General features: G+C 72.0%; 44 protein-coding genes (1 of these 44 only partly in view). 19 read left to right on the top strand and 25 right to left on the bottom strand.

Annotated features, from left to right (window positions below; genetic code table 11):
• Positions 1-104 precede the first annotated feature (104 nt).
• Positions 105-1,136, top strand: coding sequence for an SAM-dependent methyltransferase (locus ACWCV9_RS26070; RefSeq protein WP_450790018.1), 1,032 nt, complete (start codon positions 105-107; stop codon positions 1,134-1,136).
• Between the two features lie 18 nt (positions 1,137-1,154).
• Here ACWCV9_RS26070 and ACWCV9_RS26065 read toward each other — a convergent pair whose 3' ends face one another.
• A complete protein-coding gene (locus ACWCV9_RS26065; protein ID WP_450790016.1) occupies positions 1,155-2,306 on the bottom strand; it encodes an NADH-quinone oxidoreductase subunit D in 1,152 nt (383 codons plus the stop codon).
• Positions 2,307-2,337: 31 nt separating this feature from the next.
• Here ACWCV9_RS26065 and ACWCV9_RS26060 point away from each other — a divergent pair, with 31 nt between their 5' ends.
• Positions 2,338-2,841 (top strand): PH domain-containing protein, encoded by a 504-nt coding sequence (locus ACWCV9_RS26060; RefSeq protein ID WP_450790014.1) that lies wholly within the window; start codon positions 2,338-2,340, stop codon positions 2,839-2,841.
• On the top strand, positions 2,838-4,208 hold the full coding sequence (locus ACWCV9_RS26055; RefSeq protein WP_450790012.1) for a PH domain-containing protein: 1,371 nt from the start codon (positions 2,838-2,840) through the stop codon (positions 4,206-4,208). Before ACWCV9_RS26060 ends, ACWCV9_RS26055 begins: the two co-directional genes overlap by 4 nt.
• 32 nt (positions 4,209-4,240) lie before the next feature.
• On the opposite strand, the gene ACWCV9_RS26050 is transcribed toward ACWCV9_RS26055, so the two are convergent.
• Complete coding sequence (locus ACWCV9_RS26050) at positions 4,241-5,527, bottom strand: hypothetical protein (RefSeq protein ID WP_450790010.1); 1,287 nt, start codon at positions 5,525-5,527, stop codon at positions 4,241-4,243.
• Between the two features lie 97 nt (positions 5,528-5,624).
• The gene (locus ACWCV9_RS26045; RefSeq protein ID WP_450790008.1) at positions 5,625-6,752 is read right to left on the bottom strand and encodes an alpha/beta hydrolase; all 1,128 of its coding nucleotides are present in this window, start codon (positions 6,750-6,752) and stop codon (positions 5,625-5,627) included.
• Positions 6,753-6,976: 224 nt separating this feature from the next.
• On the opposite strand from ACWCV9_RS26045, the gene ACWCV9_RS26040 reads away from it, so the two are divergent.
• The 6 genes from ACWCV9_RS26040 (at position 6,977) to ACWCV9_RS26015 (ending at position 12,143) form a co-directional block, all read left to right on the top strand.
• Positions 6,977-8,791 carry a phosphatidylglycerol lysyltransferase domain-containing protein gene (locus tag ACWCV9_RS26040; protein ID WP_450790006.1) on the top strand — a complete coding sequence of 605 codons (1,815 nt, stop codon included), beginning with the start codon at positions 6,977-6,979 and terminating at the stop codon, positions 8,789-8,791.
• 130 nt (positions 8,792-8,921) lie between these two features.
• Positions 8,922-9,836 (top strand): dihydropteroate synthase, encoded by a 915-nt coding sequence (folP, locus tag ACWCV9_RS26035; RefSeq protein ID WP_450790005.1) that lies wholly within the window; start codon positions 8,922-8,924, stop codon positions 9,834-9,836.
• Complete coding sequence (locus tag ACWCV9_RS26030; protein WP_450790003.1) at positions 9,833-10,366, top strand: nuclear transport factor 2 family protein; 534 nt, start codon at positions 9,833-9,835, stop codon at positions 10,364-10,366. Before folP ends, ACWCV9_RS26030 begins: the two co-directional genes overlap by 4 nt.
• A 249-nt stretch (positions 10,367-10,615) precedes the next feature.
• Positions 10,616-10,975: a dihydroneopterin aldolase gene (gene folB, locus ACWCV9_RS26025; RefSeq protein WP_450790001.1), complete on the top strand. Its 360-nt coding sequence runs from the start codon at positions 10,616-10,618 to the stop codon at positions 10,973-10,975.
• Positions 10,972-11,583: a 2-amino-4-hydroxy-6-hydroxymethyldihydropteridine diphosphokinase gene (folK, locus tag ACWCV9_RS26020; RefSeq protein WP_450789999.1), complete on the top strand. Its 612-nt coding sequence runs from the start codon at positions 10,972-10,974 to the stop codon at positions 11,581-11,583. The genes folB and folK overlap by 4 nt, the downstream gene beginning before the upstream one ends.
• Positions 11,584-11,654: 71 nt before the next feature.
• Positions 11,655-12,143, top strand: a complete 489-nt coding sequence (locus ACWCV9_RS26015; protein ID WP_450789998.1) for a DUF3180 domain-containing protein — start codon at positions 11,655-11,657, stop codon at positions 12,141-12,143.
• A gap of 24 nt (positions 12,144-12,167) precedes the next feature.
• Here the strand turns inward: ACWCV9_RS26015 and folE are convergent, their stop codons facing one another.
• The 6 genes from folE to dacB all read right to left on the bottom strand — a co-directional run bounded on the left by folE (position 12,168) and on the right by dacB (position 19,937).
• Entirely contained in the window at positions 12,168-12,773 is a 606-nt protein-coding gene (folE, locus tag ACWCV9_RS26010; RefSeq protein ID WP_385842134.1) for a GTP cyclohydrolase I FolE, read from the bottom strand.
• 132 nt (positions 12,774-12,905) lie between these two features.
• On the bottom strand, positions 12,906-14,945 hold the full coding sequence (ftsH, locus tag ACWCV9_RS26005; RefSeq protein ID WP_450789996.1) for an ATP-dependent zinc metalloprotease FtsH: 2,040 nt from the start codon (positions 14,943-14,945) through the stop codon (positions 12,906-12,908).
• A 241-nt stretch (positions 14,946-15,186) separates the two neighbouring features.
• Positions 15,187-15,747, bottom strand: coding sequence for a hypoxanthine phosphoribosyltransferase (hpt, locus tag ACWCV9_RS26000; protein ID WP_031165039.1), 561 nt, complete (start codon positions 15,745-15,747; stop codon positions 15,187-15,189).
• A 116-nt stretch (positions 15,748-15,863) separates the two neighbouring features.
• Positions 15,864-16,922 carry a tRNA lysidine(34) synthetase TilS gene (gene tilS, locus ACWCV9_RS25995; protein WP_450789993.1) on the bottom strand — a complete coding sequence of 353 codons (1,059 nt, stop codon included), beginning with the start codon at positions 16,920-16,922 and terminating at the stop codon, positions 15,864-15,866.
• A 190-nt stretch (positions 16,923-17,112) separates the two neighbouring features.
• The gene (locus ACWCV9_RS25990) at positions 17,113-18,213 is read right to left on the bottom strand and encodes a zinc-dependent metalloprotease (protein ID WP_450790031.1); all 1,101 of its coding nucleotides are present in this window, start codon (positions 18,211-18,213) and stop codon (positions 17,113-17,115) included.
• A 170-nt stretch (positions 18,214-18,383) separates the two neighbouring features.
• Complete coding sequence (gene dacB / locus ACWCV9_RS25985) at positions 18,384-19,937, bottom strand: D-alanyl-D-alanine carboxypeptidase/D-alanyl-D-alanine endopeptidase (RefSeq protein ID WP_450790029.1); 1,554 nt, start codon at positions 19,935-19,937, stop codon at positions 18,384-18,386.
• 124 nt (positions 19,938-20,061) lie between these two features.
• On the opposite strand from dacB, the gene ACWCV9_RS25980 reads away from it, so the two are divergent.
• The gene (locus ACWCV9_RS25980; RefSeq protein ID WP_385842217.1) at positions 20,062-20,553 is read left to right on the top strand and encodes an inorganic diphosphatase; all 492 of its coding nucleotides are present in this window, start codon (positions 20,062-20,064) and stop codon (positions 20,551-20,553) included.
• A gap of 109 nt (positions 20,554-20,662) precedes the next feature.
• A complete protein-coding gene (locus ACWCV9_RS25975; RefSeq protein ID WP_450789991.1) occupies positions 20,663-22,318 on the top strand; it encodes a threonine/serine ThrE exporter family protein in 1,656 nt (551 codons plus the stop codon).
• Positions 22,319-22,339: 21 nt separating this feature from the next.
• Here ACWCV9_RS25975 and ACWCV9_RS25970 read toward each other — a convergent pair whose 3' ends face one another.
• The gene (locus tag ACWCV9_RS25970; RefSeq protein ID WP_450789989.1) at positions 22,340-23,416 is read right to left on the bottom strand and encodes a DedA family protein; all 1,077 of its coding nucleotides are present in this window, start codon (positions 23,414-23,416) and stop codon (positions 22,340-22,342) included.
• 142 nt (positions 23,417-23,558) lie between these two features.
• Between ACWCV9_RS25970 and ACWCV9_RS25965 the strand changes: the two genes are divergently transcribed.
• Positions 23,559-23,924 carry a YbjQ family protein gene (locus ACWCV9_RS25965; protein WP_385842139.1) on the top strand — a complete coding sequence of 122 codons (366 nt, stop codon included), beginning with the start codon at positions 23,559-23,561 and terminating at the stop codon, positions 23,922-23,924.
• A 48-nt stretch (positions 23,925-23,972) separates the two neighbouring features.
• Here the strand turns inward: ACWCV9_RS25965 and ACWCV9_RS25960 are convergent, their stop codons facing one another.
• Positions 23,973-24,734 (bottom strand): MerR family transcriptional regulator, encoded by a 762-nt coding sequence (locus ACWCV9_RS25960; RefSeq protein WP_450789986.1) that lies wholly within the window; start codon positions 24,732-24,734, stop codon positions 23,973-23,975.
• A 172-nt stretch (positions 24,735-24,906) separates the two neighbouring features.
• On the opposite strand from ACWCV9_RS25960, the gene ACWCV9_RS25955 reads away from it, so the two are divergent.
• A complete protein-coding gene (locus tag ACWCV9_RS25955; protein ID WP_450789984.1) occupies positions 24,907-26,313 on the top strand; it encodes a glutamate decarboxylase in 1,407 nt (468 codons plus the stop codon).
• 43 nt (positions 26,314-26,356) lie between these two features.
• On the opposite strand, the gene ACWCV9_RS25950 is transcribed toward ACWCV9_RS25955, so the two are convergent.
• From ACWCV9_RS25950 to ACWCV9_RS25935, 4 genes are all read right to left on the bottom strand, one after another.
• Positions 26,357-26,998 carry a PadR family transcriptional regulator gene (locus tag ACWCV9_RS25950; protein WP_450789982.1) on the bottom strand — a complete coding sequence of 214 codons (642 nt, stop codon included), beginning with the start codon at positions 26,996-26,998 and terminating at the stop codon, positions 26,357-26,359.
• Positions 26,999-27,007: 9 nt separating this feature from the next.
• Positions 27,008-27,559 (bottom strand): DinB family protein, encoded by a 552-nt coding sequence (locus ACWCV9_RS25945; protein ID WP_450789980.1) that lies wholly within the window; start codon positions 27,557-27,559, stop codon positions 27,008-27,010.
• Between the two features lie 84 nt (positions 27,560-27,643).
• Positions 27,644-29,104, bottom strand: coding sequence for an aldehyde dehydrogenase family protein (locus ACWCV9_RS25940; protein ID WP_450789978.1), 1,461 nt, complete (start codon positions 29,102-29,104; stop codon positions 27,644-27,646).
• A 69-nt stretch (positions 29,105-29,173) separates the two neighbouring features.
• Complete coding sequence (locus tag ACWCV9_RS25935; RefSeq protein ID WP_450790026.1) at positions 29,174-29,998, bottom strand: helix-turn-helix domain-containing protein; 825 nt, start codon at positions 29,996-29,998, stop codon at positions 29,174-29,176.
• Between the two features lie 366 nt (positions 29,999-30,364).
• On the opposite strand from ACWCV9_RS25935, the gene ACWCV9_RS25930 reads away from it, so the two are divergent.
• Positions 30,365-30,835 carry an ATP-binding protein gene (locus tag ACWCV9_RS25930; RefSeq protein WP_450789976.1) on the top strand — a complete coding sequence of 157 codons (471 nt, stop codon included), beginning with the start codon at positions 30,365-30,367 and terminating at the stop codon, positions 30,833-30,835.
• A 93-nt stretch (positions 30,836-30,928) separates the two neighbouring features.
• Here ACWCV9_RS25930 and ACWCV9_RS25925 read toward each other — a convergent pair whose 3' ends face one another.
• The 4 genes from ACWCV9_RS25925 to ACWCV9_RS25910 form a co-directional block, all read right to left on the bottom strand.
• A complete protein-coding gene (locus ACWCV9_RS25925; RefSeq protein WP_385842149.1) occupies positions 30,929-31,198 on the bottom strand; it encodes a DUF397 domain-containing protein in 270 nt (89 codons plus the stop codon).
• Positions 31,199-31,367: 169 nt separating this feature from the next.
• Positions 31,368-31,847, bottom strand: coding sequence for an SRPBCC family protein (locus ACWCV9_RS25920; RefSeq protein WP_450789974.1), 480 nt, complete (start codon positions 31,845-31,847; stop codon positions 31,368-31,370).
• Entirely contained in the window at positions 31,844-32,200 is a 357-nt protein-coding gene (locus ACWCV9_RS25915) for an ArsR/SmtB family transcription factor (RefSeq protein WP_450789972.1), read from the bottom strand. Before ACWCV9_RS25915 ends, ACWCV9_RS25920 begins: the two co-directional genes overlap by 4 nt.
• 7 nt (positions 32,201-32,207) lie before the next feature.
• Positions 32,208-32,582, bottom strand: a complete 375-nt coding sequence (locus ACWCV9_RS25910) for a glyoxalase superfamily protein (protein ID WP_450789971.1) — start codon at positions 32,580-32,582, stop codon at positions 32,208-32,210.
• Positions 32,583-32,757: 175 nt separating this feature from the next.
• Here ACWCV9_RS25910 and ACWCV9_RS25905 point away from each other — a divergent pair, with 175 nt between their 5' ends.
• Positions 32,758-33,261 carry a hypothetical protein gene (locus tag ACWCV9_RS25905; protein WP_450789970.1) on the top strand — a complete coding sequence of 168 codons (504 nt, stop codon included), beginning with the start codon at positions 32,758-32,760 and terminating at the stop codon, positions 33,259-33,261.
• 124 nt (positions 33,262-33,385) lie between these two features.
• Positions 33,386-33,901, top strand: a complete 516-nt coding sequence (locus ACWCV9_RS25900) for a DUF4232 domain-containing protein (protein WP_450789968.1) — start codon at positions 33,386-33,388, stop codon at positions 33,899-33,901.
• 57 nt (positions 33,902-33,958) lie between these two features.
• Here the strand turns inward: ACWCV9_RS25900 and ACWCV9_RS25895 are convergent, their stop codons facing one another.
• Positions 33,959-35,074, bottom strand: coding sequence for a DUF2786 domain-containing protein (locus ACWCV9_RS25895; protein ID WP_450789967.1), 1,116 nt, complete (start codon positions 35,072-35,074; stop codon positions 33,959-33,961).
• A gap of 183 nt (positions 35,075-35,257) precedes the next feature.
• Here ACWCV9_RS25895 and ACWCV9_RS25890 point away from each other — a divergent pair, with 183 nt between their 5' ends.
• Together ACWCV9_RS25890 and ACWCV9_RS25885 are read left to right on the top strand one after the other, a co-directional pair.
• Positions 35,258-36,028 carry a Clp protease N-terminal domain-containing protein gene (locus ACWCV9_RS25890; protein ID WP_450789965.1) on the top strand — a complete coding sequence of 257 codons (771 nt, stop codon included), beginning with the start codon at positions 35,258-35,260 and terminating at the stop codon, positions 36,026-36,028.
• Between the two features lie 98 nt (positions 36,029-36,126).
• Complete coding sequence (locus tag ACWCV9_RS25885; RefSeq protein ID WP_450789964.1) at positions 36,127-37,812, top strand: bifunctional 3'-5' exonuclease/DNA polymerase; 1,686 nt, start codon at positions 36,127-36,129, stop codon at positions 37,810-37,812.
• A gap of 90 nt (positions 37,813-37,902) precedes the next feature.
• On the opposite strand, the gene ACWCV9_RS25880 is transcribed toward ACWCV9_RS25885, so the two are convergent.
• Together ACWCV9_RS25880 and ACWCV9_RS25875 are read right to left on the bottom strand one after the other, a co-directional pair.
• Entirely contained in the window at positions 37,903-41,118 is a 3,216-nt protein-coding gene (locus tag ACWCV9_RS25880; protein WP_450789962.1) for a BTAD domain-containing putative transcriptional regulator, read from the bottom strand.
• Positions 41,119-41,532: 414 nt separating this feature from the next.
• Positions 41,533-42,426 (bottom strand): glycosyltransferase family 2 protein, encoded by an 894-nt coding sequence (locus tag ACWCV9_RS25875; protein WP_450789961.1) that lies wholly within the window; start codon positions 42,424-42,426, stop codon positions 41,533-41,535.
• Between the two features lie 261 nt (positions 42,427-42,687).
• Here ACWCV9_RS25875 and ACWCV9_RS25870 point away from each other — a divergent pair, with 261 nt between their 5' ends.
• A complete protein-coding gene (locus ACWCV9_RS25870; RefSeq protein WP_450789960.1) occupies positions 42,688-44,358 on the top strand; it encodes a hypothetical protein in 1,671 nt (556 codons plus the stop codon).
• 86 nt (positions 44,359-44,444) lie between these two features.
• On the opposite strand, the gene ACWCV9_RS25865 is transcribed toward ACWCV9_RS25870, so the two are convergent.
• The 3 genes from ACWCV9_RS25865 to metH all read right to left on the bottom strand — a co-directional run.
• A complete protein-coding gene (locus ACWCV9_RS25865) occupies positions 44,445-45,938 on the bottom strand; it encodes a peptide MFS transporter (RefSeq protein WP_450789958.1) in 1,494 nt (497 codons plus the stop codon).
• Positions 45,939-45,949: 11 nt separating this feature from the next.
• Complete coding sequence (gene ahcY, locus ACWCV9_RS25860; RefSeq protein ID WP_450789956.1) at positions 45,950-47,374, bottom strand: adenosylhomocysteinase; 1,425 nt, start codon at positions 47,372-47,374, stop codon at positions 45,950-45,952.
• Positions 47,375-47,444: 70 nt separating this feature from the next.
• Positions 47,445-48,158 carry the 3' end of a methionine synthase gene (gene metH / locus ACWCV9_RS25855; protein WP_450789954.1) on the bottom strand. The gene runs 2,787 nt beyond the window's last position, so the window shows 714 of its 3,501 coding nt (coding positions 2,788-3,501); its start codon lies beyond the right edge, outside the window; its stop codon occupies positions 47,445-47,447.

Raw genomic sequence — 48,158 nt, 5'->3', positions numbered from 1 at the left:
GGCTGGACTGGTACAACTACCACCGACCCCACACCGGAATCAGCGGCCAAACACCAGCCAGCCGCGTCACCAACCTGTCCGAACAGCACACCTAGTCTGTTCGCGTGGCGGACGAGACGAGGGCGGAGGCCTTCCACGCGGAACACGGCTGGCGGTCGGCGACCGAGGCGGCGCTGTACGGGCCCGGCGGTTTCTACCGGCGCCCGGAGGGCCCGGCCGGCCACTTCCGTACCTCGGTGCACGCGTCCGCGCTGTTCGCGCAGGCCGTGGCCCGGCTGCTGTGCCGGGTCGACGAGGCGCTGGGGCGGCCCCCGGTGCTGGACTTCGTCGATCTGGGAGCCGGCCGGGGCGAGCTGGTCTCCGGGGTGCTCGCCGCCCTGCCGGCCGAGGTGGCGGCCCGCGCGCGCGGGTACGCGGTGGAGATCGCCGACCGCCCGCCCGGCCTGGACGCGCGCATCGCCTGGCTGAGCGAGCCCCCGGCCGCCGTGACCGGGCTGCTGTTCGCCAACGAGTGGCTGGACAACGTGCCGGTGGACGTCGCCGAGGTGGACTCCGCGGGCGTGCCCCGGCGGGTCCTGGTCGCCGCCGACGGCTCCGAACGGCTCGGCGAGCCGGTGACCGGGCCGGACGCGGACTGGCTCGCCCGCTGGTGGCCGCTGCCGACCGAGGAGGGGCTCCGCGCGGAGATCGGCCTGCCCCGCGACGAGGCGTGGGCGGCGGCCGTGCGCCGGATGGTGCGCGGGCTCGCGGTGGCCGTGGACTACGCGCACACCCGGGACACGCGCCCCCCGTTCGGCACGCTCACCGGCTTCCGGGAGGGGCGCGAGACGGCTCCCGTGCCGGACGGGTCGTGCGACATCACGGCACATGTGGCGCTGGACGCGTGCGCGGCGGCACCCACGGCGCCCGGAGCGGATACACGCCCCGGCGCGCGCCTTCTCCCCCAGCGCGCCGCCCTGCACGCCCTCGGCCTGACCGGCGCACGCCCCCCGCTCGCGCTGGCCTCCACCGACCCCGCGGCCTATGTGCGCGCCCTCGCGAGCGCCGGGGAGGCCGCCGAGCTGACCGCCGCGGGCGGCCTGGGCGACTTCGGCTGGCTGCTCCAGCCGGTCGGCATCCCGGACCCGCTCGCCTGAGACCGGCCCCGCTGCGGGTTACTTGTCGATGTCCCCGACCACGAAGAACATCGAGCCCAGGATGGCCACCATGTCCGCCACCAGCGTGCCGGGCAGCAGCTCGGTCAGCGCCTGGATGTTGTTGTAGGACGCCGAGCGCAGCTTCAGCCGGTACGGGGTCTTCTCGCCCTTGCTGACCAGGTAGTAGCCGTTGATGCCGAGCGGGTTCTCGGTCCACGCGTAGGTGTGCCCCTCGGGCGCCTTCAGCACCTTCGGCAGCCGCTGGTTGATCGGCCCGGGCGGCAGCTCGGCGAGCCGGTCCAGACAGGCGTCGGCGAGGTCCAGCGCGTTGTGGGTCTGCGCCAGCAGGCACTCGAAGCGGGCCAGGCAGTCGCCCTCGTCGCGGGTGACGACCTTCAGCACGTCCTGGAGGTCGCCGTACGCCAGGTAGGGCTCGTCGCGGCGCAGGTCGAAGTCGACGCCCGAGGCGCGCGCGATGGGCCCGCTCACGCCGTAGGCGTGCACGATCTCGGGCGTCAGCTCCCCCACCCCGCGGGTGCGCCCCCGGAAGATCTCGTTGCCGAGCACCAGGTCGTCGAAGACGTCCATGCGCGAGCGCACTGCGGCCACGGCGCCGCGCGCGCGGGTGGCCCAGCCGGCCGGCAGGTCCTCCTTGAGGCCGCCGACGCGGTTGAACATGTAGTGCATGCGGCCGCCGGAGACCTCCTCCATGACGTTCTGGAGGACCTCGCGCTCCCGGAACGCGTAGAACATCGGCGTGATCCCGCCGAGCTCCAGCGGATAGGAGCCGAGGAACATCAGGTGGTTCAGCACCCGGTTCAGCTCGGCGAGCAGCGTGCGCGTCCACACCGCCCGCTCGGGCACCTCCATGCCGAGCATCCGCTCCACGGCGAGGACCACGCCCAGCTCGTTCGAGAACGCCGACAGCCAGTCGTGGCGGTTGGCGAGCATGATGATCTGCCGGTAGTCGCGTGCCTCGAAGAGCTTCTCGGCGCCCCGGTGCATATAGCCGATCACCGGTTCCGCGCGCACGATGCGCTCCCCGTCCAGCACCAGCTTGAGCCGCAGCACGCCGTGCGTGGACGGGTGCTGAGGGCCGATGTTGAGCACCATGTCGGTGCTCTCGGCCGCGCCACCGATCCCGACCGTGGTCTCCGTCGTAGGAGTCATGGCCCCAGTTTCCCTTACGTACGCTTGGCCCATGGAAACGGGGAGCCTGGAAGAGGGGGCGGCGGCCGCTGACGAGCCGCTGTGGCGGGGGCTGCCGCCGGGCCTGCTGCGCGTACGCCGACTGCTGCTGGTGGTGTGGACGGGAGTGCTCGCGCTGGCCACGGGGCTGCTGCTGGGCCTCCTGGTGGGGCCCGGGTGGGCGGCCTGGGCGCTGCTGCCGGCGGCGTTCGCCGCGTGGTGCTGGCGGCTGCTGGAGCGCAACTGGCGGTCGTGGCGGTACGCGGAGCGCGCCGACGACCTGCTGATCAGCCGCGGGGTCCTGTGGCGCGAGGAGACCGTGGTGCCGTACGGCCGGATGCAGCTGGTGGAGGTCACCTCCGGGCCGGTGGAACGGCGCTTCGGGCTGGCCACCGTGCAGCTGCACACCGCGGCCGCCGCCACCGACGCGACCATCCCCGGCCTGGACCCGGCCGAGGCGGAACGGCTGCGCGACCGCCTGACCGAGCTGGGCGAGGCCCGATCGGCCGGCCTGTGACCGCCCCGGACCCCGGTGCGGGCATAGCGGAGGAGCGCGCGCCGGCGGCCGAGCGCCGGCTGCACCCGGTCACGCCGTTCCGGCGGGCGTGGGCGCCGGTCGCCGTCGTCATCGGCTGGGCCGTGCACGACCCGACCAGCGCCCAGGAGCAGCTGAGACAGCTGACGGGCACCATGCTGGCGCTGGGGCTCGCGGTGCTGGTGCCGGTGGCCGGCCTCTACGGCTTCCTGTCCTGGTGGTTCACCCACTTCGCGGTCACCGACACCGAGCTGCGCATCCGCACGGGACTGCTGTTCCGGCGCACCGCGCACATCCGGCTGGAACGCATCCAGGCGGTGGACGTGTCCCGTCCGCTCCTCGCACGCGTGGCCGGCGTGGCGAAGCTGCGGATCGACGTCGTCGGCACCGAGAACAAGGACGAGCTGGCCTTCCTGGGCGAGCGGGAGGCGCGCGCCCTGCGCGCGGAGCTGCTCGCGCGCGCGGCGGGCTTCGGACCGGAGACGGCGCGCGAGGTCGGCGAGGCGCCCGCCTACGAGCTGCTGCGCGTGCCCCCGCGCGTGCTGGTGTTCTCGCTTCTGCTGACGGGCGCCACCTGGGGCACGCTGTGCGCCGCCCTCGTCGTCCCGACCGTGCTGTGGCTCACCACCCACAACCTGTGGACCGTCCTCGCCAGCGCCCTGCCGCTGCTCGGCGCGGCCGGCGCGAGCAGCGCGGGGCGGTTCGTCACCGAGTTCGACTGGACGGTGAGCGAGTCCCCGGACGGGCTGCGCATCGACCACGGGCTGCTCGACCGTACGCACGAGACCGTGCCGCCCGGCCGGGTGCAGACCGTGCGGCTCGTCGAGCCGCTGCTGTGGCGGCGATGGGGGTCCCCCCGCGCGAGCGAAGCCGAGCGTGGGGGAGGCTGGGTACGGGTGGAGCTGGACGTGGCCGGATCCAAGAACTCGGTGCTGATACCGGTCGCTCCGCGCGCCGTGGCCGAGTCGGTCCTCGCGCGCATACTGCCCGGGGTGACGGTGCCTCAGGAGCTGGCGCGGCCGCCGCGGCGGGCCCGGTGGTGCGTGCCGGTGTGGTGGCGCGGGCACCGCCTCGCCGTCACCGGCACGGTGTTCGCCGCCCGCCACGGCCTGCTGCGCCGCCGGCTCGCGCTGGTCCCGCACGCCAAGGTGCAGAGCGTACGGCTCACCCAGGGACCCTGGGGGCGGCTGTGGGGGCTCGCCGACGTCCATGTGGACACCGGAGCCGACAAGACCGTCACCGCCCGCCTGCGGGACGCCGAGGACGCCGTCCGCCTGCTGCGGGAGCAGGCGGAGCGGTCCCGCACCGGCCGCCGGGACGCCCGCCCGGACCGCTGGATGACCGGATGAGACCCGTGGGCGGCCGGACGGTCCGGTGAGCCTCAGGAAGCCGCGGTGCGCAGCCTCTGTACGTCGATCTGCTCGGTCTCGTCGTGCGCCGTCAGGTCGATGACCTGGCCGACGGCCGGCGACTGCGCCCCGGCCGACTTGTAGGCGGCCTCCGCCTCCGCCTTGTGCACGGCGAGCGCCTCCTGGCCGACGACGTCGGCGAGGTCCTCGTTCTGCACGGAGTCCAGCGCCGCCTTCGGGGTGCTCTTCTGGGTGCCGAAGAAGTCGAAGCCGCCCTCGGCGACCGGGCGCCGCGCGGGCGTGGCCGGTACGACGGCCACCGCGGTCGGCACGGCGAGGTGCCCGGCGGGGGCCTGCCCGGCAGGCTTGTCACCCTCGGCAGGCGCAGCGGCGTCGGCGGGCTCGGCCGGGGGAAGCGCCGGGAGAGCGACGGCAGCGGTCACGCGCGGGTGCCCGTCCTGTGCCGCGGTGTGCTCCTGCGCAGCGGCCGGCGTCACGCCTGCGGCGGCCTGTTCCCCTTTGGCGGCCCCTTGGGCGGCCGGACCGTCCTCCTGGGCCGCCGGGCCGTCCTCGACCGGTGTGTCCCCGGCCGGACGGTCCCCGGCCGGACGGTCCCCGGCCGGGCCGTCCTCGTCGGGGCCGTCCTCGTCCGGCGCGTCGGCGTCCGGGCCGGGCGCGCCGGCGTCCGCCTCGGCGCTCTCCTGCCCTCCGAAGCGCGCCAGCGCCGTCAGGGCCCGCAGGTAGAGCCGGGAGCCCTCGGGCGAGAACACCGCGTACGACTCCGGCTGCGCCTCGTCCGCGGCGCTCTCGGCGGACTTCTCGCCGCTTCGCGCAGGCGGCAGCGCGGGCGCCGCCCCGGGCACCGCGGCCTCTATCTCCAGCAGCCGGCGCCCTTCCAGGGCGCTCGCGCGCTCGGTCTCCGCAGTGGCGTACCGGCGCAGCAGGGCCGCGTGCTCGTTGCGCAGGCCCGCCAGCTCGGCACGCTTGGCGCGCAGCCGCTGCTCCAGCTTCGCGCGCAGCTCGCGGGACTCCTCGAGATCGGCCTCCAGCTCGGCGACCCGTTCCTCGAACCGCCACTCGTCACCGGCACGCGCGCGCGTGAGGTCGGCGACCTGCTTGCCCGCGTAGATGTCCCAGCGGCGCATCACGAACGCGCCGGTGACGGCCGTCACCGCGGCGACGGCGGCCAGCGCACGCACCGCCGCGGCCTCGGAGACCACCCAGGGACCCAGCGCGCAGACGATGGAGACACCGGCGATCGCCGACGGAGGCAACAGCCGGTGCAGAGGAGGGGAATGGCGGTGGCGTCCACGTGGCATGGCCAGAAACTTACCGCGCGTAGGCGAATCGCGGGCCCCCGCCCCGTAAAAACCCGGCCACGCAGCGGGGTTCACAGCGTGTCAGCCGTACGGCGGCTCAGCGGTCGGCGAGCCGGCTGCTCATCCATTGCAGCGTCGCCGGGATCTCGCGCCGCCAGGTGTTGAAGTTGTGCCCGCCGCTGTCGAGGATGATCGACGAGATCCGGGTCAGATGGGTGGCCTGCACCCGCTCTATGAACTTCAGCGTGGACTTGTAGTTGTGCTCGCCGACCTTGCTGCTGGTCACGAGCAGCGAGGTGTCCGGGGCGGCCTCGTGCTTGAGGAGCCAGAACAGGTTGGCGCGGCTCTCCAGGGTCTTGTCGCCGTGGAAGAGGTCACCGGTGGTCGGGTCGATCGGCGCCTTGTAGTACGGCGACAGGCCCGCGGCCGCCGCGTACACGCCCGGGTGGTGCATGGCGATCTTGAGCGCGCAGTAGCCGCCCGTGGAGTCGCCGATGAGACCCCAGCTGCCGGGCCGCTTGCCGACCCGGTAGTGGGCGAGCACCGCCTCCGGAAGATCGTTCGCAAAAAACGTTTCCGTCTGCGGCCCGCCCGGGATGTCGACGCACTCGGTGTCCCGCGGCGGCGCCACGGTCGGCCGCAGCATCACCAGGATCATCGGCTGCATCTTGCCGTCCTTGGCCAGCTGCTGCGCGGTGTGCGGATAGCGCAGCTTGTCCACCAGCGCCTGGGCCGTCCCCGGGTAGCCGGTCAGCACGACGGCCGCCGGGAACGTACGCGTGCGGTACTGCGGCTGGAAGTACTCCGGCGGCAGGTAGACGTACGCCGGTGTCACGATGTGGCTCTTGCGGCCGACGATGTCCACCTTCTGGATCTCCCCGCCCGCCTCCGGGCGCGAGCCGCTCTGGCCCGGCACGGACGCCGTGGAGACCACCTGGACGGGACCGCCGGTGCTGCCGTTGGCCGAGTGGTCGACCACCACCCCCTGGTCGGTCTCCGTGCCCAGCAGGTCCCCCCAGCTCGCGTAGAAGCCGAAGGCCTGGTTGACCGCGAGGCCCAGGCAAGCGAAGAGGGCCAGCTGGGTGGCAAGCAGCAGGCCGACACGCCCGGTGACGGTCCGCCAGCTCTGCCGGGCCAGCCGCGGCCACTGCCACACCGTGCCGACGAACAGCACAATGGCGAAGAGAACCGCCAGCAGCAGCACATTGTTGCTCGTGAGTCCCATGGCTCTTCCTGCCTGCGCTTTCCGCCCGTTGCCGCCCGCGCCTCGTCGCGCGGGCTTGCCCGGGGCTTTCCTCGGCCTTTGACCCGACTTTCCGGAGGGGAGTGAACCTCTCTCCCCGAGACACCGTCCTAGAGGGCGCAATGTCGCCGGATGCCCGCTCGGGCCCGGGTTCAAGGTCTCTCGCAGAACTACGGGATGCGATGTCTGTCAGGATAGATGGGGAAATGTCGGGCGGGGTTCCGAGCCGATCAAGCCGGGCGCGGCGCATACTGCGCGGCCCGCGTCCCGAGGCCGTACCCGCTCTGGTCGGCAGGGCCGCCACTCTCGTGGGCGTCCTGGACATCGCGGGCGGAGTGTTCCCGCGTTTCCGTCACAGTCGTATGCACGCCATGGCCGAGGTGCTCCCCGGCTCCTTCGGCCCCTTCGCCGCGGCGCTCTCGCTCAGCTCCGGCATCCTTCTGCTGCTGCTCGCGCACGGACTCAAGCGGCGCAAGCGCCGGGCCTGGCGCGCGGCGGTGGTCCTGCTCCCCGCCGGCGCGGTGGCGCAGTTCGCGTACCGGCACTCGGTCGTCGGCGCCCTCATCGCGCTGGCGCTGCTGGTGCCGCTGCTGGTCCACCGGAGCGAGTTCTCGGCCCTGCCCGACCCGCGCAGCCGGTGGCGCGCACTCGCGAACTTCATCCTCATGAGCGCCGGTTCCCTCGTGCTCGGACTCATCATCGTCAGCGTCCACCCGCACCGGACGATCGGCGACCCGAGCCTGGCCGATCGGCTGACGCACGTCGTCTACGGCCTGTTCGGCTTCGAGGGCCCGGTCGACTACCAGGGCAACACCTCCTGGACCGTCGCCATGTCCCTCGGCGCCCTCGGCTGGCTGACCGCGGTCACCACCATCTACCTGGCCTTCCGCCCCGAGCACCCGGCCGCCCGGCTGACCGAGGAGGACGAGGCCAAACTCCGTGCCCTGCTGGAGAAGCACGGCGGCCGCGACTCCCTCGGCCACTTCGCGCTGCGCCGCGACAAGGCCGTCGTCTTCTCGCCCAGCGGCAAGGCCGCCGTCACCTACCGCGTCGTCTCCGGCGTGATGCTCGCCAGCGGCGACCCGATCGGCGACGTCGAGGCCTGGCCGGGCGCCATCGAGCGCTTCATGGACGAGGCCAAGGCCCACTCCTGGACCCCCGCCGTGGTCGGCTGCTCGGAGACGGGCGGCGAGGTGTGGACCCGCGAGACCGGCCTGGACGCCCTGGAGCTGGGCGACGAGGCGGTGGTGGACGTAGCGGATTTCTCGCTCGCCGGACGCGCGATGCGCAATGTGCGCCAGATGGTCAAGCGCATCGAGCGGGCCGGCTACGAAACCCGGGTACGGCGTGTCCGTGACCTCGGCGAGACGGAACTGGAGCGGGTCCGCAGGGCGGCCGAGGACTGGCGCGGCACCGACACCGAACGCGGCTTCTCCATGGCGCTCGGCCGCATCGGCGACGCTGCCGACGGCGACTGCCTGATCGCCACCGCGCACAAGCAGGACGACGAGCCCGGCGAGTACGGCGACCTCAAGGCGATCCTGCACTTCGTGCCCTGGGGCACGGACGGCGTCTCGCTGGACCTGATGCGCCGCGACCGCAGCGCCGACCCCGGCATGAACGAGCTGCTGATCGTCGCCGCCCTCCAGGCCGCCCCGAAGTTCGGCATCGCCCGCGTCTCGCTGAACTTCGCCATGTTCCGCTCCGCCCTCGCGCGCGGCGAGAAGATCGGCGCCGGACCGGTGCTGCGCGCCTGGCGCGGACTGCTGGTCTTCCTCTCGCGCTGGTTCCAGATCGAGTCGCTGTACAAGTTCAACGCCAAGTTCCAGCCGCGCTGGGAACCGCGGTTCATCGTCTACCGCGCCACCGCCGACCTGCCCCGCATCGGCTTCGCCACCATGCAGGCCGAGGGCTTCGTCGACTTCGCCGTGCCGCTGCCGCGCTTCCTGCGCCGGCGCCGGAAGGCCGCCGCGCGCCCCTGCTCGCACGCCCTGGCCGAACGCGACGTACGAGCGGCCTGAGCCACGGCCCCGGACCGTGACCGCCACCCCCGGGACCGGCCCGGACGGAGACCCCACCCCCCACGGCACCGGGGGGTCTCCGCCCGGGCCGCCGCGCGTTGCGGCGGCCGCCTGGGCCTACGCTGAACGTATGAACAACCTCAGCGGGCGCGGCCGAGTGGCGGGCCTTCCGGCATGGGACCGGTGCGCGGTCATGGGTGTCGTGAACGTGACCCCCGATTCCTTCTCCGACGGCGGCCGCTGGTTCGACACGACCATGGCCGTCAAGCACGGCCTCGACCTGGTCGCCGAGGGCGCGGACCTGGTCGACGTCGGCGGCGAGTCCACCCGTCCGGGCGCCACGCGCGTGGACGAGGCCGAGGAACTGCGGCGGGTCGTCCCGGTCGTCCGCGGCCTCGCCTCCGAAGGCGTCGCCGTCTCCGTCGACACCATGCGCGCCTCCGTCGCCGAACAGGCCCTCGCGGCCGGCGCCGCCCTCGTCAACGACGTCAGCGGCGGCCTGGCCGACCCCGCGATGATCCCGGTGGTCGCCGACGCCGGCGCCCCCTTCGTCGTCATGCACTGGCGCGGCTTCCTCCAGGGCGGCAACGTCCGCGGCGCGTACGAGGACGTCGTCACCGAGGTCGTCGACGAACTGCACGCGCGCGTGGAGGCCGTTCTCGCGGGCGGTGTCGCCCCCGACCGCATCGTCGTCGACCCCGGTCTCGGCTTCTCCAAGGAGGCCGACCACGACCTCGTCCTCCTCGCCCACCTCGACCGGCTGCGGGCGCTCGGCCACCCCCTGCTGGTCGCCGCCTCCCGCAAGCGGTTCCTCGGCCGTGTCCTGGCCGGCCCCGACGGAGCGCCACCGCCCGCCCGGGAGCGGGACGCGGCCACGGCCGCCGTCTCCGCACTCGCGGCGCACGCCGGCGCCTGGGCCGTCCGCGTCCACGAGGTACGCGCCACCGCGGACGCGGTACGGGTCGCACGGGCCGTGGAAGGGGCGCGTACGACGGGACCCGCGCCGAGCGCAGAGGACGAGCGTGGGGCGGAAGGAAAGCGGTGAGCGCCCCCCACACCGACGTCGAACAGGTGGAGGCCGCCAACACCGCCTTCTACGAGGCACTCGAGCGCGGCGACTTCGAGGAGGTCACCTCCCTCTGGCTGACCCCGGCCGACCTGGGCGTGGACGAGGAGTACCACGATCCGGCGGACACCGGCGTGATCTCCTGCGTACACCCCGGCTGGCCGGTGCTCACCGGCCGCGGCGAGGTCCTCAGGTCGTACGCCCTGATCATGGCCAACACCGACTACATCCAGTTCTTCCTCACCGATGTGCATGTCTCCGTCACCGGCGACACCGCGCTCGTCACCTGCACCGAGAACATCCTCAGCGGCGGCCCCGCCCCCGAGGACGGCTCGGAGCTGGGCCCGCTCGTCGGCCAGCTCGTCGTCGCCACGAACGTGTTCCGGCGCACGCCCTCCGGCTGGAAACTCTGGTCGCACCACGCCTCACCGGTCCTCGCGGAGAGCGACGACGAGGACGAGAGCGACGGCGTGAACGGCGTGAACCCGGACGACGGCACCCTCGCCTGAGCGCGGGCCGGGCGGGTAGACGGACGGGGAAGTGGTTGGAATCACCTACCCCGGGGTAGGAGCGGCTACCAGCCCTGGCACGGCCGGGTTTCCCGGGGGAAACACGAGATGAACGCTCGTGGTCGGACACGGGCCCGTCCCCCCGTCGCCCGGCTGTGTCGGTGCCCGCAGGTAGATTCGTCCGTGGCCGGCGTACCGCCCGCACGTGGTACGGCCCGGCCGTTCCCGACGATTGCAGGAGTGATTCGCGTGGATCGTGTCGCGCTGCGCGGCCTCAAGGCCCGCGGGCACCACGGTGTGTTCCCCAAGGAGCGCGAGGAGGGCCAGACCTTCATCGTCGACCTCGTCCTCGGCCTGGACACCCGGCCGGCCGCGGCCGACGACGACCTGGCGAAGACCGCGCACTACGGCATCGTGGCCGAGGAGGTCGTGGCCGTGGTCGAGGGCGAGCCGGTGAACCTCATCGAGACGCTCGCCGAGCGGATCGCCCAGACCTGCCTGAAGCACGAAGGGGTCCAGGAGGTCGAGGTCTGCGTCCACAAGCCGGACGCGCCGATCACCGTGCCCTTCGACGACGTGACCGTCACCATCACCCGGAGCCGAGTATGACCCGACCTTTCGTCCAGGGTCACAGTGACCCGACCGTCCAGCCGGTGCCCGCCTCGGTCGTCGAGAAGGTGGACGCCGCCGACACCACCCTGCACAACCCCCAGTGGGCCGTCATCTCCATCGGCTCCAACCTCGGCAACCGCCTGGAGACCCTCCAGGGCGCCGTGGACGCGCTGGAGGACACCCCGGGCGTGCGCGTGAAGGCCGTCTCCCCGGTGTACGAGACGGAGCCCTGGGGCGTGGCGCCCGGCAGCCAGCCCTCGTACTTCAACGCGGTCGTGTCCCTGAAGACGACCCTGCCCCCCGCCTCGCTGCTGGAGCGGGCGCACGCCATCGAGGAGGCCTTCAACCGGGTCCGCGACGAGCGCTGGGGCCCGCGCACCCTGGACGTCGACATCGTCGCCTACGCCGATGTCACCTCCGACGACCCGCACCTCACCCTGCCCCACCCGCGCGCCCACGAGCGCGCCTTCGTGCTCGCCCCGTGGCACGACGTGGACCCCGAGGCCCAGCTGCCCGGCCGCGGCGCGGTGGCCGCCCTGCTGACGGCCGTCACCCGCGAGGGCGTGGCACCCCGCGAGGACCTGGAACTCCGACTGCCCGAATAGTCGTTAAGGTCAAGACGGCAAGGTCGGGAAGGCCGCGGTCCGGGGCGGTCCGGGGGAACTGAAGGGACACCGTGAGAGAGCTGCGCATCAGGGTGCTGGTCGGCGTGTTCGTCGTGGCCGGAGTCCTGTCCTGGGCGGGCGCCCGCCTCTGGAACTCGATCGGGACCCTGCCCAGTGTCCCGCTGGCCGCCCCCATCGTCCTCGCCCTGATCGCGGTGGTGCTGCTGGCGACGGCCCTCTCGCTGCGCAGCCGGCTGAAGGCCCAGCGCGAGCGCCGCCCCGGCGCCAAGGCCGTCGACCCGCTGATGGCCGCCCGCGCGGTCGTCTTCGGCCAGTCCAGCGCCCTGGTCGCCGCGCTCATCGCCGGTATGTACGGCGGCATCGGGGTCTTCCTGCTGGAGCTGCTGGACATCCCTGCCCGCCGCGACCAGGCCTTCTACGCCGGCTTCTCGGTCCTGGCCGGCATCGGCGTGATAGCGGCCGCCCTCTTCCTGGAGCGCGTCTGCAAGCTCCCGGAGGACGAGGACCAGGACCGCCCCGGCGCCGAACCGGCGGCCTGAGCCGCCGGTCCCCTCGCGGGGCGTTCAGCGCGCCATGATGAGGCTCATGGCCTCGTTCCGCGTCGCCGCGTCCCTGAGCTGACCGCGCACCGCCGAGGTTATGGTCTTCGCGCCCGGCTTGCGGATGCCGCGCATGGACATGCACATGTGCTCGCACTCGACGACCACGATCACCCCGCGCGGCTCCAGGATCTCCATCAGGGAGTCGGCGATCTGGGTGGTGAGTCGTTCCTGCACCTGCGGCCGGCGGGCGTAGACGTCCACGAGCCGGGCCAGCTTGGACAGGCCGGTGATCTTTCCGGTGCCGGACGGGATGTACCCGACGTGGGCCACTCCCCTGAAGGGCACCAGATGGTGCTCACAGGTGCTGTACACCTCGATGTCCTTCACCAGGACCATCTCGTCGTGGCCCAGGTCGAACGTGGTCGTCAGCACGTCCTCGGGCTTCTGCCACAGGCCCGCGAAGATCTCCTTGTACGCCCGCGCCACGCGCGCCGGCGTCTCCCTGAGGCCCTCCCGGTCCGGGTCCTCGCCGACCGCGATCAGCAACTCCCGTACGGCGTTCTCGGCGCGCTTCTCGTCGAACTCGCCGATGGGGCCCTCACCGTCCAGCGTCACCGGGTCGGTCATCTGGTTCCTCGCTCCTGTGCTGTCGCGCATGGCGGCGGCCATGCGTGCGTCTGCGGACATACGACGCCGCGCCCACCAGGCTAGAACCTGATGGGCGCGGCAGTCATTCCAGGCCGGTTTGGCCGAAAGCCGTCAGCTTTCGGGGCGGTCCTCCGGGGTCTGGTCCGTCAGCGGAGCGGACTCCGTGGCGGTGGACTTGACCGTGCTGATCGAGGCCGTCGAGCCGTTCGCACCGTTGGTCAGTGCCAGCTCCTTGGGGGAGAGCACCGGCGGGCGGGTGGACGGGGTACGGCGCGAGGAGCCGGTCCACGCGGGCCGCGGCGGGCGCTTGACGACGGGGGCGAAGATCTCGGCGATCTCCTCCTTGCCCAGCGTCTCCTTCTCCAGGAGGGCCAGGACCAGGTTGTCGAGCACGTCGCGGTTCTCGACCAGGATCTCCCAGGCCTCGTTGTGCGCGTTCTCGATGAGCTTCTTGACCTCTTCGTCCACCAGGGCGGCGACCTCTTCCGAGTAGTCGCGCTGGTGCGCCATCTCACGGCCCAGGAACGGCTCGCTGTTGTCGCCGCCGAACTTGATCGCGCCGAGCCGCTCGGTCATGCCGTACTGCGTGACCATCGCGCGGGCCAGGTTGGTGGCCTTCTCGATGTCGTTCGCGGCACCGGTGGTCGGGTCGTGGAAGACCAGCTCCTCCGCCGCGCGGCCGCCCAGCATGTAGCCGAGCTGGTCGAGCATCTCGTTGCGCGTGGTGGAGTACTTGTCCTCGTCCGGCAGGACCATCGTGTAACCGAGGGCGCGGCCCCGGGACAGGATCGTGATCTTGTGGACCGGGTCGGAGTTCGGCGAGGCCGCCGCGACCAGGGCGTGACCGCCCTCGTGGTACGCGGTGATCTTCTTCTCCTTGTCCGACATGATCCGGGTCCGCTTCTGCGGGCCGGCGACCACGCGGTCGATCGCCTCGTCCAGCGCCTTGTTGTCGATCAGCTTCTGGTCGCTGCGGGCGGTCAGCAGAGCCGCCTCGTTGAGGACGTTCGCCAGGTCGGCACCGGTCATACCGGGGGTGCGGCGGGCGACGGCGGCCAGGTCGACGTCGGGCGCGACCGGCTTGCCCTTCTGGTGGACCTTGAGGATCTCCAGACGGCCCTGGAGGTCCGGCGGGTCGACCGCGATCTGCCGGTCGAAGCGGCCGGGACGCAGCAGCGCCGGGTCGAGGATGTCGGGCCGGTTGGTGGCGGCGATCAGGATGACGCCGCCCTTGACGTCGAAGCCGTCCATCTCGACCAGCAGCTGGTTCAGCGTCTGCTCGCGCTCGTCGTGACCACCGCCGAGGCCGGCGCCGCGGTGACGGCCGACCGCGTCGATCTCGTCGACGAAGACGATGGCCGGGGCGTTCGCCTTGGCCTGCTCGAACAGGTCGCGCACTCGGGAGGCACCGACACCGACGAACATCTCGACGAAGTCGGAACCGGAGATCGAGTAGAAGGGGACGCCCGCCTCGCCGGCGACCGCGCGGGCGAGCAGGGTCTTGCCGGTACCCGGGCGGCCGTAGAGCAGCACGCCCTTGGGGATCTTGGCGCCGACGGCCTGGAACTTGGCCGGCTCCTGGAGGAACTCCTTGATCTCGTGGAGCTCCTCGACGGCCTCGTCGCAGCCGGCGACGTCGGCGAAGGTCGTCTTCGGGGTGTCCTTGGTGATGAGCTTGGCCTTGGACTTCCCGAAGTTCATCACCCGGGAGCCGCCGCCCTGCATCTGGTTCATCAGGAACAGGAAGACGACGACGATCAGGACGAACGGCAGCAGGGAGAGCAGGACGCTGACGAACTGGTTCTGCTTGGTCGGCGAGACGGTGTACCCGTCCGGGACCTGCTTGTGCTGGAACTTGTCCTGGAGCATGCCGGCGATGGTCACGCCCTGGTCGCCGATGTAGCTCGCCTGGATCTTCGAGCTGCCGTCGACCTTGACGCCGTCCTTGAGCGTCACCTTGATGTTCTGCTCGTCACCAGTGGTGATCTTGGCCGACTGGACCTTGTTGTCGCTGATCGCCGCCACGACCTGGCCGGTGTCCACCGTCTTGTAGCCGCCGGTCCCGCCGACGACCTGCATCAACACGACCACGGCAAGGACGGCCAGCACGATCCACATGACCGGCCCACGGAAGTATCGCTTCACGTCCATCCATACGGAGCGGTGCCGCCCCGTCCCTCCTGCCATAGTGAGTTTGATAAGACAGTTCTTCTGACGGTACCCCAGCGTGGCGGTCCGAAGCTGCACGAAAGCGTTTCGAACGGCCTGGAATTCCCGTCCCTGCATGCTTCAACGGGACGGAACCCGCCGGGGTTCCCGATCGTCCTACCGGGTTTGGGCCGACTGGCTCAGCGCGCGGCCGAACCAGTCCCTACCGTGCCCCGGCCGGGCTTCAGCCGCCGTAGACGTGGGGCGCGAGCGTCCCCACGAACGGCAGGTTGCGGTACTTCTCCGCGTAGTCGAGTCCGTAGCCGACGACGAACTCGTTCGGGATGTCGAAGCCGACCCACTCGACGTCGATGGCGACCTTGGCGGCGTCGGGCTTGCGCAGCAGCGTGCACACCTTCAGGGAGGCGGGCTCGCGCGAGCCGAGGTTGTTGATCAGCCAGGACAGGGTCAGGCCGGAGTCGATGATGTCCTCGACGATCAGGACGTGCTTGCCCTTGATGTCGGTGTCGAGGTCCTTGAGGATGCGCACCACACCGGAGGACTGGGTGCCCGCGCCGTACGAGGACACGGCCATCCAGTCCATGGTGACGGGGGTGGACAGCGCTCGGGCGAGGTCGGCCATGACCATCACCGCGCCCTTGAGGACGCCGACGATCAGCAGGTCCTTGCCCGCGTACTCCGCGTCGATCTTCGCGGCCAGCTCGGCCAGCTTGGCGTCGATCTCTTCCTTGGTGATGAGTACCTGCTGGAGGTCGGCACCCATGTCTTTCGCGTCCACCCGCATCACTTTCGGTCGTCCCGCACTTACGGCCGTACGCACGGCCTTTGGCTCCGGCCGCGTGTGCGGCCGCCCGGCTGCCCCGGACCGGCCGCCGGAGGATCGCTCCGCGGGGTCGGGATTCAGCCTTGCCGAATCACCAGTCTGCCACCCTGTCGCTGAGCCACGACTTTGCCCGGGAGATTGATGGCCCCCTGGCCGCGCCAACCGGTGATCAGCCGGTCGACCTCCTCGATGTGGCGGGCGAACAGCGACCCGGCCGGGGCACCGGCCTCGATGGCGGCCCGGCGCAGGATGCGGCGGCGTACGGCGGGCGGCAGGGCGTAGAGCTTGGCGCACTCCAGCAGGCCGGTGGCGTCGCGTACGGCGGACTCGGCCTGGCTGGCCCAGGCGTCGAGGGCGTCGGCGTCGTCGCGGGAGAGCTGGGCGGTGCGGGCGAGCGCCTCGACGACGCCCTTGCCGAGGGCCTTCTCCAGGGCGGGCAGGCCTTCGTGGCGCAACCGGGACCGGGTGTAGGCGGGGTCGGCGTTGTGCGGGTCGTCCCAGACCGGCAGGGACTGGACCATGCAGGCCTTGCGGGCGGTCTGCCGGTCCAGTTCCAGAAAGGGGCGCCGGTAACGGCCGCCGGCCCCCGAGACCGCGGCCATCCCGGACAGGGAGCGGATGCCGGAGCCGCGGGCGAGGCCCAGCAGGACGGTTTCGGCCTGGTCGTCGCGGGTGTGGCCGAGCAGGACGGCGGCGGCGCCGTGGCGTTCGGCGATCGTGTCGAGGGCGGCGTAGCGGGCGTCGCGGGCGGCGGCTTCGGGTCCGCCTTCGCGGCCCACGGTGACGGCGACGGACTCGACGGGGTCGAGGCCGAGGCCGCGCAGTCGCAGGGCGACCTCGTCGGCCCGCAGGTCGGAGCCCGGCTGAAGGCCGTGGTCGACGGTGACGCCACCCGCGCGGATGCCGAGCCGGGGGGCCTCGAAGGCGAGGGCGGAGGCGAGGGCCATGGAGTCGGCGCCGCCGGAGCACGCGACGAGGACGAGCGGGGAGGGGGGCCGCTCGGCCGTCCGGTCCGGGTGTGCGCCGGGGGCGTGCGGGCGGGAAAGCGCGCCGGAGGTCTGGTGGTCGTTCAGGATGTCGTGGAGCACGCGGCGAACCGCCAGGCGTATCGCCGCGACCGCAGGATGGGGACCCATGTCCGGTTCCCTTCATGGTTTTTTCGGGGGGTGAGCCCGAGGCCGTCACTCAGAGTGTGTAGATGGTGACAGAACCGGGGCGTTCCCTGAGCATCGCACGCCTACGCAAGCCCCACGGTCCCTCGGACGGGTGATTGAAGGGGCGTTCGCCTGCCGTCGGCCGGATTCGTGTCACCCCGCACACGGAGGTTCACGACTCGGCCTTGCGGTGCACCCGCGCGACCCAGTCCGCCGGTTTGGCGATCTCCGCCTTGGTGGGAAGGGTGTTGGGCGAGGTCCACACGCGGTTGAAGCCGTCGACGCCGACCTGGTCCACGACGGCCCGGACGAAGCGTTCGCCGTCCCGGTACTGCCTCAGTTTGGCATCCAGACCCAGCAGCTTGCGCAGGGCCATGTCGAGCCGGGAGGCGCCCTTCGCGCGACGCTGCTGGAACTTCTCGCGGATCTCCGCGACGGTCGGTACGACGCTGGGTCCGACGCCGTCCATGACGTAGTCGGCATGGCCTTCGAGCAGGGACATCACGGCCGTGAGGCGGCTGAGGACCTCCCGCTGGGCGGGGGTCTGCACCAGCTCGACGAAGGAACGGCCGCCGTCGTCCTCCTCGGCCTCGGGACGGCCGCCGGCGAGGGACTGCGCGGCCTCCCGGATGCGCTCCAGGAAGGTCATCGGGTCGACGTCGGTCTCCGCCAAGAACGACTGGATTTCGCCCTCGAGGTGGTCGCGCAGCCAGGGCACGGCCGTGAACTGGGTGCGGTGGGTCTCCTCGTGCAGGCACACCCACAGCCGGAAGTCGTGCGGCTCGACGTCGAGTTCGCGCTCCACGTGGACGATGTTGGGCGCGACGAGCAGGAGCCGGCCGCCGCCGTTCTCGCCGGCCGGGAGGTCGCGGGTGGCGGGGGCGAAGGTCTCGTACTGGCCGAGGACCCGGGAGGACAGGAACGACAGCAGCATGCCGAGTTCGACCCCGGTGACCTTGCCGCCGACGGTGCCGAGGACGGCGCTGCCCGGGCTGCCGGAGCGGCGTTCCTGCATCTTCTCCAGCAGCGGCCGGAGGATCTCGCGGAAGCCGGCCACGTTGGCCCGGACCCAGCCGGGGCGGTCGACGACGAGGACCGGGGTGCCGTGGGTGTCCTCGGTGCCCAGACGAGTGAAGCCCCGGACGTGTTCCTCCGAGGCCTTCGCGTGCCGGCGCAGTTCCGCGACGACGGCCCTGGCCTCGTCGCGGCTGACGTCGGGGCCCGGTCGTACGAGCCGTGTCGCGGTCGCGACCGCGAGGTTCCAGTCGACCATCCCGGGAGATGCGGTGCCACCGAAGCCAGTCATGGTGTCAACCGTACGGGAGGCCCGCCGTCGGGGGCAGGCCGTGACATCGGCGACGTCGGCGACATCGGCACGCGCAGGCGGTGTCGGCGGGCGCCGGGTGCCGCCGGCCGCGCCCGCCTGCCCTCCATCCCGGGGGGCTACCGGCAGCCGCACCCGGCCAGCGCCGTCGCCGCTCGGTCCAGGGCCGCCTGGGCCGCCTGGGGGTCGGTCGTGCCCGAGGCCATGAAGGCGAAGGCCAGAAGCCGGCCGTCGGCGTCCACGACCGTGCCGGCCAGGGTGTTCACGCCGGTCAGAGTGCCGGTCTTGGCGTGTACGAGACCGGCCGCGCCCTCGGTGTAGCGGTCGGCGAGGGTGCCGGTGAAGGCGGCCACGGGCAGGCCGGTGAGGACGGGGCGCAGGCCGGGGCGGTCGGGGTCGCCGGCCGTGGCCAGCAGGCCGGTGAGCAGCTCGGGGGTCAGCCGGTCGGCGCGGTCGAGGCCGCTGCCGTCGTGGAAGGACGCGCCGGCCATGGGCAGGCCCAGCTTGGTCAGCCGGGCGGCGATCGCCTTCGCGCCGCCGGTGAAGCTGCCGGGCTGCCCGCTGGTGAGGGCCGTCTGGCGGGCCAGCGCCTCGGCGATGTCGTTGTCGCTGTTGGTGAGCATGCGCTCGACCACGGCGGACAGCGGGGGCGAGGCGACCGCGGCGAGGGTCTCCGCGCGCGTGCTGGCCTTGGAGGGGCCGGGCGGGGTGGTCGCGATGCCGGCGTCCTTGAGGAAGCCGGCGAACCGGGAGGTCGCGTCCGCGGCCGGGTCGGCGACGCGGGCCGCCGGGCCGCTGGTGGAGTCGTCGGTGCGGCCCTCGTCGGCGGCGAGGGCGGTGACGGGAGCGAGGTTGTCGTTGACGCCGATGGGGTGCAGGGCCGGGCCGCTGTAGAGGGTGGTGTCGTAGGACAGCGTGACCTTGCGGATGCCGCGCTTGTGCAGGGCCGTGGCGGTGTCCGCCGCCAGGGTCCGCAGGCTGGCCCAGCCGTCGGCGTTGCGGTGCGCGGTGAGGGTGGGGTCGCCGCCGCCGACCAGGACGAGTTCCCCGGTGTCGGGTTCGAGGGCCGCGCGCGTGGTGAAGCGGTGGTCGGGGCCGAGGGCGGACAGGGCGGCGACGGCGGTGGCGATCTTGGTGGTGGAGGCGGGGGTGAGGGCCTTGCCGGGGTCGCTGCCGTAGAGCAGCTTGCCGGTCGTCATGTCGAGGACGGCGGCCGCGTGGCTGTCGCCGAGCGCGGAGACGCCCAGAAGGGGCCTCAGGACGTCCGGGAGGGCCTTGCCGCCCGGAGGGGCCTCCCGGGTGTCCACGGCGCTCGTGGGGCCGTCCAGGGCCACCAGGACGGGTGGGGCGCTCGGGGCGGGCCGGGGCGCGCCCACGGCCGTACCGGCGCCGTGATCTGCGCCACCTGCCCGCTCCAGGGCGACCGCCCGGTCCCGCTCGGCCGTACGCTGACCGTTGGCCTCCCAGGGGCCCGCTGCGGTCACCACACCGGCGGCCAGTGCCAGGCCGGCGGTGGCGGCGCCCGCGGTGTACTGCCAGGTCCTGAGGGTGCGTGTCCGGGGGAGGCCGGCGAGCAGCGGCCGTACCGACCGCGTCAACCGCGCGAGCCGCGGTTTCGTGGCCGTGACGGCGCGTACCAGACGTGGTCGTACGGCGTTCGCGACCCGCGCCATCTGCGGTCTCGCGGCCCGCCACGGCCTCAGCTCTGGCACGACCACCAGCCCCTTTCGCGATCACACACCTGCGTGAGGGACACTTAACCACCAGAACGATGTGCTGATCATGGAGGAGCCACCGGTGGAGTTCGACGTCACGATCGAGATCCCGAAGGGTTCGCGCAACAAGTACGAGGTGGACCACGAGACCGGTCGGATCCGCCTGGACCGTCGCCTCTTCACCTCGACCGCATACCCGACCGACTACGGGTTCGTCGAGAACACCCTCGGCGAGGACGGTGACCCGCTGGACGCGCTGGTCATCCTGGACGAGCCGACCTTCCCGGGCTGCCTCATCCGCTGCCGCGCCATCGGCATGTTCCGGATGACGGACGAGGCCGGCGGCGACGACAAGCTGCTGTGCGTGCCGTCCACCGACCCGCGCGTGGAGCACCTGCGGGACATCCACCACGTGTCGGAGTTCGACCGCCTGGAGATCCAGCACTTCTTCGAGGTCTACAAGGACCTGGAGCCCGGCAAGTCGGTCGAGGGTGCCAACTGGGTGGGCCGCGCGGACGCCGAGGTGGAGATCGAGCGGTCGTACAAGCGCTTCAAGGAGCAGGGCGGCCACTGAGCCCCCGCTCGCGTAAGGAGACGGGCCGTACGCGCACGCGTGCGGCCCGTTCGCTTGTCCGTGCGCATACTGGGGCAGGCGGAATGTGTCGTTCAGGGAGCGGTGCGAGGTGACGGAGGCGGAGGACCGCAAACCCCGGTCCGACGAGGCGCGGTACGACCCGGAGATCACGTCCGAGTTCGCCCTCCCCAAGGGCCTGGACGTCCCCAAGGCGGTCACGGAGCCGGAGACGACCTCCGAGTTCGCCGTGCCGAAGGGTCTGGAGCCGCCGCAGCCGCCGGGGGCCGAGCCGGAGGGGTCGGCGTTCACCCTGCCGAGCACCTACAGCAGCAGGAACGCGCCGGCCGCCTTCACCCCGGCCGCCGGGGTGCCGCTGGTCAGCCTGGTCAAGGACGCCCCCTGGCAGGACCGGATGCGCACCATGCTGCGCATGCCGGTGGCCGAGCGGCCGGCGCCGGAGCCGGTGCAGCGGGAGGAGGAGGGCGGCCCGGCGGTCCCGCGCGTGCTCGACCTGACGCTGCGTATCGGGGAGCTGCTGCTGGCGGGCGGCGAGGGCGCGGAGGACGTGGAGGCCGCGATGTTCGCGGTGTGCCGCTCCTACGGCCTGGACCGCTGCGAGCCCAACGTCACCTTCACGCTGCTGTCGATCTCGCACCAGCCGTCCCTGGTGGAGGACCCGGTGACGGCGTCCCGCACGGTACGGCGGCGGGGCACCGACTACACGCGGCTGGCGGCCGTGTTCCGGCTCGTGGACGACCTGACCGACACGGAGACCCATGTATCCCTGGAGGAGGCGTACCGGCGCCTGGCGGAGATCCGCCGCAACCGGCACCCCTACCCGGGCTGGGCGCTGACCCTGGCGAGCGGCCTGCTGGCCGGTGCCGCCTCGGTGCTGGTCGGCGGTGACCTGCTGGTGTTCGTCGCGGCGGCGGTCGGCGCGATGCTCGGCGACCGGCTGGCGTGGCTGTGCGCCGGGCGCGGGCTGCCGGAGTTCTACCAGTTCACGGTGGCCGCGATGCCGCCCGCCGCGATCGGGGTGGCGTTCGCGGTGGCGAGCGTGGACGTGAAGGCGTCCGCCGTGGTCACCGGTGGGCTGTTCGCGCTGCTGCCCGGGCGGGCGCTGGTGGCGGGCGTCCAGGACGGCCTGACGGGCTTTTACATCACCGCCTCCGCCCGCCTGCTGGAAGTCCTGTACTTCTTCGTGGGCATCGTCACCGGGGTGCTGATCGTCCTGTACTTCGGGGTGAAGCTCGGCGGCCAGCTCAACCCGGACGCGGCGCTGAACCCCACCCAGCGGCCGCTGATCCAGATCGCGGCCTCGATGGTGCTGTCGCTGACCTTCGCGGTGCTGCTCCAGCAGGAACGGTCCACCGTGCTGTGGGTGACCCTGAACGGTGGGGTCGCCTGGTCGGTGTACGGCGCGATGCACTATGTCGCCGACATCTCGCCGGTGGCGTCGACGGCGGTGGCGGCCGGTCTGGTGGGGCTGTTCGGGCAGCTGCTGTCGCGCTACCGGTTCGCCTCGGCGCTGCCGTTCACGACGGCGGCGATCGGTCCGCTGCTGCCCGGCTCGGCCACCTATTTCGGGCTGCTGAACATGGCCCAGAACCAGGTGGACAAGGGGCTGGTGTCGCTGGCCAACGCGGCGTCCCTGGCGATGGCCATCGCGATCGGCGTGAACCTGGGCTCGGAGGTGTTCCGGCTGTTCCTGCGGGTCGGCTCCGCCGGCAAGCGGCGGGCCGCCAAGCGCACGCGCGGCTTCTAGGCGCGGTCCGGCGCCCGGCGTCTACTGCTGGCGGTAGCCGTAGGGCTGCTGACCCTGCTCGTACTGGCCCTGCTCGTACTGATCCTGCTCGTACTGATCCTGCTCGTAGGGATTCGGCTGGTACTGGTTCTGCTGGTACTGGTTCTGCGCGTACTGCTGCTGGCCGTACTGCTGCTGCCCGTACTGATCCTGACCGTGCTGGTTCTGGCCGTGCTGGTTCTGGCCGTACTGCTGCTGCGGGTGCTGCGGGTACTGCTGCTGGTCGTAGTACTGCTGGTCCCAGTCCTGCTGCTGCGGCTGCGACTGCTGCGGCGACTGCTGCTGCTCGTACTGGTAGCCGTACTGCTGCTCGTACGGCTGCTCGTAGGGCTGCTCCGGCTCGATGCGGCGGAGCTGGGTGGTGGCGGAGTCCATGGCCGGGGCCTGCTGGTACTGCGGGGCGGGCGGCTGCTGGGCGGACTCGGGTTCGGCCGGGGCGTTGCGCTGTTCCTTGCGGGCGCGCATGACCTCGAAGATCACCGGGATGACCGAGATCAGGACGATCAGGACGAGGATGCCCTCGACGTTGTTCTTGATGAAGTCGATCTGGCCCAGGAAGTAGCCCGCGACCGTGACGCCGGTGCCCCACATGGCGCCGCCGATCACGTTGTACGTGAAGAACGTGCGGTACTTCATGCGGCCGGCGCCGGCGATGATCGGGGCGAAGGTGCGCACGATCGGCACGAACCGGGCCAGGACGATGGCCTTGGGGCCGTGCTTCTCGACGAACTCGTGCGCCTTCTCCAGGTTCTCCTGCTTGAAGATCTTGGACTTGGGCCGCTTGAACAACTTGGGCCCGAAGAACTTGCCGATCAGGAAGCCGACCTGGTCACCGAGGACCGCCGCCGCCACGATCAGGGTGCACACCAGCCACAGGGGCTGGTGGATCCACTTGCCGTCGGCGACCAGCAGACCCGCCGTGAACAGCAGGGAGTCGCCGGGCAGGAAGGCGAACAGGCCCGACTCGGCGAAGACGATCACCAGGATGCCGACGAGGCCGAATGTCGAGATCAGATAGTCCGGCGTGAGCCACGCGGGGCCGAGGGCGAGTGTCATCACGGGTCCGGGCTCCTGAAGGGGGTGAAAGGCGGCTGCGGCGTCCAGGTACGGCCGCTAAAACTATCAACGTGAGGTGACCGCCCCGGGTTCCACCGGTGTCTCCAGGATGCACTGTGGGACGACTGGGCCGAACCTGTGAGTCATGGGACTCGAGGACTACGGCGGCGGGCAGGAGCCCCAGCCGGACGTACTGGTCGTGACGACGAACGACATGCCCGGATTCCGGGTGCAGAAGGTGATCGGTGAGGTCTTCGGACTCACCGTCCGCTCCCGGCACCTGGGCAGCCAGATCGGCGCCGGCCTCAAGTCGATGATCGGCGGCGAGCTGAGGGGGCTCACCAAGACGCTCGTGCAGACCCGCAACCAGGCCATGGAGCGCCTGGTGGAGCAGGCACGCGCGCGGGGGGCCAACGCGGTGCTCGCCTTCCGGTTCGATGTGACGGAGGCCGCGGACACGGGCACCGAGGTGTGCGCCTACGGCACCGCTGTGGTCGTGGCCCGGGAGTGAAGCCCCAGGGATGAAGACCCCAGGTGAACGCACCCGGGCCCGGACCGGTCAGGCGGTGTGCCGGTCGGCGTTGGCGAGGATCGCGTCGCGCAGGTGCTCGGCCAGGCCGGGGCGCATGGCGTCGTAGTACGCCTTGAAGCGCTCGTCGGTGACGTACATCTCGCCGAGGCAGCGGTGCATCTCGTACGGGACCTCGAAGTACCACCGGGTGATGTGCTGCCGGTGTTCCTCGGCGAGGTCCATGGCCGCCTCGCCACCGGGCTGCTCGCCGGCGGCCACCAGCGCGGTGTACCGCTCCTGCCAGTCGTCCATCTCCGCCTGGACGCGTTTCCAGTCCTCCTTGGTGTAGCGGGCGGCCCGGCGCTGCGACTCGGCGTACGCCTCGGTGCCGCCCCAGCGTGCCTCGGCCTCCTCGGCGTACTGCCCGGGGTCCTTGTCCCCGAAGACCTCGAACCGCTCCTCGGGGGTGAGGTTGATGCCCATCTTGCGTGCCTCCATGGCGTGTTCCACGGCCTCGGTCATCTTCTGGAGCTTCTCGATCCGGGCGGTCAGCACGTCGTACTGGCGGCGCAGGTGCTCCCGCGGGTCCGCGTCCGGGTCGTCGAGCAGGACCGCGACCTCGTCGAGCGGAAAGCCCAGCTCGCGGTAGAACAGGATCTGCTGGAGCCGGTCGAGGTCGGCGTCGGTGTAGCGCCGGTGGCCGGCGTGGGTGCGCTCGCCCGGTGCGAGCAGGCCGATCTCGTCGTAGTGGTGCAGGGTGCGCACCGTGATCCCGGCGAACCCCGCGACCTGTCCCACGGAGTAGCTCACTTTCCGCTCCTTGTCGTCGGTACGCGCTCCACCCTGCGTCCTCACGCCGCGTGAGGTGCAAGTCCGGGGCGTCCCTGATCCTCGGTCCGGGGTCGTCACCGGGCACCGGTCCGGGTCATTCCGGATGTCCGGGTTCGCGCCGTCCGCCTATGGTGGCCGAGAGGAGGCGCTGATGGCCCTGCACAAAGGTCCCGAGAAGCACCAGCAGCGAACGCTGTCGGTCAACCCGTTCTTCGGGGAGGCCAACCCGGTCGGCGGCATGATCGAAGCCCCGCCCACGCACCGGCTCCCGGACGCTCCGCTGACCCCGTCCACGGCGTACCAGCTGGTCCACGACGAACTGATGCTGGACGGCAACTCCCGGCTGAACCTGGCCACCTTCGTCACCACCTGGATGGAGCCGCAGGCCGGGGTGCTGATGGCGGAGTGCCGCGACAAGAACATGATCGACAAGGACGAGTACCCGCGCACCGCCGAACTGGAGCGGCGCTGCGTGGCGATGCTCGCCGAGCTGTGGAACGCACCGGACCCGGCGGCCGCGGTGGGCTGTTCGACCACCGGGTCGAGCGAGGCCTGCATGCTCGCCGGGATGGCGCTCAAGCGGCGCTGGGCCATGAGGAACGCCGACCGGTATCCGGGCGCCCGCCCGAACCTGGTCATGGGCGTCAACGTGCAGGTGTGCTGGGACAAGTTCTGCAACTTCTGGGAGGTGGAGGCCCGGCAGGTGCCGATGGAGGGCGACCGCTTCCATCTGGACCCGCAGGCGGCGGCCGAGCTGTGCGACGAGAACACCATCGGGGTCGTCGGCGTCCTCGGCTCGACCTTCGACGGTTCCTACGAGCCGATCGCCGAGTTGTGCGCGGCCCTGGACGCGCTTCAGGAGCGCACCGGCCTGGACATCCCGGTGCACGTGGACGGGGCGTCGGGCGGCATGGTGGCGCCGTTCCTGGACGAGGACCTGGTGTGGGACTTCCGCCTGCCTCGCGTGGCCTCCATCAACACCTCCGGGCACAAGTACGGACTGGTGTACCCGGGCGTCGGCTGGGCGCTGTGGCGGGACGCGGAGGCGCTGCCCGAGGAGCTGGTCTTCCGGGTCAACTACCTGGGCGGCGACATGCCGACCTTCGCGCTGAACTTCTCCCGGCCCGGCGCGCAGGTGGTGGCGCAGTACTACACGTTCCTGCGGCTGGGCCGCGAGGGCTACCGCGCGGTGCAGCAGTCCACCCGGGACGTGGCACGCTCGCTCGCGGACCGGATCGAGGCTCTCGGCGACTTCCGGCTGCTGACGCGCGGCGACGAGCTGCCGGTGTTCGCGTTCACCACGGACGGCGACGTCTCGGCGTACGACGTCTTCGACGTCTCCCGGCGGCTGCGCGAGAGCGGCTGGCTGGTGCCCGCGTACACCTTCCCGGCGAACCGGGAGGACCTGTCGGTGCTGCGGATCGTGTGCCGCAACGGCTTCTCGCACGACCTGGCCGAGCTGTTCGTGGAGGACCTGACCAGACTGCTGCCGGAGCTGCGCCGACAGCAGCATCCCCTGACCCGGGACAGATCGGCGGCCACCGGCTTCCACCATTAGGCGGCGGCCGGACCGGTTTCCCGGCATCCGCGCACCCTGTGCGTCAGCGGTCGTCCTCCGGGTGTCGCTCGCCCGTCGCGTACGGGTTGTCCTGGCCCTCGGTGAGGACGCCGACGAACGGCTCGCCCTCACCGGCGAAGGTGTAGGCGCCGCCTTCGACGCGCTCGATCAGGCCCTGGGTCCAGGCGACCTCGCCGTCGGCCGTGTGGAGCCACATGTTCATGATCTCGCCGATGTGGCCGAGCTGCTCCGGGCCGTCGGCGGGCAGGTAGTGCCCGGTGACGGAGGCCCGCCACTCGGCGAGGCGGCGCAGGCGTTCGCGGAGCAGGTCCAGGACCTCCGCGCGGTCCAGGTCGACCATGAAGCCGAGTGCCGCGGAGAGGAGGTCGATGCCGCGGTCGTGGGTCACCAGCGCCTGTCTGAGGAGGGTGAAGTACTCCTCGGTGCCCCGCTCGGTGATCTCGTACTCCGTGCGCGGCGGCCCGCCCGCCGTGGACGGCGCGGTCTCGTGCGCGTGCAGCAGCCCCTGCTTGGCCATCTGCTTCAGCGCGTGGTAGATCGAGCCCGGCTTGGCGTTGGACCACTCGTGCGCGCCCCAGTACTCCAGGTCGTTGCGGACCTGGTAGCCGTGGGCCCGCCCGTGCCCGCGGACCGCGCCGAGCACGAGCAGACGGATCGCTGACATGCCCCCAGGTTATGGCCGCCCGGCCTGGGCCTGGGCCTCGGCCACCAGCTCGAAGGCGGTCTTGCCGTCGAGGGACTCCCGGATGATGTCGGCGTGGCCGGCGTGCCGGGCGGTCTCGCGGATGAGGTGCAGACACAGCCAGCGCAGGGAGACCCGGCCCTCCGGCGGGAACCAGGGGTCGGGCGGCAGCGGGAAGGTGTCGTCCAGACTCGGCGCCGAGCGGATGAGCTTCTCCGTCTCGGCGGCGACCTGCTCCCAGTACGCCAGCTGCCCGGCGACCGTCTCGTCGTCGCCCAGCTGGAAGCACTCGTGCCAGTTCGACTGGTCGCGGTGGACGGCCGGGGGTTCCTGGCGGGCCCGGGCGATCCAGCTCTGCTCGACCTCGGCGACATGCTTGAGCAGGCCGCCGAGGGACAGTTCGCTGGCGCTGGGGCGGATGCGGGCCTGCTCCTCGGTGAGCCCGAGCAGGGAACGGCGGATCCCGCCCCGCTGCTCCTCCAGGAACGCCAGCAGCGCCCCTCGCTCGTCGCCCTTCGCCTCCGCCGGTACGTGCATGACCATGGCCTGCCGCCCTTCATGGGGTTCTTCCGCCTGACAAGAACGACGCTACGGGCCCTTTAGGTCAGATCCTGTCCGCTGTCGGGATCAGAACGGAAACCGGCTGCGGCCGTGCTGCACGGAGATCCACTTGACGGTGGTGAAGGCCTCCAGCGTCGTCTCGCCGTTCAGCCGGCCGATGCCGGAGTGCTTCTCGCCGCCGAAGGGGACGAGCGGTTCGTCGTGGACCGTGCCGTCGTTCACATGGAACATGCCGGTCTCGATCCGCTTGGCGAAGGCGACACCCCGCTCGATGTCCCCCGTGTGGACGGCACCGCTGAGGCCGTACGGGGTGTCGTTGACGATCCGGACCGCCTCCTCCTCGCCGTCGAAGGGGACGAGGAAGACGACCGGGCCGAAGATCTCCTGCTGGAGCAGGGAGGAGCCGGCGGGCACGTCGGTGAGCACGGTCGGCTCGACCAGGTTGTTGTCGGTGCGGCCGCGCACCAGGGCCGTGGCGCCCTCGGCGAGCGCCTGCTCGACCGCGCCCGAGACGGCGTTCGCCTGGGTGCTGTTGATCACCGGGCCGATGACGGTCTCCGGGTCGCGCGGGTCGCCGACCTTGAGGGTGCGGACCTTGGCGACGAACTTCTCGGTGAACTCCTCGGCGACGGACGCGTCCACCAGGACCCGGTTGGCGGCCATGCAGACCTGGCCCTGGTGGACGAACCGGCTGAAGACCGCCGCGTCCACCGCGTAGTCGATGTCGGCGTCGTCCAGCACCACCAGCGCGCTGTTGCCGCCCAGTTCGAGGACCGAGCGCTTGAAGTTCGCGGCGCAGACCGTGGCGACGTGCCGGCCGACCTTGTCGGAGCCGGTGAAGGAGATGACCTTCGGGATGGGGTGCTCGATGAACGCGTCGCCGATCTCGGCGATGTCGGTGACGACCACGTTGAGCAGGCCGCCGGGCAGCCCGGCCTCCTCGAAGATCCTGGCGATCAGGGTGCCGCCCGCGATCGGGGTGTTCTGGTGCGGCTTGAGGACCACGCCGTTGCCGAGCGCGAGCGCCGGGGCCACCGACTTCAGCGACAGCAGGAACGGGAAGTTGAACGGGCTGATCACGCCCACGACACCCACCGGCACCCGGTAGACGCGGTTCTCCTTGCCGTCCTCCGGCGAGGGCAGGATCTTGCCCTCGGGGCGCAGCGCGAGGTGGATCGACTCGCGCAGGAACTCCTTGGCGAGGTGCAGCTCGAAACCGGCCTTCACGCGTGTGCCGCCCAGTTCCGCGATGATCAGGTCGGCTATCTCCTGCTCGCGGTCCTCGATCAGCCTGAGCGCCCGCTCGAAGACCGCGCGGCGGGCGTAGGGGTTGGTGGAGGCCCACTGCTGCTGGGCGCGGGCGGCCGCCCGGTAGGCCTGGTCCACCTCGTCGACCGTGGCCACGGTGATCGAGGCGAGCTTCTCGCCGTCGTACGGATCGAAGTCGATCACGTCCCAGGAGCCGGTACCCGGGCGCCACTCGCCGCCGATGTACTGCTGGGCCAGGTCGGTGAAGTAGGACGACATGTGATCCCTCAATCGCTAGCGGACACCAGGGCTGCGCCGGGCCTGATCACACGTCATCGTACTTATGTATCAAGAGAGTTGGAGCAGTCCCCGGAGAAGATCCCGGCTCTCGTCGGGGCCCGGGCTGTCCTGCTGGAGCTCCTTCAGAGCCTGCTCGTACTGGGTGACGTCCTCGCGCTTGTCGAGGTAGAGGGCGCTGGTCAGCTGCTCCATGTAGACCACGTCCGACAGGTCGGACTCGGGGAAGCTGAGGATGGTGAACGCGCCGCTCTCACCGGAGTGCCCGCCGAAGCTGAACGGCATGACCTGGAGCCGCACGTTGGGGCGCTCGGAGACGCTGATCAGGTGCTGGAGCTGGCCGCGCATCACCTCGCGGTCGCCGTACGGCCGGCGCAGGGCGGCCTCGTCCAGGACGATGTGCAACTCGGGGGCGTTGTCGCCGAGCAGGTGCTTCTGCCGCTCCAGGCGCAGCGCGACCCGCCGTTCGATGTCGTCGGCGCTCGCGCCCTTCATGCCGCGCCGGACGACCGCGCGGGCGTACTCCTCGGTCTGGAGCAGGCCGTGCACGAACTGCACCTCGTACACCCGGATCAGCGAGGCCGCGCCCTCCAGGCCCACATAGGTGGGGAACCAGCTCGGCAGGACGTCCGTGTAACTGTGCCACCAGCCCGCCACGTTGGCCTCCCGGGCGAGGGAGAGAAGGGACTCGCGCTCGGCCTCTTCGGTGATGCCGTAGAGCGTCAGCAGGTCTTCGACGTCTCTGGTCTTGAAGCTCACCCGGCCCAGCTCCATCCGGCTGATCTTCGACTCGGAGGCGCGGATCGAGTACCCCGCCGCCTCACGCGTGATCCCGCGCGCTTCCCGCAGCCGCCTGAGTTGCGAGCCGAGCAGCATCCGCCGCACCACCGATCCGGGCTCTCCCGCGCTCACCTTCGCCAGCCTCCCCAACCGTCCTCAGGGCCCGCAGTCTGCCACTAAAACACTCCGAGCAGTACTCGTACGGTTACGGAAACGGAAAGAGGTCGGCCGTTTCCGCTCGGTCATGGCGGGGCAGAGGTCGTGACCTCTGGCGGAACCGGCCGTCAACATGGCGGAAAAAATGGCCAAGAAGCGGTACGGGCAAACCCATTTCGGTCACGTGCACGTGCATCTGCCCTTGCATCTGCTCTTCGCATCCGAAACCATGGTCCCGCACCACCGCCGCATCGCTACGACCGCGAATTACCGGGAGTGCCTCGCATGGGGACGAATGGATCGACCATGCTCAAGCCGTTACGGCAGGGCCTTCCGCCGCTGGATCCCGCGGCCGTGTCGGATGCCGCCTCCTGTTCCCTCCCCGCCCGCTACGAAGCGGTGCGCGAGGCGCGGCACTTCACCCGCGGCACGCTCGACCAGTGGGACGTCGGCGACCGCTTCGACGACATATGCCTGGTCGTCTCCGAACTCGTCACCAACGCCCTGCGCCATGCGCTGCCCGACGCGGCGTGTGCCGAGCAGCATTCCTCGGTACGGCTGCACCTGATGCGCTGGGCGGAGCGGCTGGTGTGCGCGGTGCGCGACCCGAGCCACGAGACGCCGGTGCCGGGCGACTCGGACGATTTCTCGGCCGAGTCGGGCCGCGGCCTGTTCCTGGTCGACTCCTTCGCCGACAGCTGGGGCTGGCACCCGCTCGCCGGCACGCTCGACGGCAAGGTCGTCTGGGCGATGTTCCGGCTGGACACGGCGGCCTGAGAGCGCGCGCCGCACCGCCGCCGGCAGCCCGGGCGGCCGTTCCGACATCGTTGCCACCCGGAGACACCGGCGCCCCCACGGACCGTCCGGACGCTACGACCCGACCAGGTGGTCGAACTCCCCGTCCTTGACGCCGAGAAGCATGGCCTCGATCTCCGCGCGCGTGTAGACGAGCGCCGGTCCGTCCGGGAAGCGCGAGTTGCGTACGGCGACATCGCCGCCGGGCAGTCGCGCGAACTCCACACAGGATCCCTGTGAGTTGCTGTGCCTGCTCTTCTGCCAGGCCACTCCGTCCAGCTGCGTGGCAGCCATGCCGTTGTACACGTCGTACCCCCCGTACACGCCGTCAACGTCGCGGTCCACAGGTCGCTCCCCGCTGGTGCACTGGCTGGTGTGGCCATGGATGCTGTAGTCAACTGTTCCGGATCATAGCTGTGTTCACGTGCAGCCGCATGAGCAGATGCACGTGCACGCGGGGTGTTCCTCCGGTTACAGCTTTGACGTCCGCTTTACCGAAACCGGACCGGCATCCTCACCGGAGCCGCTCCAGCACCTGCCCCAGAGCGGGCAGGACACGCCCGCGCCAGCCGCCGCCCATGATGGTGCGGGCCATCAGCTGCGCCGGGTCGTCCGGATCGAACCCCTCGTGCACAAGGAAGAGACGCGTACCGCGCCCTTCCTGTTCCAGGGTCCAGGTGATCGTCCAGTCGGCGGGATTGGCGGGATCGGCATCCGTCCACCGGACGCACAGCATCCGCTCGGTGTCGTAGGCCAGGACCTGCGCCTCTACGACGCCCGAGAACGCCGTGTGGGGACGCGGGACGGAGGTCATCCGGTACCGGTGCCCGACCTCCAGCCGGAAGTCCTCGGCGCCGGGCATCTGCCACCGGGCGAGCAGTTCCGGGTCGGTCAGGGCGCGCCAGACCTTGGCGGGCGGGTGCGGGAAGAACTGGTCGACGCGGAGGGTCGTCAGATCGTCGTCGGGCGCGGCGGCGCCGGGTTCGGTGCTCATGAGGGGTGATCGTCGGGCATCCGGTCGAGCAGATCGCCGAGGCCCTTCAGCTGTGCGCGCCAGAACCGCTCGTACGGATGGAGCCAGTCCTGCACCTCGGCGAGCGGGGCGGCCCGGAGGCGGTAGATGCGCTGCCGGCCGGAGCGCTGCTCGGCGACGAGGCCGGCCTCCCGGAGCACCTTGAGGTGTTCCGACAGGCTCGGGCGGCGCATGTCGAAGTGGTCGGCCAGGGCCTGGACGGGCTGTGGACCGCGCTCGCGCAGCAGCCGCAGCACCTCGCGGCGGGTGGCGTTGGCGAGCGCGGCGAAGATGCGGTCCTCCGCGGTGGTGCCCGTCCCGGTCCCGGTGCTCATGGCGTGGTCAGCGGCCTTCCTTCTCCGTCAGCAGCATCAGACCGTTGCCGTCCGGGTCCCGGAAGGAGGCCATCCGGCCCCAGGGAAGCTCGTCCGGGCCCTGTACCTCGGTGCCCGCCGCGGCGAGCCGCGCGCAGTCGGCGTCGACATCGGTCGTCACCAACATGATCCCCCGCGCCGAACCGGGCTCGAAATCCCCCATCCCCGGCCCGGCGAGCGTGAAGACGGTCTGCGCCCCCGCGGGCGCGACCTGGAGCCAGCGGCCCTGCGGCAGGTGCAGCTCGGCGGTCACCTCGAAGCCGAGGACGTCCCGGTAGAAGGCCAGGGCGCGGTCCTGGTCGGCGACGGGAAGGGTGACGAAGGAGGCGTGCGTGATGGTCATGCGGACGACCATAGGTAGGAATTCCCCTACCGGTCAAGCGTAGGGAAATGCCTACCTGTCTTCTGCCTCACATCGGATTCCTGCCCGGGGTACGCGAGCCCTCCCGGTGCCGTGCGATAGCTTGCTGCGGGCCGTCCGGCCGACGACATTCCGCACGACAGCTTGGGAGCTTCCGGTGGGTTCTGACACTGCTTCCGCGACCGCCCGGGTGCGGACCGCGGCCGTCGCCGCAGGTCTGGTGGGTGCGCTGGCCGCGCTGACCGGGTGCGGGGGCGGCGGCTCGACGAGCGGCTCCCCGGCCACGCCGAGCGCCACCGCCTCCCCCACCGGCACCTCGGCCTCCGGCTCGGTGACCGGCGCCTCCGGCAAGCTCCAGGGCAGCTGGATCACCACGAACGGCGGCAAGATCGTGGCCCTGGTGATCACCGACCGGAAGGCCGGGCTCTTCGTGACCGGCCGAAAGAGCTGGTGCCAGGGCACGGCGGGCGAGGAGTCGGGGATGCAGATGATCCATCTGACCTGCCCCGACGGCGACAAGGAGCGGGTCACCGGCATGGTCGACTCGGTGAGCGGTACGGCGATGAAGGTGACCTGGTCGGGCAAGACCGGCCAGGAGACGTACACCAAGGCGGAGGGCGGCAAGCTGCCGACCGCGCCGCCGGCCCGGCTGAAGGGCTGACAGCTCCGCCGCCGCGCCCCGGGAGACCACCTGAAACGGTGATTCGGCAGGGGCGCGCGCACGGGGGCCGGGCGCAGGCGCCATGATGCAAGGGCACCGTCACGACCTCGATGGGACCTGCCTCATGCGCGCCATGCCGCTCACCGTCTCCGTTCTCGCCGCCGCCGTCCTGCTGACCGCCTGCAACGGCGGCGGTGGCACGAGCGGGAGCAAGAACAGCTCGGCCTGCGCGATTGGCACCGTCTCCGTCCAGGTGGGAGCGGCGAGCGTGGCCCCCAGCGCGGGTGACACGGGCGAGATCCCGGTGAGCATCACCAACCAGAGCGCGCCCTGCACCCTGGACCACTTCCCCGGCGTCACCCTGGAGCAGCAGGGCGTCTCCGCGAAGCTGTCCGCCCAGAAGGGCGCGAAGGCGCAGAAGCTGAAGCTCGCCAAGGGCGACTCCGCGACCTTCACGATCACCTATGTGCGCGGCAAGGAGGGCGACCCGGGCAGCCTCGCGGCCACGGCGATGAAGGTCTCCCTGCCGGGCTCCGACACCGTGCAGAGCTTCCCCTGGAAGTACGGTCCGGTCGCCGGCCAGGGCGGCCAGAGCCACCCGAACGCCTCCGTCAGCGCCTTCCAGCAGGTCGGCGACTGACACCCGGCGGGCGCCGGTGGCCCTCCGTGCCCGAGCGCCGAGGGCCCTTCGTGCGCCTCATTCGAGCCGGCGACGGGCTCTGACCTGGGCCTGCTCCGCCGCCCGTGCACCCTCCGTCCAGCCCGCGGCGTCGCTCACCCCGCGCAGCCGGGTCGTGGTGGTCTCCGGGAACATGCGCTCCAGGCGGCCGGTGACGGCTATCGCGCGCGTGGCCAGCACCGGCAGCAGGTCCTGGGTGACCTGGGTCTCGGCCGCGGCCGCGAGCCGGTCGCCCACGCGGTGGGCGTAGGCCGCGAGGAACGACTGTCTGAAGGTCTTGGTCCGCTTGCGCCCGCCGGCGCGCTGGGCGGCCTCCGCCCTGGTCATCGCGTGCGTGGCCTGCACCAGCAGGGAGGTGTAGAGCAGCTCGACCGCCTCCAGGTCCGCCTCGAAGCCGACGACCGTGGAGAAGCCGAACGGTTCGTTCCACACCGCGCGGCAGTGGTTGGCCGTCGCCACGGCGTCCAGCAGGACCGCCTTCGCCTGTTCGTACGGCGGCTCGACGCCGATCCGGCAGGCGCCGGGGGCGTCCGGAGCGGGCGCCTCGGCGGCGAGCAGCGCCTCGTCGATGCTGTGCCGGGCCATCAGCTCCTGGGCCTTGGCGCTGAGCGCCTCCGCCTCCTCCGGATACCCGGTCGCCTCGGCCTTGGCGAGCAGGGCGCGGATCCGGGCGAGCATGCGGGAGGCCGCCGGGGCCGTGGCGTGGGGGCGGGGGCGCTCCTCCTCCAGGGGCTCCAGCGCGGGCAGGCGGAGCAGCAGGCGGTACAGCTCCAGGACGGCCGTGGCGTGCGTGAAGCGGTCGCCCGTGCGCGCCGGGTCCTCGGGCAGGGCCGCCAGTTGTCCGGCCCAGCGGTGGCCGCGCGGCCGGTCCCGGCCGGACTGCGCCCGGATCAGCGCGGCGGCCAGCCGCACATGCGGGTCGTCCAGCTCGCGGCGCACCAGCCGTACGACGTCGGCGGGCTGCCAGCCGCGCTGCCAGGCCCTGGCGACGAACTCCTCGCCGCGCCGGGCGAGTTCGGCATCGGCGGCGGGGTCGGCGGCGAGCAGGGAGGCACCGGTGTCGAGGCCGGTGTCGGTGTCGTCGTAGAGGGCGGCGCGGAAGGCGCGCTCGACGATGGCGGCGGGGCTGGTCACGCTGTCGATCGTGCCACGGCCCGCCGACAGTGCCGGATCGCTGTCCACAGCCTGTGGACAGCGGGGGCGCGCCGGAACCGAGCCCCCGGGGCGGCGTCCCATTGTCCGAGTGCGGCGCTCGGGAGCGAAACCGACTGTCAACCACTGGTTGACACCCCTAGGGGCGCAACCTACGGTTGACACATGGCGACCCATCCGAACATCACGGCATCCGTACGCCTCGACGACCTCATCGAGGCCATCAAGAAGGTCCACGCCGAACCCCTCGAACAGCTCCAGGACGCGGTGCTCGCCGCCGATCACCTCGGCGACGTGGCGGACCACCTGATCGGCCACTTCGTCGACCAGGCCCGCCGCTCGGGCGCGTCCTGGACCGAGATCGGCAAGAGCATGGGCGTGACCCGGCAGGCGGCGCAGAAGCGGTTCGTGCCGAAGGAGTCCGTCGACCTCGACCCCAGCCAGGGGTTCAGCCGGTACACCCCCCGCGCGGCGAACGTGGTCATGGCCGCGCACAACGAGGCGGTGGCCGCCCGCAACCCCGAGGGCCGCCCCGAGCACCTGGTCCTGGGCCTGCTGAGCGAGCCGGACGGCCTGGCCGGGAAGGCGGTCACCGCACAGGGCGTACCGCTGGACGCCGTACGGCAGGCGGCGACCGCCGCGCTGCCGCCGGCCGCGGACGAGGTCCCCGACCTGATCCCCTACGGCCCCGAGGCCAAGAAGGTCCTGGAACTCACCTTCCGCGAGGCGCTCCGGCTCGGCCACAACTACATCGGCACCGAGCACATCCTGCTGGCGCTCCTGGAGCACGAGAACGGCCAGGGCGTGCTCAGCGGACTCGGCATCACCAAGTCCGCGACCGAGGAGTACGTCGGCAGGGTGCTGGCGATGCTCCGGGAGTCCCAGACGGCCGCCTCCGAGGCTGCCGAGCCCCCGGCCGACGGCGCCGGCTCCTGACCCGGCGAGCCCCCGCCGACGGCGCCGGATCCTGACCCGCCGAGCGGGAAACTCGCAGGTCAGGGCGATTGTCAGAGCCGCCTGCCACACTCGCAGTCATGACCGACCGGTGGGCGCTCGCACCGGCCGAGGACGGTGGCGTGGAGCTCGCCCCCCTCGGCCCGGACGGGCTGCCCGCCGGGCCGGTGCGGCGGGAGAGCGATCTCGCCGCGGCGGTGCGGAGCCGCCCGGAGGTCACGCGCTGGGTGTGGCGGTCGACCCCCGAGGTCTACCCGCGTCTGCTCGCCACGGGGGTGCGAGTGGAGCGGTGCTACGACATCGAGGACGCCGAGACCCTCCTGCTGGGCCACGAGGGGCGGCACGGCGAGCCACGCTCGGCCGCCGCCGCCCTGGCCCGCCTCCGCGGCGGCCCCGTACCGCCCGACCCGCCGCAGCGCGCAGCCGAACCGGGGGCCCAGTCCCCGCTGTTCGAGCCGGCCGGCAGCCGGCTGCCGCTGACCGACCTGCTCACGGTCTACGCCGACCAGCAGCGGCGGCACGACCGGACCGCCCACCCCGACCGGATGCGGCTGCTGACCGCCGCCGAGTCCGCCGGGATGCTGGTGGCCGCCGAGATGAACCACGCGGGCCTGCCCTGGAGCGCCGAGGTCCACCGCGAGCTGCTGCACCGGCTGCTCGGCGAGCGGTATCCGGGCGGCGGCGAGCCGCGCCGCCTCGCCGAACTGGCGGACCAGGTGTCCGCCGCCTTCGGCCGCCGGGTCCGGCCCGATCTGCCCGCCGACGTGATCAAGGCCTTCGCCCAGGCCGGGATCAAGGTCGGGTCCACCCGCCGCTGGGAGATCCAGTCCGTGGATCACCCGGCCGTGGCACCGCTCCTTGAGTACAAGAAGCTGTACCGCATCTGGGTGGCGCACGGCTGGTCCTGGCTCCAGGACTGGGTGCGTGACGGCCGTTTCCGTCCCGAGTTCCTGGCCGGCGGCACGGTCAGCGGGCGCTGGGTGACCAACGGCGGGGGCGGTCTCCAGATCCCGAAGGTGATCCGCCGCGCCGTGGTCGCCGACCCCGGCTGGCGGCTGGTGGTGGCCGACGCCGACCAGATGGAGCCGCGGGTGCTGGCCGCGATCTCCCGCGACCCCGGTCTGATGGAGGTCGCCGGCCGCGCGAGCGACCTCTACCAGTCCGTCTCCGACCGCGCCTTCTCCGGCGACCGCGACCAGGCCAAGATCGCCGTCCTCGGCGCGGTCTACGGCCAGACGTCCGGCGACGGCCTGAAGAACCTCGCCGCGCTGCGCCGCCGCTTCCCGAAGGCGGTCGCCTATGTCGACGAGGCCGCCCGCGCGGGCGAGGAGGGCCGGCTGGTCCGCACCTGGCTGGGCCGGACCTGCCCGCCCGCGGCCGGGTCCGGCGAGGACACCGCGGAGGAGGCGGGCATCCCGGCCGGGGACGACGACACCGGAGTCCCGCCCTGGTCCACCGGCCGGAGCTCCTCCAGCTCCCGCGCGCGGGGCCGCTTCACCCGCAACTTCGTCGTCCAGGGCAGCGCCGCCGACTGGGCCCTGCTGCTGCTCGCCGCGCTGCGCCGGACGCTGTGGGACATGGCGGCCGAGCTGGTCTTCTTCCAGCACGACGAGGTGATCGTGCACTGCCCCGCCGAGGAGGCCGACACCGTCGTCCGGGCCATCCGCGACGCCGCCGACCTCGCCGGCCGGCTGACCTTCGGCGAGACCCCGGTGCGGTTTCCGTTCACCACAGCGGTGGTGGAGTGCTATGCGGACGCCAAGTGAGAGGCCAGGCGGGTGTCTTCGGTGCTCCAGCAGTCCTCAGCGCTTCAGGAGCCCTCAGTGGTCCAGGAGTACTCAGTGGTCCAGGAGTTCTCAGTGGTCCAGGAGTTCGCGCAGCTCCGCCACCACCGCCTGCGCGTCCGTGCCGACCAGCGCCGTGAGCGCCCCGCGCCAGGCGTCGTCCGCCTCCGCCCGCCGCCCCTGCTCGCTCAGCAGCAGCCCGTGCTGGTGGCGGGCCAGGCCGCCCATGTAGCGGTCGGCGCGGGCGTCCGCCCGGTGCAGCAGCTCCGCGCACTCGGCGGCCGCCCGCTCGGTCTCCCCCAGCCCCCGCAGCGCGCGGACCAGGCCGAGCCGGGTCTGGGACTCGCCGTGCCAGTCGCCGTGGCCGCCGAGGATGCGCAGACTCTCCTCGAAGTGCCGTGCCGCGGCGGCGGGTTCCCCGAGGGTGAGCTGGGCGTACCCGATGTTGCAGTGCGCCGAGTGCTGCACGATGACCGCGCCGATCTCGTCCCCGATCGCCAGCGAGCGCCGGTGCTGCTCGATGGCGGCGCGCGGGTCGGTGTGCTCGTAGAGGTTGCCGAGGTGGCTGCGGGTGACGGCCTCGCCGTACGGGTCGTTGAGCTGCCGCGAGTAGGCGAGGCTCTGCCGCAGCGCCTCCCCCGACTCCTCGAACCGTCCGAGGCCCTCCAGCAGCAGCCCCCGGTTGTTCAGACAGCGCCGGATCCTGGAGGCCCGGCCGAGCCGCCGCCAGATGTCCAGGGACTGGTCGGTGAGGGTGAGGGCGTCGTTCTGCCGGCCGGTCAGGAAGTACAGGCCGGCGAGGTCGCCGAGGGCGTACGCCTCGGCCGCCTCGTCCCCGAGCCGGCGCGCCGTACCGAGCGCCGCCCGCCCGAGCACCTCCATCTCGGCGACCCGGCCGCCGCGCTGCACATAGGGGAAGAGCAGCCGCACCAGCGCCGAGAGATGCGCGGCCCGGCGCAGGTCGTCGGTGTCCGCGTTCCGCTCCACCAGGGCGACGACGTTCTCCAGCTCCCCCTCGCCCCAGGCGAAGGCGTCCTCGGCGGACTCGAAGAGCGGCACCGCGGCCACGTCCGCGGCGTGCTCCGGCGGCTGCGCGGAGGTCGGCTGCCGCCGGTCCTCCAGATCGAGCCCCGGCTCCACGACGGCCGTCAGCACCCGTTCGGCGACGGCGGCGTACCAGCGCAGGGCGGCGAGGTCGGGAGCGGTCTCCGGGGGCGTGGCCGCGGTCGTCTCCGCCAGTTCGCGGGCGAAGTCGCGGACCAGGTCGTGCGGGGTGTAACGGCCGTACGCCGTCTCCTCCAGGAGGGCCACGTCGACCAGGCGGTCCAGGGCGGCCTCGGCGCGGCGCTCGTCGGTGCCGGTGAGCCGGGCGATCAGCGGGGCGCCGTAGGTCGGCAGATCGAGCGCGCCGATGCGGCGCAGCGCCCGGGCGGCGTCGTGGTCGGCCTCGCGCCCGGCGGCGGCGAGCGCGTCATGGGCCACGGCCAGGGAGCGCCGGACGCTCAGGTCGTCGTACTCCAGGTGGTGCAGCCGGCCGCCGGTCGCGGCCAGTTGGCCCGCCAGCACCTCCGGGGTGAGCGCGCGGCGGGCGGCGAGCCGGGCGGCGACGACGCGCAGCGCCAGCGGCAGCCGGCCGGTCAGCTCGACCAGGGCGTGCCCGGCGTCCAGCCCCTCGCGTCCGCTCACCGCGCGCAGCAGGGCCGCGCTGTCCTCGCCGGTCAGCGGGGAGAGCGGGAAGCGCCGGGCGCCGTCGAGGGCGGTCAGCGGGGAGCGGCTGGTGACGATCACCGCACAGCCCGGCCCGGCCGGCAGCAGGGGCCGTACCTGGGCCGCGTTCGCCGCGTCGTCCAGCACCAGCAGGATGCGCGCCGGGGCGAGCAGGGAGCGGAGCAGGGCGGCCGCCGCGTCGGGGTGTTCGGGAATGTTCCGGGGCTCGGCGCCGAGGTCCCGCAGCAGCGCGGCCAGCGCCTGGACCGGGCTGAGCGGGGTCATGCCGGGAGTGGCGCCGTGCAGGTTGACGTAGAGCTGGCCGTCGGGAAAGCGTTCCCGCAGGGCGTGGGCGACATGCAGGGCGAGCGCGCTCTTGCCGACGCCCGCCATCCCGCTGATCACCGCGACGGCGGGTGCCGGGGCGGGCGGCTCGGTCAGCGCATGGCACAACCGGCGGCTCACCTCGACCCGGCCGGTGAAGTGCGCCGGCGGGGCGGGGAGCTGGGCGGGCCGCGGGGTCTGCCGGACGGCCGCCTGCGCGGGGGCGGCGGACGGCGGCACCGCTTCGCCGGCGGACGCCGAGGCACCGGCGGGCGCGTCCGTCTCCTGCGCCTCGGCAGCCGGGCGCCGCAGGTCGGCGGGGTACTCCTCCGGGTGCCGCGGCTCGCCGGCCGACGCGGCCTCCTCGCCCCGCAGCACCTCGACATGGGCGTCGCGGACGGCCGGGCCGGGCTCGATGCCGAGTTCCTCGACCAGGCGGGTGCGCAGGTCGCGGTGGACGGCGAGCGCCTCGGCCTGGCGTCCGGTGCGGTGCAGGGCGAGCATCAGCTGGCGGTGGTACGCCTCACGCAGCGGATGCTCGGTGACGAGCGCCGCCAGCTCCGGGACGAGCGCCGCCAGCCGGGCGCCGCCGAGGGCGAGTTCGGCCTCGTAACGCCACTCCAGCAGGAGCAGCCGGGCCTCTTCCAGGCGCTGTACGAGGGCATAGCCGCCGAGGTCGGTGGGGAGCCCGCTGAGCGGGGTGCCGCGCCACAGCCCGAGCGCGGCCACGCAGGCGCGTACGACACCGGGCCAGTCGCAGCGGGCGTGCGCGGCGCGGGCCTCGGCGACCCGGGCGTCGAACACATGGATGTCCAGCTCGCCGTGGTCGACGCGGAGCAGATAGCCGGGCGGTACGGCCCGCAGCCGCTCGGGGTCGTCCAGGAGCCGGCGCAGCCGGGCGACGTGGTTGTGCAGGGAGGCCTGCGCGGAGACGGGGGGCGCCCCGCCCCACAGGGCGTCCTTCAGGGAGTCGACCGACACGACCCGGCCCGGCTCCAGCAGCAGGGCCGCGAGCAGGGCCCGCACCTTGGGGCTGCCGATGGACCGGATGGGCTCGTCGGCGCTGTGGGGTGACGCCTCGTAGGACCCGCCGTAAGAGCCCTCGTATGAGCGCTCGTAAGAGCCCTCCTGCGCGTCCCCGTGCGACTTCTCGGACGGCTTCTCGGACGGCTTCTCGGACGACTCGCCGTACGGCCGTACGTCGTACAGGACCGGCGGCCCCAGCAGTCCGAACCGGAGCGTGCACCGCCGCCGCATCACGCCGCTCCACTGCCTTCCCGCCCGGTCGTCCCCGACCGCGCTCCGCGGCGGGCGCGTGCCCGCCGTTCCCTGACGGGGATCCGCCTTGTCCACAACGGTTTCCCGCCACCTTCCGCCTGCCGGCCCGTCCCGGAACCGCCGGTCCGGCGACCCGTCTCCGCTGCCGTCGGCGACTTCCGGCCGGCCGGTCCGCGACCCGCCGACGAACCGTTGGCCACATGTTAGCGATCCGTTGGCGAACCCTGATCTGATCATCGCATCGGATCCGGCGCTACGGCGCGCGCGTATGTCGCGTAACTCGGGGGAGTGTCGCCGCAGGCCTGGTCCGGGGATGTGCAGGGCCCCGGTCGGCGGAGGTGAACGACCGGGGCCCCGTCCCGCTTCCCTGCCCTGGCCCCAAGAGGCCCCCGGTCAGATCACCGGCGGACGCCCCAGCCGGCTCAGCCGCCACACCGTCCGCCAGCGCATCGGCCGCCGCTCACCGGCCGGCTCCCGCAGCCCCTCCAGGAACCCCGCGAACCACGCCTTCAGCCCCGCCGCCGACCGGGTGCGGGCGAGCGTGAGCAGCGTCCACACCCCGAGGTGCACCGGGACGAGCGGCAGCGGCAGCCGGCGCCGGACGAGCCAGACCCGGTTGCGGGCGTTGACCCGGTAGTAGATGGCGTGCCGGGCCGGCGAGGTCTTGGGGTGCTGGAGCAGCAGCTCGGGGGCGTAAAGGATCTTCCACCCGGCGTCGGCGGCGCGCCATGCGAGGTCGGTCTCCTCGTGCGCGAAGAAGAACTCGGCGGGCCAGTCCCCGGTCTCGGCCAGCATCGACATGCGCAGCGCGTGCCCGCCGCCGAGGAACCCGGTGACGTACCCGCCGCGCATCGGGTCCGACCTGCCGACCCTCGGCACATGCCGCTGCTGGGTCTCGCCGTGCTCGTCGGCGATGCGGAAGCCGACGATGCCGAGGCGGGGGTCGGCGGCGTACAGGTCGCGGACGCGGCGCAGGACATCGGCGTCGACGAGCAGTCCGTCGTCGTCCAGTTCCACGACGACGTCGACGTCGCCGTACTCCCCCAGCCGGGCGAGGGCGACATTGCGCCCGCCGGGACAGCCGAGGTTCTCGTCCACGTCGATGGTGGTGACCTCGCCGGGCAGCGAGAGGCGGCGGGCGAACTCGGGCAGCCGGCAGCCGTTGCCGACGATCACGATGCGGGCCGGGGCGAGATCCTGCTTCGCCACGGACTCCAGCAGGGCGTCCACCTCGGCGGGCCGGTTGCCCATGGTCACCACGGCGACGGCGATCCTCGGCTCCACCACGTCCCTCATCCCATCCGGCCGACGACGGCACCCCGCCCTGACCGCGCGGTGCCCGTCGTTCACCAAGATGTTGCCTCGGCTACGGCGGTTGCCCCGGCACCGATCCACTTTGCACCTCTTTTGCGATGCTTCGCCCGAGGCACCGGGAAGGGCGGGGCCATTGCCGGGCCACCCATCGCGTTCGTACAACCTTTGCCCAGAGTTGGTGATCTGAGTGGGCGATCGGATCACCTGTGATCGCGGACCTGCCGAAGGAGCACCGTGCCGAGACCTCTGCCCCGCAACGCCCTCCGGGCCGGCGCCACCGCCCTCGCGGCGGGCCTGCTGACTCTGGGCGCGCCCTCCGTCGGCCAGGCCACGGAGACCGCGCAGACACTGGAGTTCACCGACTCCCAGTACGGCAAGCCGCTCCAGGTGAAGCCGTACGACGACCCCGCCTACGACTTCATCAACGTCCGCAACACCGGCTCGCAGCCGCTGTCGGACTTCACCCTGACGTTCGACGCCACGGCCCTCAAGGGGCAGCTGACCGTGTCGGCCAACTCGCCCTGTGTCGAGAAGCAGGATCTGGTCTTCGTCTGCGACGGCGAGAAGCTGAACGGGAACAGGCCGCTCCAGCCGGGCCAGAGCCTGAGCCCCGACCTGACGTTCAGGACGCTCGCGACCTCCCAGCCCGGTTTCACGGGCGAGGTCCGGGCCTCCGGTGCGGCGGGGAGCACCTCACTCGGCGATGCGACGTTCCAGGCCGCCGTGGCGGACGCGGGTCCGCTCATCGACCGGAGCAGCCCCTCCAGCACCTGGTCGAAGCCCGGCAAGTCGCTGCACCCCTCGCTCGGCTTCACCAACTACAGCCGCCGGTCCCTGAAGGGCGTCTACGTCGGCATCCACCTCACCCAGGGGCTCTCCGTCCCCGAGGAGTTCAGCAACTGCGAGTACGGCCACTTCGCCAACCGTGACACGGGGATCCGCTGCTACATCGAGACTCCGGTCACCGCGGGCGGCTCCTACGACCTCGACGAACTCGCGCTCAAGGTGGGCAGCACCGGGGCGGACGAGTGGTGGAAGGTGGGCGTGTACGAGACGGCCGACGGCTACCTGTACAAGGACCAGAAACTGACCGGCGTGCACCACGGCACCGGACGCGCGATGCGTCTCGCCGCGCGGGCCGGCGGCCCCGGGACGTTCGACATGGACAACGGGACCGGCAGGGTCGTCGTGGAGAACACCTTCGACCTCCAGGCGCTGGGCGCCACCGTGCACGGCAAGGCCGGCCAGGTGGTGCAGGCGAAGCTGGGCGTCCGGAACAACGGGCCCGCCTCCATCGACCAGTACGACCGCGGCGACGGCCCCGCCGACGGCCCGTCCTCCGTGACGCACGTGACGGTCCCGCGCGGTACGACGGCGGTGAAGGTCCCGCTGCTCTGCCGCTCGGACGACGACCGGCAGCGGGGCAAGCCCGGCGCCCGGCACTACAGCTGCTTCCAGGACGTGAACGACTCGTACTTCGACGCCGGGCAGGTCACCCCGTTCGTCTTCGGCCTGCGCATCGACAAGCCGGCCGACCTCGCCCCCGGCTCGATCAAGGTGACGATGTCGTCCGCGGACAGCAACACCAAGAACAACACCGCACCGATCAAGGTGACCGCCGACGGCACCAAGGGCCACGGCTCCGCTTCCTCCTCCGGTGGCAGCTCCACCACCGGCGGCAGCTCCGCCTCCGGCGGCACCGCGGCCTCCGGAGGCACCTCCGGCTCCGCCACGACCGGCTCCGGCACGACCGGCTCCGGCACCGCGGCCTCGGGCGGCACCGGTCAGGGCTCCATGGCCGACACCGGCACCGGCGCGCTGCCCTGGTACGCGGCCGCGGCGGCCGCCGTCGCCCTGGTCACGGGCGGCACGCTGTTCGTCGTCGCACGGCGCCGCAAGAACTGAAACCAGATGTGAGACCGGACAGCCGGGGCAGCGGGGCGACGTCCCGCTGCCCCGGCTGTCTCGCGTCGCACCCGACGGGAGCGCTGTCAGACCCCCAACCGCCGCGCCAGAGGCCGCGCCCCGAGAAGCAGCGCCACCCCGGCTGCCACGGCCACCCCACCCAGCACCACAAACAGCCCGGCGCCCGGAGTCGACGTTCCCGCGAGCTTCATCGCGTTGCCGCCGAGCCCCGCGCCCAGGGCCGCGGAGAGCCAGAAGACGCCGACCACCTGGCTGAGGAAGGGCGCCGGCGCGATGGCTGTGGCGACGCTCATGCCCACCGGGGCGAGCGCCGCCTCGGCGGCGCCGGTGAGGAGGTACGTACCGATGAGCCAGAGGGGGGAGACCCGGCCGGCGGAGTGGGCGTGCCAGGCGGCCAGGGACATCAGGAGCATGGAGGCGCCCATGGCGAACATGCCGAGCGCGAACTTCGCGGTGGCGCTGATGCGCGCGCCGAGACGCAGCCAGAGCCACGCGAAGAAGGGCGCGCACAGCAGGATCGCCAAGGGGGTGGCCGACTGGAACCAGCTGGCCGGGAGGCGCAGGCCGAGGATGTCGCGGTCGGTGGCGTCCCGGGCGAACAGGCTGAGCAGCGAGCCCCCTTGGACGTGCAGGGCCCAGAAGAGGGCGGAGGCGAGGAAGAGCGCGATGTAGGCGCGCAGGCGTGTCCGTTCGGGTGCGGAGATGTCCCGGTGGCGCAGGAGGGTCCAGAAGCAGCCGACGGGCACGGCGAGGCTGAGGACCGCGACCAGGGTGAGGACGTGCCGGAGGGTGAAGGTGCCGGCCAGCGCGTCCGCGGTGAGGAGCGCGGCCGGTACGGCGGTCGCGGCCGTGGAGAGGCGGAGGACGCGGCGGCGCTCGGCCGGCCGGAGCGGGCGGGTGGCGGCGCGGCCGACCTCGCCGAAGGAGGCCGAGCCGCGGACGTACTGCCAGACCCCGAGCCCCATGCCGACCGCCGCGACGCCGAACCCCGCGTGCCAGTTGAGGCCCTCGCCGACACCGCCGACGACCAGGGGCGCGATCAGGCCGCTGATCTGGATGGAGGTGTAGAAGACGGCGAAGCCCGCGTCCCGCTCGGCGGCCGCCTCGCGCGGGTAGAAGGCGCTGAGCAGGCCTGCCATGTTGGGCTTGAGCAGGCCGGTGCCGACGGCGATGAGGAGCAGCCCGGCGTAGACCGTCGGCACCGTCGGCAGTGCCATCAGCAGGTGTCCGGCGGCGATGACCACGGCGCCGTACAGGGTCGCCCGGTAGCTGCCGAAGACACGGTCGCCGAGCCAGCCGCCGGGCAGGGAGGCGAGGAAGATGGCGGCCGTGTAGACGCCGAAGAGCATGCCGGCGTCGGAGTTCGACAGCCCGAGGCCGCCTTCGGCCGCCGGGGCCGAGGCGAACAGGAAGAGGATGGCCAGCATCCCGTAGAAGCTGAACCGTTCCCACATGTCCGTGGCGAACAGGGTGACGAACCAGCGGGGTCTGCCCAGCAGGGTGGGCGTGGGGGTCCCGGACGGTCCGACCGCGGGTCGGACCGTTGCGGACGATGTCATGGCGCGCTCCGTCAGTAGCGGTAGTGGTCGGTCTTGTACGGGCCGTCGACGTCGACGCCGATGTAGGCGGCCTGCTCCGGGCGCAGCTTGGTCAGCTTGACGCCGAGGGCGTCGAGGTGGAGGCGGGCGACCTTCTCGTCGAGGTGCTTGGGCAGCACGTACACGCCGGTCGGGTACGCGTCGGGCTTGGTGAACAGCTCGATCTGGGCCAGCGTCTGGTCCGCGAACGAGTTCGACATCACGAACGACGGGTGGCCGGTGGCGTTGCCCAGGTTCAGCAGGCGCCCCTCGGACAGCACGATGATCACCTTGCCGTCGGGGAACGTCCAGGTGTGGACCTGCGGCTTCACCTCGTCCTTGACGATCCCCGGGATCTTCGCCAGCCCGGCCATGTCGATCTCGTTGTCGAAGTGACCGATGTTGCCCACGATCGCCTGGTGCTTCATCCTCGCCATGTCCGAGGCCAGGATGATGTCCTTGTTGCCGGTCGTGGTGATGAAGATGTCCGCGGTCTCCACGACCTCGTCGAGGGTGGTGACCTGGTAGCCGTCCATCGCCGCCTGAAGCGCGCAGATCGGGTCGATCTCCGTGATGATCACCCGGGCACCCTGACCGCGCAGCGACTCCGCACAGCCCTTGCCGACATCGCCGTAACCGCACACCACGGCCGTCTTGCCGCCGATCAGCACATCGGTGGCACGGTTGATCCCGTCCACCAGGGAGTGCCGGCAGCCGTACTTGTTGTCGAACTTCGACTTCGTCACCGCGTCGTTGACGTTGATCGCCGGGAACAGCAGCACACCGTCACGCTGCATCTCGTACAGCCGGTGCACACCCGTGGTGGTCTCCTCCGTGACACCACGGATCTCGGAGGCCAGGGCGGTCCAGTCCAGGGTGCTGGCCTCCAGCAGCGCGCGCACAGCGGCCAGTTCCTCGTTGTCGGCGGTGGGCAGCGCACCGGTCTTCTGTCGGTCGACGCCCTTGTGCACGAGGAGGGTGGCGTCGCCGCCGTCGTCCAGGAGCATGTTCGGACCGGCGTGGCCGGGCCAGGTGAGGGCCTGCTCGGTGCACCACCAGTACTCCTGGAGGGTCTCGCCCTTCCAGGCGAAGACCGGGACGCCCTGCGGGTTGTCGGGCGTGCCGTTCGGGCCGACGGCGATGGCCGCGGCCGCGTGGTCCTGGGTGGAGAAGATGTTGCAGGACGCCCAGCGGACCTCGGCGCCCAGGGCGACGAGCGTCTCGATGAGGACAGCGGTCTGCACGGTCATGTGCAGCGAACCGGTGATACGGGCACCGGCGAGAGGCTGCGCCTCGGCGTATTCCTTGCGGATCGCCATCAGGCCGGGCATCTCGTGCTCGGCGAGGGTGATCTCCTTGCGGCCGAACTCGGCCAGGGAGAGGTCGGCGACCTTGAAGTCGGTAAAGGCGGACGGCATCCGGCACTCCTGGGGATCGGGTCGGGCGGGGCTCGGGGCGGTGGTCACGCGGCGGTCAGGGCGCCACGGCTCACCTCGCGTTGAAGTACGTGGCCTCGGGGTGGTGGACGACGAAGGCGTCGGTGGACTGTTCGGGGTGCAGCTGGAACTCCTCGGAGAGGGCGACGCCGATCCGCTCGGGGCGGAGCAGTCCGGTGATCTTGGCCCGGTCCTCGAGGTCGGGGCAGGCGCCGTAGCCGAGGGAGAAGCGGGCGCCGCGGTACTTGAGGGCGAACATGTCGCGGATGTCCTCGGGGTCCTCGTCGCCGAAGCCGAGTTCACGGCGCACCCGGGCGTGCCAGAACTCGGTCAGGGCCTCCGTCAACTGGACGGACAGACCGTGCAGTTCGAGGTAGTCGCGGTAGGAACCGGCCTCGAAGAGCTCGCCCGCGGCCTGGGAGACCCGGTTGCCCATGGTGACGATCTGGAGGCCGATCACGTCCTGTTCGCCGGACTCCTCCGGGCGGAAGAAGTCGGCCAGGCACAGCCGCCGGCCCTGGCGCTGGCGGGGGAAGACGAAGCGGGTGCGTTCGGAGCCGTCCTCGTCCAGGAGGATCAGCTCGTCGCCCTTGGAGTGGACCGGGTAGTAGCCGTAGACGATGCCCGGCTCCAGCCAGCCCGAGGTCTGCAACCGGTCCAGCCACATCCGCAGCCGCGGCCGGCCCTCGGTCTCGACCAGTTCCTCGTACGAGGGGCCCGTCCCGGCGCGCGAGGCCTTCAGCCCCCACTGGCCCTTGAACAGCGC

The sequence above is a fragment of the Streptomyces sp. NPDC001606 genome, assembly GCF_053596835.1.
The sequence above is the reverse complement of the archived record's forward strand: the minus strand, read 5'-3'. Positions and strand labels throughout refer to the sequence as shown.

Coding starts and splice junctions, on each gene's coding strand:
- ACWCV9_RS26050 (WP_450790010.1), bottom strand. CDS start 5,527: ATGCCACGTGGACGCCACCGCCATTCCCCTCCTCTGCACCGGCTGTTG.
- ACWCV9_RS25945 (WP_450789980.1), bottom strand. CDS start 27,559: ATGGTCATGCACGTACCGGCGGAGGCGAAGGGCGACGAGCGAGGGGCG.
- folE (WP_385842134.1), bottom strand. CDS start 12,773: ATGACCGACCCGGTGACGCTGGACGGTGAGGGCCCCATCGGCGAGTTC.
- hpt (WP_031165039.1), bottom strand. CDS start 15,747: ATGCGGGTGGACGCGAAAGACATGGGTGCCGACCTCCAGCAGGTACTC.
- dacB (WP_450790029.1), bottom strand. CDS start 19,937: ATGGCGCGGGTCGCGAACGCCGTACGACCACGTCTGGTACGCGCCGTC.
- ACWCV9_RS25900 (WP_450789968.1), top strand. CDS start 33,386: ATGCGCGCCATGCCGCTCACCGTCTCCGTTCTCGCCGCCGCCGTCCTG.
- folP (WP_450790005.1), top strand. CDS start 8,922: ATGAACAACCTCAGCGGGCGCGGCCGAGTGGCGGGCCTTCCGGCATGG.
- ACWCV9_RS25910 (WP_450789971.1), bottom strand. CDS start 32,582: ATGACCATCACGCACGCCTCCTTCGTCACCCTTCCCGTCGCCGACCAG.
- folK (WP_450789999.1), top strand. CDS start 10,972: ATGACCCGACCTTTCGTCCAGGGTCACAGTGACCCGACCGTCCAGCCG.
- ACWCV9_RS25915 (WP_450789972.1), bottom strand. CDS start 32,200: ATGAGCACCGGGACCGGGACGGGCACCACCGCGGAGGACCGCATCTTC.
- ACWCV9_RS25890 (WP_450789965.1), top strand. CDS start 35,258: ATGGCGACCCATCCGAACATCACGGCATCCGTACGCCTCGACGACCTC.
- ACWCV9_RS25965 (WP_385842139.1), top strand. CDS start 23,559: ATGGGACTCGAGGACTACGGCGGCGGGCAGGAGCCCCAGCCGGACGTA.
- ACWCV9_RS25955 (WP_450789984.1), top strand. CDS start 24,907: ATGGCCCTGCACAAAGGTCCCGAGAAGCACCAGCAGCGAACGCTGTCG.
- ACWCV9_RS25880 (WP_450789962.1), bottom strand. CDS start 41,118: ATGCGGCGGCGGTGCACGCTCCGGTTCGGACTGCTGGGGCCGCCGGTC.
- ACWCV9_RS26040 (WP_450790006.1), top strand. CDS start 6,977: ATGTCGGGCGGGGTTCCGAGCCGATCAAGCCGGGCGCGGCGCATACTG.
- ACWCV9_RS26060 (WP_450790014.1), top strand. CDS start 2,338: ATGGAAACGGGGAGCCTGGAAGAGGGGGCGGCGGCCGCTGACGAGCCG.
- ACWCV9_RS25865 (WP_450789958.1), bottom strand. CDS start 45,938: ATGACATCGTCCGCAACGGTCCGACCCGCGGTCGGACCGTCCGGGACC.
- ACWCV9_RS26065 (WP_450790016.1), bottom strand. CDS start 2,306: ATGACTCCTACGACGGAGACCACGGTCGGGATCGGTGGCGCGGCCGAG.
- ACWCV9_RS25940 (WP_450789978.1), bottom strand. CDS start 29,104: ATGTCGTCCTACTTCACCGACCTGGCCCAGCAGTACATCGGCGGCGAG.
- ACWCV9_RS25885 (WP_450789964.1), top strand. CDS start 36,127: ATGACCGACCGGTGGGCGCTCGCACCGGCCGAGGACGGTGGCGTGGAG.
- ftsH (WP_450789996.1), bottom strand. CDS start 14,945: ATGGACGTGAAGCGATACTTCCGTGGGCCGGTCATGTGGATCGTGCTG.
- ACWCV9_RS25990 (WP_450790031.1), bottom strand. CDS start 18,213: ATGGTCGACTGGAACCTCGCGGTCGCGACCGCGACACGGCTCGTACGA.
- ahcY (WP_450789956.1), bottom strand. CDS start 47,374: ATGCCGTCCGCCTTTACCGACTTCAAGGTCGCCGACCTCTCCCTGGCC.
- ACWCV9_RS26045 (WP_450790008.1), bottom strand. CDS start 6,752: ATGGGACTCACGAGCAACAATGTGCTGCTGCTGGCGGTTCTCTTCGCC.
- ACWCV9_RS25920 (WP_450789974.1), bottom strand. CDS start 31,847: ATGAGCACCGAACCCGGCGCCGCCGCGCCCGACGACGATCTGACGACC.
- ACWCV9_RS25935 (WP_450790026.1), bottom strand. CDS start 29,998: ATGCTGCTCGGCTCGCAACTCAGGCGGCTGCGGGAAGCGCGCGGGATC.
- ACWCV9_RS25930 (WP_450789976.1), top strand. CDS start 30,365: ATGCTCAAGCCGTTACGGCAGGGCCTTCCGCCGCTGGATCCCGCGGCC.
- tilS (WP_450789993.1), bottom strand. CDS start 16,922: ATGGGTCCCCATCCTGCGGTCGCGGCGATACGCCTGGCGGTTCGCCGC.
- ACWCV9_RS25950 (WP_450789982.1), bottom strand. CDS start 26,998: ATGTCAGCGATCCGTCTGCTCGTGCTCGGCGCGGTCCGCGGGCACGGG.